The organism is Bradyrhizobium sp. Kon56, assembly GCF_055807635.1.
Genome location: NZ_JBVVOU010000017.1, coordinates 113133 through 170803, shown reverse-complemented (window position 1 = coordinate 170803; position 57671 = coordinate 113133). Strand labels below are relative to the sequence as shown.

The following is a 57671-nucleotide window of genomic DNA, read 5'->3' as shown; positions in this document are numbered from 1 at the left end:
GCGCTCTGATCTTCTCCCGAATGATTGGCCGCATATTCTCATGATGCACCCGGAGGAACCAATGGATCGTGTCATTCGATTGACGATGATAGAATTCTACTACGGCGTCCGGCTCGCCGGTTCAGGGTCGCCCTGGATGACGCCCTAACATGTCGGTCGAAATCACTGGCAAGCCGGTGGCCAGGCCGATGCGTTGCGCACAGGTCGACTTCCCGACATGCGAGGTACCAATCAGGAATAAGTTTTTCGGTTGGGGTGTCACTGAATTGTGTCGCTAGCGTCACGAGAGCAGAACCACTGTTTTGGCAAGCCATCGCTTGTCACGAGGAGACCTCGCCGGCTGGAAGAGCCCTCTCTGGGGACGGCTCTACCACGGCGATGCACTCCCAACCACGGCAAACGTCAAGTCTCTTCCCCGACAAGACCACCGCCATCTGGAAGCGATGGAAACGGCCTGTCAGATTCTTGATCCGGCTCGAACAGTTCCGCTCGACTCGATTGAACTCACTACCGCCTGATGTCCGGAGATCCATATCAGCCCCCGTTGCCGACGCCTGAATCTCAACCGCTAACTGATTCTCACAGGACATCGCCCGCGACCGTTTGAATTAGACACGTTTCTGACTCAGTAAGACTAGAGCCTGACCGGCGAAGCCGGATGCGCCATGCAAAACGGAAATGCATCGTTCTCTCCACTTGCAAACAAGATTTGAAAACAACCATGCCACGTATCATGATCAGGAATGACTGTACGATACGATATTCGAGCCGAGACGAACGGCTGGACGGTCTACGACATCCGCACTGGTTTTGCTGCGCTGATCAATGACGTCGCCCAAAATGGCCTTCCCCTGGAAGACGCCGACGACCTGGCCGATCTGTTGAATCACCTACAATCAGAGCAAGCCTACGTCAGCGGTCACTAAGAGTTTCGCGGGCGCCGCGATTTTCGCTCTGGTCGCCGCCCTTTGGTGTGGCGGAGGATAAACGTGTATCGACGGGAGCTTCCACAGGTTTTCGAACTTCGCGACTTGGTCCACTATTCATCATCGCGAGACGCGTATCTCCAGAATTTTGAGAAATCGCTGTCGGAGATCCCTCAAAAACTGAAGCAGTTCCCGCGACATCGAGCGTGCACCCGCCGACGGTGACAACTGCTGACTCTAGTAGGTTTGTTGTTCCCACGCATGGGCTAGTGACTAGGTCGTTTTGACAGACACGCCTCGCGCACCAACAGTGCAGACCCTGCACAGGAGAACCTCTATGTCGTCGACTGCACTGCGCAGCACCTCTCTTGCGTTGATCCTTTTTGCCTGCGGGATCATGGAGAGCGTGCGGGCAGACAATCCGCCGCCGCGCGCCAATGCCACAACGCCGGCCGGCCAGAACGGCGGCCCCGGCGAACGCGCCGGCCAAGCGCCGAGTACGCCGTCGGCGGCCGAGCAGCATCGCCTGCCGCCGGACTCCAGCACCAGGCAAACGCTTGATCTCCCTGGGCGAACGCTCTCTTTCATCGCGACGGCCGGCTCCATCCGCCTGTTCGACGAGAAGGGCGAGCCGGAGGCCGACATAGTCTATACCTCCTATCAGCTTGACGGCACCGATCGCGGCACGCGCCCGGTAACGTTCTTCTTCAACGGAGGACCGGGCTCATCATCGGCCTGGCTGCAGCTCGGCAATGCCGGACCGTGGCGGCTGCCGATCAATGCAGACGAGGTCACGCCATCCACTTTTCCGGAGGTGAGGCCAAACGCGGAGACTTGGCTCGATTTCACCGATTTGGTGTTTATCGACCCCGTAGGCACAGGCTATAGCCGTTTCGTGGGGACCGGCGATGATGTGCGCAAGCGGCTCTTTTCCGTTGACGGCGACGTGAACGCGCTCGCGCTGGTGGTCCGTCGCTGGCTCGAAAAGCATGACCGGCTGTTGTCGCCGAAATACATCGTGGGTGAAAGCTATGGGGGCATTCGCGGGCCAAAGGTTGTGCACCAGTTGCAGATGCGGCAGGGCATAGGCGTCAAGGGCCTGATAATGGTCTCGCCAATCTTCGACTACGGCCAATATGCCCGCACTGGCCTGCTGCAATACATCGCAACACTGCCGAGCTATGTCGCGACCCAGCGTGAAGCCGAGGGTCCGGTAAAGCGAGCCGATCTCGCCGACGTGGAAGCTTATGCACGCGGAGAGTTTCTGATCGACCTCATCAAAGGTCAGGCGGACAAGGAAGCGACCACGCGTCTGGCCGACAAGGTCGCGGCGCTGACCGGCATCGATCAGGCGGTGAGTCGCAGGCTCGCGGGCCGCTTCGACCTCGCCGCGTTTCGCCGTGAGTTCGATCGTAAGAACGGCAAGTTAATCGGCAAATATGACGCTTCAGTGCGTGGCCTCGATCCGTATCCGGACTCGGATTTCTATCTTTCCGGCGATCCGTCGAGCGACAAGTTGCTCGCACCTCTGACCAGCGCCACTGTCGATCTCCTTACGCGCAAGCTAAACTGGCGGCCGGACGGCTCCTATGAGCTAGTCAACGGCGCGGTCGGGCAGGCTTGGGATTACGGCCGCGGGCCTCCGGAGTCGCTGTCGGAGCTGCGCCAGATTCGCGCAACGGACCCGAAGATGAAATTGCTAGTCGGGCACGGCCTGTTTGACCTCGTCACGCCTTATCTCGGATCACAGATCGTGCTCGACCAATTGCCGCCATTTGCCTCAGCACCGCGCGTCAAACTCGTAGTCTTTCCAGGCGGCCACATGTTCTATTCACGAGATGGCTCGCGCCACGCGTTTCGTGCAGAGGCCGAAGAGATTATGAAGTAAACCCGCACCGCGAACTAGGTCACAAGCATGCTCGTGTTCGCACGAGCATAGTTATAGATGAAGCTGCTCATGGCGCCGGCTTCGAGGCAAACTCCTTGGATGGCCGTGAGATCGATCTCTTTGCCGACCAGCCAGCTATGGATATCGCTTGGCAGGGTTAAGCTGCTGTCTTCGGCAATGATCTTGCCCTTGCCGTTGACTACGCTGTCGTGGTGAATCTCCTCAGAGAGCTCTGCACAACTGGCATCTTAGGAGCGTCAATGGGAAGCACCTCTGAGTGTCGTTCACAGCTAGTCGTAACTGTACACGGAATACCGAGAGGTTCGCGTTGCGCGAGGCAGCCTTACCCTTACGCGGTATTCCGCCGATAGTTCTGGCTACGCCAGCGCCGATCACGCACCGTACCGCCGAGGAAAATTTGGCGCTCGGTTACCTGGCGAGTATTCTCAGAAGCAAGGGGGCGAATGTCCTAATCATCGACGGTTGGCTGGGCGGTCTGACGAGTGACGAGATCGCAGATTCGATAGCCCGGCTGCCAGTTCCGCTGTGGATCGGATTTTCCTGCTACCGATCCAATATGGCTCGGGCAATCGAAGTCATGCAGCTGCTTCGTCAGCGTGGTCTACAAACCCCGACGATCGCCGGCGGCTACGGGCCGACGTTTCACCCGGATGAGTTCCTGAACGCTGGGTTCGACGTCGTGGTCCTCGGCGAGGCCGAAGAAACTGTCTGCGCGTTGAGCGAGCACTTCGCATTCTGTAAACTGGACCTCTCTGACATTTCAGGTATCAGCTACAAACACGACGGCAGGATCGTTCGTAACGGGCTCAGGCCAGCGGCCGCGAACCTTGACGCCATACCTTTTCCTAGCCGCGACACGATCCGCGCCTCACTTGAGCGGCGGAGCGCTGTGCACGTGCTTTCGTCACGCGGCTGCGCGGCCCACTGCACGTTCTGCTCGATCGTTGCCTTTGCGAAGGTATCGGATGGTTCGCATTGGAGGCAGCGTTCGATCGAAAACTACGTCGACGAGTTGGAGCAGGTTAGCCGGCTCGGGGCGACGTGTTTCAAAGTCATCGACGACAGCCTTATTGAGCCGCGTCGAGACGAGCTGTGGTGCCGTGAACTTGCCGACGATATTCAATCGCGAGGCCTGCGCGTGCGCTTGCGAGGTTCGATCAGAGCGGATCGCGTGACCGACGAGGCAATTAGGCAGCTCAAGCGGGCGGGCTTCTTCGCGTTTTCGTGCGGTATTGAGAATTATTCGGAATCCGCATTGAAGAGGATGGCGAAGAGTGCAAGCGTTGATCAAAACCTGCAAGCCCTTGATGTCTTCAAAAACACGGCATCTACGTGCAAGCCGGGCACATTCTCTTTGATCACGGCACGACGATGGAAGAGTTGCGGGAAAATCACCGTCGCATGTCGGACTACTTTTGGACGATCAGCAAGGGAATTTTCTCCGAGATGTATGCGGCCGAAGGAACGCCGTTCACGAGGCTGCTGCGAAAACGCAATCTGATCGACGCCAACGAGGATGGGACTGGCAACCGAAACTATCGTCTGGCCGCCGAAGACGTGGTTCAGGCCTATACGGGCCTAGAGCGCTGGCACAAGAGCCATCTTCGCCCTTACGACAAAGCGATCGACGCCATCAGCGCGCCAAAGGCATTCGAGGACGAGGTACTGGTCGAACTCCACGCGCTTGCGACCGAACTACGGCGGCACGACCTCGCCTTTATGGAACTCCTCCTGGACGCCGTTGAGTCGGGTGAGCATGACGTCCATGGCCTTGTTGACGCTCAGGTCGCAGGGAACAAGATCAAATACCAGACGCTGGCGACACGGGTTGACCACGCCTACGCGTCGGCCGGGCTGGTGTATGACGCCGACGCCAATCCTTTCTTCGGATGAGAAGGCTCAAAATGTCAAAGCCATTCGCGATCAGCTTCGACCGGCTCGAACACTATAACCTCAACGTGGGCCCGGTGCAGGAGTTCGGCGACCTGCCCGAGTGCGAGGTTGCGATCAAGAATATCGGCTGGACGCTGGGGAACGATTGTCCATATTGCTGTACGCACTGCTACAGCATGAATGCTAGGGAGAAGGGGAGCGACCTTACCGTCGAGATGATCGATCGGATCGTCGATCAATTGAAGAAGCACGGCGTTGAAACGGTCAATCTCGGCGGAAATGAACTGCTCTTCACCAACGGATCGACCCCCAAGGCGACCTTGCTGCCCTACATCATCAGGAGGCTCGCGGACGAGGACATCCTGGTGGGCCCCACGACCAGCGGCATATCGTTGGTGCGGTTGTACAAGGATCACTATCGGGAATTTCGCCTGTTGAACGATTGCGACGTCTCGTTCGACTCGCCGTTCGAAGACGAACACAATGAAAATCGGGGAGCTAGCATCTTTCGGCAAGCTGTGGAGGCGCTCGATATCTGCCGCCGCGAGGGCATCTCGCGGACTTGCATCATGGCGGCGATGAACTGGAACTTCTCCATCGGGCACATTGAGCACTCGCCAAGTTGGCGAAATCGCACGACGCCAACGTTCCGGATCAACCCGATCAAGGCGACCGAGCCCGCGCATATGAGGATCGCGCTTCCGCCGAGCATGTACTATGCCGGTTTCGCCCGGCTGATGGAGTTGTGCGATCCCGTGGACCTGGGCGAACCTCCCATCGCGGCGGTGACCAACACCTCGGAGGCTCGGCGATGTCCTTGCGGACGAACGTCATTCAGAATCCACTCGATCTCGCCAGACGGCAATGTCCATGTGAGTCCTTGCGTCTATCTACATGACTACGAGTCGGAATTCGATCTGCTGACGAATGAGCTGTCGGAGATCATTTCCAGCCCGCAATTTCGGGTGTTCAGGCAGCGCAACGCAAATCCGGAAATAGTCGAGGGATGCAGCGGGTGCTCGTTGCTCGCCAAATGCGGCGGGGGATGCGTGGCCAGGTCATATCTGTATCGTCGGCACATGACGGGCGGCACGACCATGCTTGCGCGCGATCCCTATTGCCCGGCTGAGCAAAGGCCACAGCAAGCCTTTCCACAATCGCCAGCTCTGAAGCGAGAGGAGCGATTGGTTCACATGGACTACTTTTGTACCTGGATCGGCCAGCCACACTAGCATCGTCTTGACGACTTCGAGGGCGGGTTGATGTTGAGAAACTTAGCAACCAAAGGAGCTGACTATGGGTGACGCACTAGGTGAGCGCGGCAAACCGCACCCCGTCCCGACGTGCTTGGGAAAGCACACTGAATAAAGCAAGAATATATTTGGAAGCCTTAAGCTCTCGATATGAAGAGCCCAACGCCTGTGCGTCGCAACATGCGCAAGGCATGCCACTGATGATCTAGCGGTGACTTCAAATACGCTGATGCCTCTGAGAATACGCTGGTAGCGGCGCCACTGAAGAATGCTGCGGCGTCCAGGACAGATGCCGCTTGTGGGACACGCTAGAGAACAGTCGATATTGCGTCGCGCGTTGCCGGCTTCGGCAATGGCGCACAGGCAGTGACGAGCGAACGCGGCAGCCCCAGCCGTGGGGCGGCAGCGGCACCGAGAGTTTGGGGTCTCGATCGCGGTCCCCGGATCTCGTCCGGTGTATCAAGCTGCCGCGCGTAGGTGAGGACTCCGCGTGCGTGCGCCGAGTAGCCGTTGCCTTCAAGTTGAGCGTGCCATGCCGGCAGGCCGGAGCCGGCTGGCTCGATCTCGAGATAAACCAATCGGCTGGCCCCGGTGTCGCGCCCGCAAAGTGGCCAAATCGGGCTGGTGTCGTCACTACGCGCAGGAGCGCGAATGGTTTGGTCTGTTCAGCACGAAACCCGTCCAAGAGCCGCGGTCCGGCGCCATCAACATAGTCGGCATCGATGCAATCAAATTCGAAGGATGCACGGCGATGAGCGCTCGTGCTCAAGGAATCCACGCGCGAGACGCGCGCGTACAGTCCTCTGCGGGGAAACTCTGGCGGGATGCGGATAAAGAAGAAAAAGAAGATAACCTCCCAGGGTCAAAACTCACCGATGCGGCGCGTCTTAGCTGCGACCACGCCGACAGAGGGCGCTATTTTTTATCAAAGGCTCGACCAGCATCTGAGCCGACAGGCCCCATTCAATGAAGGTGGCACCCTGACACAGTCAACTCGCCGTTCCAGAGTCTTTCGAGAAGGCCGCTTGATAAAGCTCCTCAATCCTCGTGACTTCATCCGGCGTTAGTTCGGAGAATTCGTTGTCGCGGGCACGCTTTGAGAGTTGCCCTCCATTCTGTTGCAGGAATCCGAAGAGGTTGTTGAGCGTCCGCTCCGGCATTTCGATCATGTTCTCGATGCCCGCGCGGAAGGTATCGAAGCTCCGTAAAAATTGCGTTTCCTTTGGAAGATCTTGTTCGATGGTCCTCTGCACGCATTCGTACAGAAACTCGGCGTGGGGCGTCGCGTCAAAGAAACGATAAAAATCACCTGTATCGTTCAAGACCTTGACGTTGCCCTGTGGGGTCGACTCCCATTCAACACATGGAAGCAATCTAGTCGAATAGCTTTCCAACACGCTCTTGTATTCGCTAATCTTGTCGAGAATCGCGGCAGAAACCGGAAAGTGGATCCCGGCGGGATTGAATCCGCGCCGTGCCAGAACATGGTGCATCAGGTATCGGTGAATGCGTCCGTTGCCGTCCTCGAACGGGTGGATGTAGACGAACCCGAAGGCGAGCACGGCGGCAGCGACGACAGGATCAAGCTCGTTTTCCGCCGCATGATCGAACGCGATCAGTGCGCGCACGAGGGAGGGGATATCTTCGTGACGCGCGCTGATATGATCCGGGATAGGTCTTTGCGTCTCGCGTTCATGCTCGCCGACGAAACCACCTTCGTTCCGGAAACCAAGTTTCACGAAGCGCTCATCGCCGATCACGATGCGCTGCAGGCGCAAAAACTCCGCCTCGTCGAGCGGTGCCCGTCCCGCTTCACCGATGACCCTGCCCCATCGCTGGATACGGTCCTGTGGCGGTCTCTCTCCTTCAATGACGTAGCTTGACTTTGAATCCTTGAGGAGAAGGAAGGCGGCAGTTCGCGCGAGCAGATCCTTCGGGACTTGGCTCACCACGACACGGGCGCGCTCCTTGAGATCCTGCGCCATAAACTCGCCCAGTGCTGGAGTCTTGAAAACAAGCGGGCAGAACTCCAGTGTTCCTGGCAGATTGTTGCGGACGCGGTGCCGTGCCGAATTCTGCCCGGAGGTAGCGTATTGGAGTTCGGTATCGACGGCATCGACGTAAGAGACCTTATCTGCCGCAGGCAGATTGAGTTGGCGCTCCAACAGCCATTCATGGAGAAACCAGATACGACGCGTGTACAGACCGGTCGGCTTCTGTCTTACAAGGTCCGCAACCTGATCCTCGTTCACGGCGAGGAAAAGCCGCTTCAGGATTGCAAGATCGAGTCCTTCATTCTTGAGAGCGAAGGTGAGATGTCCCTCAAGCGTCGCGTCCGGCGCATGGCGTGGCGTATAGATGCGCCATCCCCCTTGCTCAATGATCCGGTGCTTTGTTCCGATGGCCGAAAGCAAGCGCGGGACCGGGGCGGATAGGTTGTAGGCGTCAATCAGCGCAGCATAGCCAGCAGGAGTTGCCACTTCCGGCAGCCTCCGGTCATGAAAAATACTCACGGGCCCTGAAAACTCTATTTCCATTGTCCCAAATCCGTGAAAAACCTTCTCGGTCGTGAATTTCACTCTCAATTTGGCCTTTGAGCCGCAAAAACCTTTTACACCGTGAAAAACACTCACACAACACGGAAAATGTGAAATGTCTTCGCGAAAACCGTTGGGGTTCTCCCTCGCCCCACCCAAGGGAACACTTTTGAGAGGACCAGCAATCCATTTAGCGGCGTGGCGGCTCGTTCACCGTTCAACAGACCGGCGCCCGACCACACGTTGGGGGTGGAATTCTTAACAAGGTGCAAGATTCTTAACGGAACACGACGCAAATTTTGGAATAAAAGAGCGGCGTGATTGCGATCAGTTCTCTTTTTGTTCTATGGTGATGAATGGCCTTCCTTACTGAGCAGGAACTCGAAAGCCTGCGCATCGATCAGAGCGTTTTTCATATTGTCGGCCCGGGAGAGGAACATTTTCAGCTACTGACTGCGTTCGATGCCGGTCGACACGCAGCTTTTTTCCTGGGCCGCGTCCGATCGGTCAACAGCGGAAACCGATACGAGTTTCTCGCGGACGCGCCGGTGCGGGCGCAACTGGCGCGGATCAGCCGGGATAGGGCAACTTTCCAGGAGGAAAGCGAGAAACTCGCGACAGCGTTCAATGAGGCTCACGGAGGCAGCACGGCTGTCGGTGCCTTCTTGATCTTCTCGCTGTCTTGTTCAGGTGGCCGATTATATGCACTTCTGAAATTCGAGGACGAAAAGGTTCTCAGCTACGACTACGACGTCAGCCGCGGCCGTTCGGGCAAGCCGAAGCCGACCTTCGGCGAGATTGAGCGGACTTTTGTCCAGAACCGCAATGCCCTGCAGAAGGCCGCGCTCATCAAGCTCGGCAAAGAGCGCGACGAAATCTGCGTTGTCGATCGTCAAAATCCGCAGCGGCCTGCGGCCTATTTCGAACAGTTCTTGCTCGTGCGACGCCAGCGAACGGAAGAGGAGCTGACAAGGACAATCGTCGAGGTCACGCGCAACATTGCGCACAAGCACAAAGACATACTTCCGCAGGACACGATGAAAAATCTGGCGCAACGCCTCTACGACGCCAGCCAGTCAGGCGGTTCTGTCGACGGCGAAAGTGCTGAAAATTGGCTGAAGAGCATTTTCGGGCCGCTGCCTGATGATAGCCCCGTGCTGACCGACTTCAAGGCAAAGCTGAAGCGCGAAGGAATGGCGGGCGAATCGTTCGTGCTCCAAAAGAACGCAATTCAGGCTCCCAAGAACCGTCGCGTTGAGACGGCAAGCGGGGTCAAATTGACCTTCCCTGTCGGTTTGATGTCTTCAGTCATTTCGGTGAACCGCGACAGGGGCGAGATTATCATCAGGGACAAGATCACACTCGATGACTTCGAGATCAACACATCTGGTCGAACGCGTACGTGAGCTTGTCGCGAACGGCGCCGTGGCGGACGAACGTATTGACGCCCTCGTGTTGCGAGGCCGGCTACCGTCCGTCGATGCGCAGGTCGCCTGGCTCGGCTTCGTCGACGATGTCCCACCGCCGTTCTCGTCCTTGCAAGTCTATAATCCGGGTCTCGGTGGTGATCTCGTTGGGGGTGATATCTTTGATTCGACCCGTGAGATCGTGATCACGCTCGGAAAGCCAACTGCCGACGGCTGCGCCTTCTTTATCTTCCAGTCCGACATCCCACAATATTTGGCGCAGCGAACTGTCCTTCCGCGCCTCGCGATCGCCGACTTCAATTCCACTCAGGCATTTCGCGCACGAGGATTGGAGTTCGCTTCATGGGATTTCGCGCAAACGCCACCGCGAGCCGAGCCTTTGCTTGGGTCTATCGACCCCACTCGCTATGTTCGTGACTTTGTCCCCGACCGTGAAATCGTTACCGATCTCAATCCCTGGCTATTATTGGCCGCGCCAGCGGTTTCATCGCCGGCGTACCAAGCTTGGGAAACGGTTTCTGCCCGCAGACTGTTGGGCGGTCTCGTCTCCCGCGCCTGGCTCGAGGATGGCCAGGTCTGGCTGCAAGCGGCGGCGACGCCTCCGATCTATCGCATTAGAGCCGATGATCCTGCCCTGCCCGGCGCTCGTTCTCGGTTGACTGAATCCGCCAACTGGGTTTTTCTTTCGGGGACAGATGTCGAGGCACGCCACCTGCTCTTTTCCGGTGAGTTGGCTCGGGCCAGCCGTCCTCAGCAAGATCTCGCCATGACATTGGAGCAGGCGCTTGAGGCTGCCAAAGCTGCCTATGAAGCTCACGTTCAATCATCGAGCCGCGAGACTCTGAAGGCGCTCGCCGATCTCCGCAAGACCGTGATTGATGAAACTCAGAAGGTAGCGCAACGGGCGCAGGATCTTGCGGCTACGCTCTGGCGCGACCTGGCCGTCTCGGCAGCGCCTTTTATACTGAAGATCCTGGGAGATGCGGCCAAGACACCGGGTCCTCTCATCTCTTCCTTATTCTACTTTGCGGCCGCCGTATTCATCGGCCTGTCGTTCGCATTGCAGTGGCGGATCAATGGCGCGTTCTTCCAAAGCCAAGCCTCGTCCCGACGGAGCTGGATGCAAAGTCTTTTTAGTTACATCTCCGTTCGCGAGCGGGAAGAAATCGCTGAAACGCCGATCGAACAAGCGATGAAGAATTATCGGGAGACCCGCGGCGTACTGCTTGTTGTCTATGTACTGTTGATCGGAGCTCTCGTTGCCGCCGGTGTCCACACTCTACACGATGTAACGCCCTCACCTTCGAGCCCCGCTACAGGCGTCGCGCCCAGCCCAGGACCAATTCCGCGGCCTCCGGCAAAGCCGCCGTAAATTCGAGCGTTTCAAGATTTCTACTAGCCGCGTATCCGCGATCGAGATCCAACAGGGCTTGATAATAGTCGAATGCAACTGCGATACCGTCAAGATTGCTTAGGTCGACATATCGATTCTACTTACGGACATCCGAGGTCGCTCGCGTACGACAGCGCTCATCAGCGGCGGAATATTTCGGACACCAAGGGCGGCGAGGAACTTTTTCGCGAATGCGCCAGCCACAGTGAAGCATCGCGCTGAGGCTATTTGGCGAATAGGGCAAATATCGAATGCTAAGGTCAGCCAACCCCTCTACGGGGCGCTCCCAGACTCGCGCATGCGTTAAATCCGGGCGGCCCGCTACTATCCTACTTATTGACGCCACTTGGCTTCAAACAGTTCGAAAATGCCTCTATTCCGGGTTGGCCGAAGACAGTCCACTTTCGATTTGTCCTAACACCGGTGCAGGTACCTGCACGAGACTAATCGGCGACGGACCTTCAACCGACATTGACCGGCACAAGTGTCATCGTGTCGTTTCCGAAGATATCGATTACCTTCACCGCCACGGTGTATCGGCCCGGCCGATCATAGGTGTGCACGGAGGTTACTAGCTCAAGTTCGCGGTTCTGACGGGTCCGGAAACTTTGCCATTCATTCTCAAATATGTAGCCTCCGGTCCATCGCTCCTCGAATTGCGGCATAGCCATTTCACCCTGCGGCGGCTCAGATCCCGGCAGTGAAGTAACCCCGCCAACTCCTGAACCTACCGCGACCTTGATGATTTCCTTGCGTTGCATGTAATCGAAATCCACCGCCCAGTAATCCACCCAATCGGTCCAGTGTTTGGTGAGCTTCTCTTTCTTTACAATCCCGTCCTTGCTCTTGCTCACCTTGTACAGTTGTCCCCGATCGCAGATGACGTCGTTCTTGCCCTCTTTCATCGCAGCAATCGCGGCCTCGGCCGCTCCCTGGGTGTAATAAACGGAAAAATCGGTGAGTTCGATTTTGACGGCCAGCTTGTTCTTCTTTTCATATCGCGGCGTTGCCTCGACGAAACTAACGTCGTGAAATACCACCTGCCCCTTATCTACTGCCCGCTTGTCGAAAACTTCGGCCGGAATGTATTTAGGCACGAGATCAATGCCCTTGCTTCGCGCCTCTTCGAGAACAGCGGGAAACAATCCCATCTCGAATTCAAAAGCCAACACGTCAACACGGGATGCACCACGCTTCCGACACTCCATTATGACTTCTTCAACGAACAAGCGTCCTACTGGCAGATTGATTGGGCCTATCACGACTAGGCGCCCGTTACGTGCGCCGTGAAAAAACCCGTCTTGCGCTTCCGCGCCCCCGTTTCCGCCAAAGCCCGTGGCCTTGTAAGCTCGCAGAATCAGATCACGAAATTCGCCCTCTTTTTGCGCAAGGACTTGCGCTTTCTGCGCTCCAGTCAATCGCCCCGCGACATTCAGGTAGGCCTGCCGCTCGTAACGGCCAAGGTTCAGCACCTCGAAAGCTCGAAACTCCTCTTCTGCAAGCTTCCTTTCCCGCTGCACCGCGATCAATCGCTTTCGAGTCGTGTGGATCGCAAACTTGCCCAGATCGGTGCAAATCCATTTGCGTCCAAGTTTTTCAGCGACGGCCGCAGTAGTTCCAGAGCCGCAGAAGAAATCTGCCACGAGATCATTCGGTTTGCTGTTAGCAGAAATTATGCGCTCAAGTAGCGCCTCTGGCTTTTGAGTGGGATAAAATAATCGTTCATCCGCTTGAGAGTTAATGGCGTCGATGTCGGCAAACACATCGCCAATTGCAACACCCGGCATCTCATCTAGGTATCTCTTATACGCAGGGACAGCGTTCGGGTTTGTCTTAACGACTCTGCCCTCAGCGACAAGCCTCTCCATTTTGTCTCTGTTGTATCGCCAGAATCTGGTGGTACCCATCAACTCGTATTGAGGATGTCCACGCGAACCAGCACCGGGCGCTGTCAAGTTGTCGAGCCGGTACCTTCTGCCGTCGGGATCGCGGTACGAATATTTCGTTTTAAGATACTCTTCGTCATAGGGTGTGAACTGTTGATTGAAGTAGGGCTTTGAGCCGGCTGATCTCGCATAGTAAAAGATGATTTCGTGAATGCGAGGCCAATTGAATGCTCCTTGAGTATAATCGTTCTTTGTGGTTGTCCGTTTCCACGTAATTTGATTGACAAAAGCCTCTCTGCCGAAAATCTCATCGAGAGCAATTCGAATATATCCGGCAACTCGATAGTCGCAGTGGACGTATATTGAGCCGTTCTCGGCCAAGAGATCGCGCATCAGAACTAGCCGCTCATAGATCATTGAGATGAAGCTATCCGCTCCGCGCCCCCATGTGTCACGATAAGCAATTTGCTCCAGCAAGTTTGCTTCCTTGTGGAAGGTCTCGCCGCCGATTTCAATGTCCATGCTAAAATCTGCGCCGACATCAAAAGGCGGATCGATATAGATGAGCCTCAGGCCGCCGGCATCCTCGATCTGCTGGCGCAATGCCCCGGACTTCAACGAAGACAAAATAAGCTTGTTGTCACCCCAAATCAGTTTATTCGTCCACCCGCGTAGCTGGCGACCCCGGCTATCAAACAGGTCTTCTTGCGTTCTGGTCTCGGTACGAGGTTCGTCGATATGCTCCAACGATTGAAACGGTAGGACGGTGGTACATACGTCGCGACTTTTGCCGTTCCAAACAAGCTCGACCTCACGCTTGTCCTCAAAAAGGATAAAGCGGTACTTTTCGGGTAGGGATTTTCCCTGTTGAATGAGTGTTACTAGGTCGCGCTGCTCTGCTTCGCTGAGGTCATACGATTGCTTGTCGTGGCGCGCCATCAGTGGGCCTCTTGGTATTCACGGAAGGTGCCGATCAATCCTGCAAACGACGTTGGCTTATGCTTCTCGAAGCTTTCTTGGTCGACGTAGACAAACCCAAAACGCCGCGCACCTTCGCTAACACTAGCTTCCGTTGCGTCTGCACACCACTGACCAAGCCGCGCCATCTTTTGCGGCACGTCCAACTCCTCACGGCCTTTGGTTTCGACGATCCAAACCGAGCCATCAGTGGTTCGCACGATGAAATCAGGCGTGTAGGTTGAAAGGTCGCCATTTGCTTTCACGTAGTCCAGCTTGAAACCCACCGCCATGTAGTTCTTGCCAAATGCCTGTACATCCGGCGCTGTGTCCAGGAACGACGCGAACGCCAGCTCGAGCCCGCCCGCATTCGCTTCGCCGACTATCCGGTTGAAGACTGACCGTTTGGTCAGCAAAAAATCGCGCGGTTCGGTACGAAACGGGCGGGTGTCGCGCAATCGGATGTGGCCTTCAATGCGCGAACTGCCGCTGTCGCGAATAGTAAGCGCATTAATCGCCATCCGAAAGTGATCGAACAGCACCTTGCCAACTTCAGGCTCCGACAGATTGCGCAGAACTACCGGGTCTTCGAGATCGACCGTCCGGACGAACAGATGATCGCGAATGAAGGTCCTGACCTTGGGATAAAGTAGATCATAGCCGCCCACCAGTCGCAGATCCTTCAGAAGCTGCCGTGCGAAAAACGCGACAACAGAGCGATAATCTGCGTTTCCGCTGTTGTCGAGTTGGATCGTATGATCGACCTCCGAATCCAGCATGGTCTTGAAAACAATCTCGCGGGTCTGTTCGGGCGTGAATGCCTTGACAGGTAACTTCGGGTTCTTAAACGCTCCGGGGTCAAGCTCACTGAGGTCCTTGAACTCGCGATTAAAGCGCCGGGTCAGTCGCGGCAGCGCAATATCGAGCGAATCAATATCTTTATCCGGTGCTTCCGAATCCACTTCGACGATCAGAGAGTCCTGCCGCTCTCGTCCAAAGGCGCCGCCCATGGCAACGCGCTCGAAAGTTACGCCCTCGCTTTGGATCGACTCGACAAAATCCATAAATGCGGGAGTGCCCATAACGGAGACCGTTTCGCCTTGTTCGCTGCCGAAATACATCCGGCGCAAGCCACGCCCGAGCGTCTGCTCCGGCAGAATATTGCTTTTGGCAGCAAACGCGCGTAGCCCAACGACGGTGGTGACGTTTCGAACGTCCCACCCCTCCTTGAGCATCAGCACCGAAACGATTGCCTTGTATGGCGATTTCCAACCATCAATCGCATTGGATTGCTCGCGCAGAAGGTCCAGCTCCTCTTTTTTTTTGCCGGAAGCCGCTTCGGAAATCTCACCGTTGTTCTTGGTGTGGATCACAAGAACTGCGTCCTGCAACTCCGGACAAACCTTCTGCAAGTATGATCCGACCTCATCACAATTCTTGGTATCGTCAACCATGACGAAAAGTACGGCCTTTTTGCCTAGCTTCTCGTGCTCAGCATAGCACTTGCGCCACTCCTCGACGCCGAGTTGCAGATAGTCGGCGTACTTTTCGGTGATAAGCGGACTCTTGTGCTCGGCAAGCTTTGCGCGGCTGGCGGCGTCCGGGAGCACGGGATGCTTGACTACGTTCTGGGCGATCGCTTCGACGAGGGGATAGTCACTCACGGTTTGAACGAAGATCGCGCCATTGTCGTGCCGTGGCGTAGCTGTCACATCGATCTGAAGTGCTAGCCGAAGGTCCTTTTGCAGAAGGCGGTGGTGGATGTCCTGAATGCTCTGAAACCAGGCCATGCTCGGGTCATGGATGTGGTGCGCCTCATCGTTGAATATGGCTAGCTCATCAATCTCTCGTACGATTTCACCGAGGTCTGTGTTGCTATCATTCGTCTTGCCAGCAGGCTGTGCCCCAAACGGTGCTAGGAAATAGTCACGAAGATCATCATCTTCGAGCGAAGGTTCCGGCACATCGCCAAGATAGACTCGATGAATATTTGTGAGAAAAATGTTGCCCGCCGGACGGACGATGCGGACGTCATCTTGAATATGGAGCGCAACTTGAAAGTCGTCTCGCCAGTTGCGCCCCGCATGGCCATTGTCCGGCAATATCGGATCGTTGAAAAAGATACGAAGCCCATCAAAATCTACGCGCAGCCGATCCAGCACAATGATGTTGGGTGCGATCAGCAGGAAGTTTCGTGAAAGGTTCGAGTTTGCTTCATAACTCTTGTGGAAATAGCTCCATGCGATCAGCAGCGACAACACTTTAGTCTTTCCCGCGCCCGTGGCCATTTTGACCACGAAACGCAGCCAGTCTTCATCGAACATATTGGCGGACACAGCGCCGGAAGCATCAAAGCGCAGGAGGTCGTACTTGTCCCGCGCACCTCGTACATCGTAGAGCCAGATAACGGTCTCGACGGCCTCGCGCTGGGCGAAGTAGTAGCGGAATTCCATTTGAGTGCCGTCCGCCTGTTCGACGAGGTGGCCGGTCTCAAACCACCAAGTCAACAATGCGCGGGATGTGTTCGAGGCTCCTGAGTATCCTGCGTCCCGCCACGCCTCCACCTCTTCGCGAATTTTGGCAACCAGCGGCGGTAGCAGCTTTTCATACGCGGTACTGCGAAGCTCTTCTGCAGCCGGAAACCAGCGAGTATGCGGGGAGAGTATTTCGTAGGGAGACTCAGGAAAATCGGGGTGCAGTGCCATAAAACTCGCTCGTAGAAGAAAGGTCCAAAGCGGCATTGCCGTGTATCACAACTCGGAGCACTTCAATAACAAGATTACATTGGGGCCTAATCCAGCCCGAAGATGGCTCTCCGACTTTGGTTGTGTATCTTTCTTGTACGGCGCGCATGTGCAGCGGTAGCGAATTCCGACCTAGTACCCATCCACACTTATTAGTTGCAAGTTTTCGTTTCAGTTGTCACATTGTCGCTTTGGAGGAGTCCACGCAGTCTTTCGAATGATGCCAAATCATTCGACGACAACATCCTTAGCTTTTTCGAAGCATTCGACGCCGTTGATGTCATTCGGCCCTTTAATTGCGGTTTGATGTCAAGTGGTGTCTCCTTTCTTGAAGGCGGTAGCGCTCGACCTGTCGGAGCCCGCCATTGCGTAGACAGGGCGAGCGCGGGTGATGACGATGCCAGTCCGGTTGCGGTTTGGCGGCGTTGAGCCTGATGCCATCGCTGGGGTCATGGTCCTTTCCGAGGTCGCGCAGCGCCTCATGATGATGTCCGGGGCGGACGCCTCAACGTCTGCAGCGGGGTACGGTCAAGCCGCCACCAGCCGAATGAACGAGGTCGTCACAACCACCTTCCCAGCGGGACATCGCCAGTCCGGCGAACCGGACCAGGAGCTAATAAATAAAATCAGGCTTCCTTCGCCTGATCCCAATCGAACGGTGTGCCATCGACCCAGACGCAGTGGAGGATCACGGCGATCTTGCGGGCGATGGCGACTTTTGCCTTTCTCATGCCAATTCGCTTGGCAAGCTTTATTCCCCAAGCCTTGAGAGAAGACCATTTCTTGGTGCGATAAAGCAGCACCGTCGCCGCCTCGAACAGGTAAGCCCGGAGCAGACGGTCGCCCCATCGGGATATCTTTCCGTTGATGTCCGTTTCGCCAGATTGGCTGCGCCGCGGTGTAAGACCCAGATAGGCGCCGACGCTTGATGCGGATCGGAAGCGCGATGGATCATCGATCGTATTGCGGAACGTCAAGGCAGTCACCACGCCAACACCAGGAACCGTCATCAGGCGACGCGTCGTCTCATCCGACTTCGCCAACTGGCGGACTTCGTTGTCGAATGTGCCTTGTTGCTTGCAGATCTGCTCATGGATCGACAGAAGCGGCGCGACCGCACTGAGGAGCTGATGATCTTCACCCAATAGCTCGCGAACCTGATTGCGGAATTGCAGGCCGATCGCACGGGGGAACAGCAAGCCGTATTCTTTGATGAGACTGCGGACCTGGTTCTCGATATCTCGACGAATGGCCACGAGCCGGGATCTCGCCACGAGTATCGCACGGATCTTCTGACTTTCCTCGCTCTTGACCTTGACTTCTCGATACCACCCAACCCGTACCAGTTCGGCCAGACCTCGAGCATCGTTCTGATCGCTTTTGTTCATGCGCACTGACAACGCCGCGTGCGCATGCCGAGCGTCGATACAGACCACTGGAAGATCAACCCTACGAAGCTCGTGCCAAAGCCAACTCGCCATCGCCCCGGTCTCAAAACCAATGCGCTCGGCGTGTGGAGCTCGCTTGCGAAGCAGTGCCGTGAGCGTCCCGGGGTCGGACTTGGCCTTTCCCTCGAACAAGACCTGACCTACCTCGTCGACCACACATACTGACGTTTCTTTCTGCGAGACATCCAGCCCAACATACTGCTTCATAGCCCCTCCGATTCGTAAGATTGCGGAAGACTAGAAGATAGCGGACCCTTCGTGCCGCGGGCGCCGACCGCAATTACGCCATCGTTTGCAATATTGGCTCTGACTCATTTCTGATGAAGTTCGCCGGCGACTGTGGTTCTTCAACGGAGAATCGGCGCCATGCGGACAGGCTTTCGAATTTCATCGCTAGGACCGAGTGGTTTGGTGTTTGATGGCGTAAGTGATTCAGAGGATTCGGTTATTCTGGCTGTTCGGTCAGAGGCTGCGGAGGCCCAGTGCCCTTTGTGCGCGACACTATCGCGCCGAGTCCATAGCCGCTACATCCGGCACGTGGGCGATTTGCCATCAGCGGGCAGAAAGGTGCGCCTCCGATTACTCACGCGGCGCTTCACATGTGAGGTGCTGCATTGCCGCCGGCGGATCTTCGCGGAGCGGTTCGGAGAAGGCGTCGTTCCGCTTCGACGGCGTCGGACGGCACGGCTCGAACACATCGTCCATCACCTGGGGTTGGCGCTCGGCGGCCGGGCGGCGGCAAGCTTCGCCAAGCGGCTCATGCTGCCATCAGCAACGATACCTTGCTGCGGGTGGTCCGCCGGCGGACGGCGATGCCGATGGATCCCTTGCTTGTTGTGGGTATTGATGACTGGGCGTTCCGGAGAAATCGTCGGTACGGGACCATCGTGTGCGATTTGGAGCGCCGGCGGATCGTTCCCCTGCTGCCCGACAGGGAAACTGCGACCGTTCGGGCGTGGCTATCGAAGCACCCGGGCATCAACATTGTGTCGCGAGATCGCGGTGGTGGATATGGCGGGGCAGCAGCCAAGGCGCTGACCGCCACTGTGATTTGCTTAGCTTGACGATGTCCAGCTCCCTCCAGACGATCCAGGACCATCCGGGCTCACTCTACTTCAAGCGGATTCTCGAACGTGTTTCCAATTTGCCGTTCCGCTCTTCGCGGCTCCTTGGACGTCGTATACCAAGTTATAGGCGCCTCAATTTCGGGCGTGAGCTTTAACCCATGAGATTTAATGGGACTCCGGAGTGTCTTGTCCTAGAAGCATGCGCTCACCAAATCGCCTATCGGTTCGATCATTCGCCGCTGGATCTTAAGTTCTGCACGGCATGCCGACGGCAGCCCTTGAGCGGCGGCAATCATTCGATCGAGTACGGTCGCGCGAATCTCTCTCTTTTCGTCGAACTTTTCGATCAGCTCTTCGCCTAGGTCTTCAAAAAATGGAGGCAACTGCTTCGGATCGCCAACGATGATCCATCGATGGCTCCTTGCCAGAGGTACTAGGATTTCTGTAGCCGTTGCTTTTGACGCTTCATCCACGATGCACAGATCGAACTCGACGTCGTCGACACCTTTTGTCCCAGCGATGCCGACACAGGTTGCTGCAATGATTTTGGAGGAGTTCATCACCGCGGCATTAAAGTCGCCCCCACGCCCAATTCTAAGATTCCAGCTTTCCAAGAGCGCTAGCCGATGTTCTTGAGAAACGCATTCCAGCTCACCGCCCCGCGACGAAGAATCCAGTCCTCCAGATTTTCATCAATCCACTCCATGGCGAGAAACCAGCGTCCGGTGGAATCGCGATCAACCGTAATCAACTCAACAATATTTGGATGCTTGAGCCGCTCCAGGGCAGTGACTTCGCGCTGAAAAGATGCATTGGAGCGCTCCTGATCAGCGTGCTGCTTCATTCGTTTGACCGCAACGAAATGACTGGATCTCAGATCGACGGCCTTTTGGATCGTGCCCATCCCTCCCTCTCGGATCTCTGGAAGCAGAAGAAAGCGCCCGCAAAGAGGCTCTGGATTTGAGGATGTCGACTCAGTCATAATTAGGAAGCGCCTAAAATGAGCTTTGCAGATTAGGGGATTTAAACATTTTCAACACTGATGGTGGCAGCCGCGCGCAATACAATCTGAAGCACGAGTTGGTTCTGCTTGCCGGCAAGATCGATTGGGACTGCATCGACGGCGAGATCGCGCCGCTCTACAGCGAGAACGGCCGGCCGGGGATCGAGACCCGCTTCATGATCGGGCTGTTGTTGCTCAAGCATATCTACGGGCTGTCCGATGAGGGGGTGTGCGAGCGCTGCGTCCACGACCCTTATTTCCAGTTCACCGGCGAAGAGTTTTTCCGGCACGCTTTCCCGCACGAACGCTCGGACCTGAGCCATTGGCGCAAGCGGCTCGGCGACAAGCTGGAGCTGCTGCTGGCCGAGAGCCTGCGGGTGGCGCACGAAGCCGGCGCCTTACGCAGCCAGGACCTCAAGCGCGTCACGATCGACACCACGGTGCAGCCGAAGGCCATCACTTTCCCGACCGACGCCAAGCTGCTTCATGCGGCCATCCAGGGCCTCAACCGCCTGGCGAGAAGGCACAGCGTCAGGCTCCGGCAATCCTATTCTCGCGTGGCGAAGGCCGCTGCGATGATGGCCGGCCGCTACGCCCATGCCAAACAGTTCGGGCGGCATCAGCGGCAGTTGCGTATCCTGCGCAGCCGGCTGGGCCGGATCATCCGCGACATCCGTCGCAAGATCGAGGGCCAGCCAGCCCTCGAGGAGGCATTCGCCCTTCCGCTTGGCCGAGCCAGCCAGATCCGCTCCCAGCAGCAGCGCCAGCGCGGCTGGATGCTCTATTCCTTTCATGCCCCGGAGGTGGAGTGCATCGGCAAAGGCAAGGCCTCAGCCCCTTACGAGTTCGGCGTGAAGGCCTCCATCGTCACCAACAATCGCCGAGCTCCCGGCGGCCTGTTCGTACTGCATGCCAGCTCGCTGCCCGAAAATCCCTACGACGGTCACACCTTGCGGAACGTCATCGACCGGACCGAGACGCTCACCGGATGTCCGATCGAGCGGGCCTATGTCGACAAGGGATACCGCGGCCACGATGCTCAAAATCCACGTCGCGTCTTCATCTCCGGCCAAAAGCGCGGCGTCTTCGGCGTCATCAAGCGCGAGCTGCGCCGCCGCTCCGCCATCGAGCCCATCATCGGCCACATGAAGACCGAAGGTCACCTCGGTCGCTGCTACCTCAAAGGCCGTGCCGGAGACGCCGCCAACGTCATCCTCTCAGCCGTCGGCCACAACTTCCGCCGCATCCTAGCCTGGCTCAGAGAACTCTTGTGCCTGTTCCTGGTCCGACTATGCCGCGTGCTGGCCGGTCCAGCCCCGCTCAATTCGCCTTCTTAACGGACGACTAGTCAGGATGAATATTGAGGCACACTCTCCCGATGCAGTTCAATCTTGCGGAAGGCCTCCCCCAAGAAGTCGAACTTGCGTTCGAACATTGCAGCGAGCTTGTCGTTTGCCGTAGCAAAGAAGATCTGCCGCCTCTTCGATAATGCAATTTCCCTCAAATAATCGAGGAAGGAAAGACAGTTCAGATCGTCGACATGAGCAATCGGATCATCAATTAGAATGATAGGTGGAGCGTGGGTAAGCTTCATGTTCTGCGCCAAAAACATCGAAAGTCCAAGAGCCGCGCGCTGTCCCGTGCTGATATCGGAAAGCTTCGCGAGCGTGCCGTCTAAGCGACGAAGCGTAGTCACTTCGTCTCCTAGCCCTGCGAATTCTTGTGGAGCGTGAATCTGACCGAAGATTGACTCGATGGCTAAACGATTGTGGCTGATGGCCTCCTGCATTGCGGCGTGCAATGAGTGTTCACGTTGCAGCCTCTGCAGAACATTCACGCATCCTGAAAGTTGCCTGATCCTTGGCAGCAGCTTCCCGAGAGCCTCAGTCAACGCCGCCTTCCTGTTTGCAGTCTGCGTCTGAATGATGTTGTTGTCTCTTTCACGCTGTATCGCCGCTTCAAGCTCAGAGGCGAGCTGTCTAACGGCCTCCGCTTCTACAGCTACTTCCCCTAGCGGCTTGGTCTTTGGGATTGTGAAAGTGTCGCCGATCTCCGCAAGTTTCGACGCCAAACTGGCTGCCGACGCACTATTCTGCTCAAGAGCGGCGAGACTGACTTTCGCCTGCTCGATGGTTTCAATTCTCTCCTTCAACACTGCACCGATCTGAGCTTTGTGCTCTTCGGCTTTCTGAGCACAGGCCTGAAGGTTATTGTGCTGGTTTTGGCGGAATGAAGCAATGGCCCTAGATACTTGTATGATAGAACCCTGCGTCCAGTCGGACAACGGAAAACGCAACTTAACAAGTTCGACGCGAGTAGGTTCGACCTCGCTCGATGGAAGTCCCTGCTCGTCCATTTGCTCCAGATCTTGCTGGATGGACTTTATCGAGTCCGAATACTGCGAGAGATCGGCATTATCGGCTTCTATCGCTGCGGCTATTTTCGCTAGCGCTGCATCGACCGGCAATCCCGCCCGGTTTGCGAAGATCACGAAAGATCTGGCCGCGACCTCATCCAACGCCGCAGACTCGCCGGCTTCTTCTGCTTCGCGCACTCGCGTGAGAACTCGCTCCTCCTCTTTAGATATTGACGCGCTGAACTCGGAATTGATATGGGCGATGAGATCCCCCGCTTTGAATTGAGTATGACACAGCGGGCATTCAGTCTCGTTGCGTGTTTCACCGAGAAGCATTAGCGCGGTAATCTTAAGCTCCTCGACGAGGTTCGCGGATCTCTCACGAGTTGATTGAAGTTGGCTATAATCTTTTTGCGCCCTTTCCAAACTGGCACCGATCTGACTGCGTGTTACGGAAGCACGCGCTAGATTTTGAGAAGCCCCAACTTCAGGATTTTGCGCTGCGGCCGCCCGAATTGCTGCTTGATCTATCCCTCCAAGCCGATCAAGGACAGAGGCCATGGCCTGCCGGAGCCTGTTGAGGTGCACAAGCCGGGCAGGTATTCCTGCTGCGGCATATCGAGTTGCCCGCTGCAGGACTAGAGACGCCGCGTCGGCGCGCTCAATTTCGCTGACGCTAATGTTAATTTCGCGCTCTAAACCCGCCAAATAATCGATGTCAGCCGCGATCTTCTGCCGCGAGGCGTCCATCGACCTTGCAAAGCGTTCCAGGACTGTTCGCGAGGGCGTCGCTGGAAGCGGCAGAGCAGCTGCCTGCCGCGCTATAGCCAAAAGCGCCGACAGCGGACCCACAAGTTGAGCAACCAGTTCCTCTGCGCTCTCTGCGGTGGGAACCTTCCACCCCTGTTCTCGCAGCGTGTCGACGAGAGTGTTTCTTATCGGGTCCGAACTCGCACCTTCAGTCAAGCTGGAGAGGAGGTTCTCGAGCTCTGTGACTTGACGTTGAATCGCTCGTTCTTCCTCCCGCAGGTTTTTCAGGCGCGCTTTCGCATGCTCGTTAACTCTAACTATATTGTCCCATGTTTTGGCAGCGTCAGGTCCGATCAGTAACTTTGACAGCTCGTCGTCGAGCTTTGTTGCTTCGTCAGCCAAGCGGACGGCCGCATCTGTATCGAGGAAATTGAAACGGGCGAAGCTGGAGTAGAGATTGTTGGTCTGCACTTCGGCTTGTCCATACCAGCTCAAATTTCGCTGCCGGAAGAGTCTAATCGGCCGACCATCGTCGGCGAGCTCTGTTTCGTCGTCGGCGAATGTTGCGCGGAACTCATAATCCGGCTTGTCGCTGGGCGAACGTTTGTTACGACCACAGTAAAGTAGTTCGATGGCCTCCAATAAGGAGGTCTTGCCAGCCGCATTAGGGCCGGTGATTAAGTTCACTGTTCCGAAATCAAAATGCCGCTCAAGTGGGTAGGGTCTGTAGTGGATTAGTGACAAGCGATTGAGCTGACGCCCAGGAAGAGCTGCGGCCTGCGTGGAAGGACTTGGTGCTGTCGTCTTCTGCACATTTCCCGTCTCAATTATCGACATCCGCTTCGGCATATCGAGATCGCCCCAAATGGCGCGGCCGAGGCCAGCTTCCGATAGGCTGCTGTTCCAGATGGTAAGAACACTAGGCCTGGTCGTCTGTTCAGGCGCGACTGCACGGGGCCGGAAAATGCCGCCAAGCTCTCGCTCGGCTACGAGAAATTTCCGAGCATAAGTGCGATCCTGCTCCAAAAGGCCCCGTATGTGCATCGACTCGGCCGAGCTAAGTAGATCATCGCTCGCGATAAAATACAGATAGTTGTTCCATTGGAGACTTTTTGCCCCTTCAAAATAATGCTGGCCAATGATCCGGTCTTGATAAGATCGGAGATCGGAAAGCGTTCTCGGAATTGCGTGTCCACAATCTAGGTAGCAAATCGCGAACGGCCGCGAGCCATCACGCCGCGTGAACTGCACGACGCTATCGCCAATGCGCTGCGCATCGGGGAAATATTCGCGGACAAGAGACGTCATCTCTGTTGGCGTCATCATTAATTCTGCCTGGTTAGATCGAGATCTGATGTGCTTCGAGGATCATCAAATCTAATGTATCGATCCGCCTTAAACCGATGAAGATTCCCCTGACGTCGAAACCAGACTACTAGACGCTGGCGTGATGATATCGAATCGTCATCGCTTGCAGAGGTTCGCCGTAGATTTTCCGACATTTGAGTGGCAATTCTCTTGACGATCGCATCGTCCGCTTCCTCTCCAAGATAGATCGCGGTCGCGCGTTTACCTCCAGCAGAGATAATATTTTGGTGCGGATGGGAGGCTCGCCAATCCATGCTGAACCCCCCTTCTAAGTCAGCTAGTGCAGGAGGGCGCCTATTTCCATCGGAGAGCATTTGCCAAAGTGAAGCGCACCGCGCCAAGCGGCCTGAGCGGAAGTCAGCCGCGTCAGCGTCCGTATCTTGGCAAAAAGTGATGCGATGGATGACTTCCGTGGTTTCGATACGGAAAGAGTCCAGCTTATGTACTTTGTACCACTCGCCAATGCCGATCTTACCAGCACAAACCGCCAGCGCCCGCTCTGCAGCGACAGGATTCGCATCGTAAAGGCGCTTAAGTTCGCTTTTTGCATTGCCTGATTGGGATAGAATAGCGGCAAAGCCATCGGAGGCCATGGCTTGCCCGCAAAGTGCGATAGTCGTCGTGTCCCACACAAAGACCTGCTGTAGCTTAGGACCTGCGCGGCGAGATACTGAGGCGGGCACTCCGGTGTGCGCAACTTTTGTTGCCTCGATGAAGTAGATACCGGGGAGGTAGTTGATAAACAGCGCATGGGCGCGTGAAGAATTGAGCCACGTGTAGTAGAGGCCACGCTTGTGATTATGGCAAATCATCGGGTCGCCCGCGTCGAAACCCTTAGGGCGCAAATACCACGCGGACCCCGAAGGGTTAGCCCAAGCCTTCTGTTTTCCGTTGGACCACTCACACACACCGGCCGCCCAATTGAGGCAAATGAGTTCTGTCTCGTCACCGGCGTAGGTGAACAGCTTCTCTCGATACTGGCGATACTGGTGCTGTCGCGGTTGGGGATTAAGCTGAATGTGCAGAATTAGGGAGCGCTGATATACTGCAACAGCGTCTGCGTCCGTGAAAGCGAATGCGTCAGAGCATATTAGTGAAATCAGGCGCAGGCTGCCGGCGCCTCCAAACTGATAAATGGTCGAGCCTTGGTGCAGATGTTCAATTTCATAGGCATCGCCCATCGGGTGAGTTTTGAACTGAACGAGCAGAACCAGTTTTGACGCGGCTCCGCCAATCGAATCGGCCAAAAAGACGTAGACTAGCGGATCCAGGAATCGGTTGGGCCGCTCGACCATGTCCTCGAAGACGATGTTTGCTATGTCGGCGAGGTCCGCTTGATAAGCCTTGAGCTCTGTAAATGCTAGGCTTTCGCACCCAAGAGCCCAAAGCTTCCCTGCGGTCGCGATTGCGTACGCCATGATCACTCGCCTCGATTACACCTTCCGGCTGCGCCAAGAGAGCAGTGTAGCTGCTAACATCTGGAACGAGGGCGGCCAGATTGGGTGCGCGCAAATCTGCCTTGGCAAGGGCTTGGTCAACGGGGAGTATCTTCAGGGTGACCTCAGAGAAGAAATGTTGAGGTGAATAGCCAGACAAACTTCTTGTGCTCGGAGGAAGCGAATATTGCAATGCTACCTTAGCATGCAAGCGCCGATGGCGCGAATCCCAAACTTCTCTAAGATGTCGGCCTTGTCAAAGAGGCTCGCCTACTTAGTTGCGACATGGCACTTCTTTTCTGCTCAGCCTGCCAAGGTGTGCTTCTAGTCAACCGCAGCTGCGGCTGCCCAGCTGAAGTCATAATGAGCGCTCAACAACTTCATTGTGACAACAGCGACAAGAACGCAGATTGCAACAACGTTCTGGTCGAGAACACTCTATTGAAGCGCGTCATGATGCCGCCTTCTAGCGCTGATGACCGAGCCGGATTCCAAGCTTGAGCGCCTTTTGGCGGAGTGAGCCTTCGGAGCGCTTTGTGAGCTTCGCAATTTTCGCAACAGGAGTCTTCGCTTTCGAATGAGCGCGCAGCTCCTTCACGTCAGCCTTTGTGTATTCGCGACGAACAGGTTTCTTCTTCGTAGCCGTCTTCTTCGCCTTCTTCGCCACTTTTCGCTCCTCGATTCGAGAGTGGGCGTACTAGCACAGCCGCATTGAGGCGCAACTCTCTATCAGTTGACCCTGTCCGCTGGTCCGATGCGTGAACTCGCTCACGATGTCAGTTTTGACGGCGATTTGATGCCCGAGAGATTCGGTCCGTGCCCGAAGTTCAAGCACGAACTAATGCGCTGCTCGCGGCCGGTATGGCCACCGGTGCTGCCAATTCAGCCACGACGAGCGCGGCATCCAGACGTTTGGAAAGACCCCGGGCCGGGCGCTGGCGCGCCTTCACGCCGACCTTCGTAAGTGCGATTTCTCGTTCTTGCTTGGTAATCCAGCGGCCGGCCAATCCGGCGATGGCGCTCGTTAGAAGGGGAGGTGTCGCGGTGGGACAGTTCCCGACTCATGCGCGTCACTATCGCCCATTCACGCGCATCCAGCCTTCCCGGTGTGGGTCGACAGAAACGACGGCGAGGTCTCTCAGTCCGCGAGTCTCGGCGAAACGCCTCGCTTGCTCAGCATCCTGCGTCGCGTGGACGAGCTCGCCTGCATCGTCAAAAACGCCGTGACACAGGAAGCGTCCGGGATTGTTGGGATCGATCGAACCCAAGATCCGCTCGGCCATGTTCCAGCCTGAGAAGAAGGTTGCCGTACCGGTCCCGCCGGCGATACCGCTGCTGACCACGCCTATGACGTTGCCGGTCTCGTTGAAAACCGGGCCGCCGCTCATGCCGCCCGGCCATTCGGCGGCGACTCTGATCACCGGCCAGGGGCGGCCGCGTGCCCCATCCGCCGGCTCCGCATCCGTGATCTCGCCGAAAGATCCATACAGGTATTGGGAGATCGGTCGTTCCTCGCTGCCCTCTTCAGCATCAAGGTCCGGGAAGCCGAGTGCGAGCACGCGCTCGCCGCGCACAGGCCGCCATCGCCGCAGATCGAGCGGCCAGTACGGTGTGCCCTCGGAGGATTGCGTCGCAGGGCGGATTCTCAACACGACCAGTTCCGTCAGATTCCGAAGACGCGGCTTCTGGAACGGCGGGGCCTCGACGCCGCAGAAGGCGTACGATCCAGCCAGTGGTCGCCAAGCGTCCGCGCGTAGTCTGATCAGGCCGAACCCTGTCTCTTCGACCTCGAGCGCTGCGAGCCGCAGCCCTGGTTGAAGCACCGCCCCCGTACCGGCTTCATCAACCTCGAAGAGATCTTCTAGGACGTGGAATGCCGTGAGACAACGGGACCATGGATCGATGCGAAAGGCCGTGCCGTGGCCGACGGGGCGGTCGTCGGATCGCCTCGGATCGAAGCTGAACAGCGGCAAGACCCTGGTGCGGATGTCTGGGGCCTGCACGAGAAAGAGCCCCCGGTCGTCCACCTCTCCGGGCTTGGGCTCGACCGGGAAGCTCATGCATCGCCTCCACACGCATCTGACTGGCTCAGCTGCAACTGGAAACGCCAAAGCGGCGGCGCCTTTTTGGCACAGCCAGCCCTGATAGGCGGCTCGCCCCATCCCGGCCCTTGTGACGACCAACGCAGAACGGTTTGTCCGTTGCGATGGGTCAACGAGGTTGAAGCCATTGGACGGTCAATTCCTGATGTTGCTTGCCGTCCTCCCAGCTCAGGGTCACCCAATTCGTTGATGTTGGATAAGAGATCAGGATTCGGCAGGGTCGATATCTGGCACCGGCCAAGGACGGATGCTTGCTCAGATCAGGCGCTTCGAGCAGCAACTCGAAGCGAAAGCCCATGATGTTAATCGCCAACGCTTTAATATCATCCTGCTCGTCCGTCAGCGGCTGGAACTGAAAGCGCGGCCTGTTTTCCATGATGTTGCCGGTGTTCATGGTGCAGTACAGCCCCGCCCCTTCGGGCCAATGCCGCGGGTCGTCAAGCATGTCGAGAATTGCGTCATCCCGCGAGAACGCGCCCGACAGTCGTTCTCTTCCGCGTGCTAGGTTCCGGGACACAGCCGCTGCCTTGGCAGTTTTCAAAATCCAGCGTTCGAGGTCATGCCCGGATAGAATGGCGTGTCGCGACCCGGCATCGTGTTCGAGATAAGATTTGAGCGAGGCGAAGAAGTAATGTGCGGAGGCATCGAGCGGGCTCAGCGCGCTATTGTGCTTGGTACAAAGGCATTTTGCCTGAGGTGGGGCCATGATCTTCGTTTCGCCCGCTTGCAGCCACGGAACGCCTGCGATCGAGAACTCGCCGTCGCCCATCAATACGCGGCAGACAGAATCCGAAATGATGTGTTCGGCCGAGATTGGGGGAACACATGACCCCAATTCTTTCATGTAGCATTTTTCGACTCGTCCCGTGGCAGGCAGTGCGCTGAGTCCAAGGACAGCGGGCGACTTGTGCCAAGCCTGCCCGTTTGAGCAACAAAGGCGCGCGGTCTTCCTCGAACCGCACGGACACGGTCCGTTAAGACGGCTTCCCTTTTTCGCTTTGCTTCACCCATGGCTGCACCTTGGAGTTCGGAATGGGATTGGCACGCCCGGCAAGACGGATTTCGAGAATGATCTTTCTGCATCGTCAGACTTAGCAAATTTGCAAATATATAAACTTGCTATCAGTTTGAAACTATACGTACTGCTGAGCATGACTAAGCTTTCTAGAGGAAAGCTAAACTTCCTCGAACGTACCCTCCCGGAAGGCCTCGTGGTCGATGCCGGGTGGATGACGAAACACGGCTATTCGACAGGTTTGCGCAGCCAATATGTCTCAGCGGGCTGGCTGGTTCAGCCGACACGTGGGACCTTCAAGCGTCCGCTTGGTACCCTGACATGGCAGAAGGCCGTCATATCGCTTCAGACACTGCTTGCACGCTCCCTGATCGTCGGAGGGCGAACAGCACTCGAACTGCAAGGGTTTTCGCACTACCTCCGGGCTCAAGGGCCGACTGTCGTTTATCTGTACGGTCCCGATGCTCCGCCCGGATGGCTCTTCAGGCTTCCGCTCAAAGAGCGCTTCACATTCGGCAAGAGCACAACGCTCTTCAAAGCCGATCCGGCGACGAAGGGCTCAAGAGCTTCGCCCGGAATGTCCAGAGCAATCGCCAGCGCAGCCGCCGATGAATTCCAGGCAGGCCCATTCAAGCAGATATGGGCCAGGGCGAATGGCCGCTCACCGTCTCATCGCCCGAGCGCGCGTTGCTTGAACTGCTGGACGAGCTGCCGAACAGCGAGAGCTTCCACCAGGTCGACATGCTTGTTGAGGGCTTGCGCAACCTCAGTCCCCGCAAGCTGCAAAAGCTGCTGGACGATTGCCGAAGCGTGAAGGTCAAAAGGCTGTTCTTTTGGTTTGCCGACCGGCACAACCATTCATGGCTGAAGCAGATAGACCGTGACACGGTCGATTTGGGAAAGGGAAAGCGCATGCTGGTGAAAGGCGGAATGCTCGATCCGAAATATTTGATCACCGTGCCGGAGGATCTCGGTGCCCCTGTCTGACCGCTATGCGAAATCGCCATAGTCGGCCTCGCCGTGATGGGAAGTTCGGCGTTCTACGCGCTTTCGCGCCGTGGGGCCGATGTAATCGGGCTCGACCCTCTAAGTGTGGGTGAGACTCGCGGATCCTCGCACGGCTCATGCCGGGTGTACCGACGGTTCAATTCGAGAACAAGGCCTATATACCAACACGCTGAGGGCGGACTTGCGTCCGGACGACGGCAACGAATCCATCATCGCCCGACTTCCCGATGATCCACGCATCATGGTCGCGTCGCCTTGCTCCGGTCACGGCACGAAGTTCGCCAGCGCGATCGGCGCCATGCTTGCGGACATGTCGCTGGATCCAAGGGCCAAAGCGCCCGAAGCATTTCGGCTCGATAGGTTCAGCGGCTTCGCGAATTAGTTGACAACGACAACCTCGGCGGGCACGATACAATTTGTTGTTTAGATGACGAGCAAGGCTCATATGCTCAGAATCATTTTCTCGCTCAATTTCTTGCTTTTGGTATTCTGTCCGACCGCCTCCTCCGCCTGGGGATTTCAGGGGCACCGCATCGTGGGATCCATTGCGGATCTGTTGTTGAACCCACGCGCGAAGCTACAGGTCGCGACAATACTTGGCTTCGAACTCCGGATCGCCGGCCCATGGGCCGACTGCGTGAAGAGCGTCGTGCGAAACGACGACGGCACCTTCGAATACAAGGAAAAGCCCGATCATCCGGAGTACGAAATCCCATGCACTTCGTTTCGGACCTCTGGCGAGCAGAAACGGATGGAGGATTATGTCGGGCGGAACTGGACTCAATGCGTTTATCCGCCGACGGGCCAGGAACGGGGGTGCCACAACACGTATCATTTCGACGACATCGCCATCGAGCGCGACCGGTTCGATCGAGGGTTTCTCGGCACCAACGAGCACGACCTCGTTGCCGCAATCTCTGCCGCCATATCGGTGTTGAAAGACCGGCCGGCGACGGCCCCTTTTTCGATAGCGGACAAGAAGGAGGCGCTTTTCATGCTCTCCCATTTTCTGGGAGATCTTCACCAGCCCTTGCATGTTGCCGCCGTGTACCTCGACACCCGCGGACATTTGGTGGATCCCGACGCCGTCCATCGCATCGATCCATCGACCGACACCGTGGGTGGAAACAATATCCGCGACCAGCACACCCCATTCCACACGGAATGGGACGCTATCCCCGGTGACCTCGGGGAGGCCGCAACTCCCGCACTCCTTTCCGCTGCCAGATCGACCCCGCCAAGCGGAGGAGTTGTCGAGGATTGGCCGGCTCTATGGGCTTCGGACACCGTCGCCGTGGCTCACTCCGCTTTCGCGGGTGCCAATTTCAAGTTCGTGTCGCCCCAACACTGGACCGTCTCGTTCGACGACCGAAACGCGTATCTGGCAGCCCAAGACTCTATCAAACGGCGACAACTGGCAAAGGCAGGTGCCAGGCTGGCTGAACTGCTCAACGCTATCTGGCCCTGATCTTCGAACCGCGCGTCACCTCGGAATTCAGGACGACAGCTGGTCGACTTATTTCACTGCGCTTATTGGATTTCACGACAGGGAAAGGTTGACGATGCAGCTCAAGAGTGCGGAAGGGCTCTACACATCGGCACAGCTTCTCGAGGGCTTCAATCCATTCGATCGGCTCGGCTTTACATTGACCCGCGATTTCGCGGTGTTTCGCCAATTCTCAAAAGGACGGCGGCCCGGTACCAGCATCGCTCGAGATACGCAAAGCGCAAGCGGATCATGATACTGACCTTGCAGACGCTCTGAAGCGGTTTCTTGGGGAGGTCAGGCGGCCGCTCTTGGGCATCATGGGAGGGCACGCTGCAAAAAGGGGCGGGCAAGCCTTTGCTGACATCGCGCACTTGGCGAGAACTCTTTCCGAGGAGGGCTATCTCATCGTGACGGGAGGAGGTCCCGGCATCATGGAAGCGGCTCACCTGGGTGTGGCTTTTTCAAAGAACGACGCTTCGGATCTCGAAAAGGCGCTCGCGAAACTCGGAAAATATCCCAGCTACGGAAATCTCGACGGTCTGTTCGATCACGACGGGACTGTGAAGAGGGAAAAGATCGCTGACGTCGAGAAGGCGAGGGACTGGCTGCAATCTGCGCTCGAGGTGCGCTCCTACGCGCCGCCGATCCTGCCGTTGAGCGTGGCGATCCCGACATGGCTTTACGGCGCGGAGCCAACAATGCCGTTTGCGAGCCACTACGCCAAATATTTCCAGAATAGCCTTCGGGAAGAGGCGCTGGTGAACAATTCGCGGGCAGGCATCGTCTATGGCCAGGGAGGCGGCGGAACGATGCGAGAGGTGTTCCAGGATGTGGAGAGAAACTATTACGCGGGCTCGGCAACGGAATTTACACCGATGATTTTCTTTGACAAAAGCGGATATTGGAAGACCGAGGCTGCGTACGAAGGCACGGCGCTGAAGACGCCGGGAATCAAACTGGACGTCATCATTCCTTCAATCCTGAAATTCGGGATACGTCAGCGCCTGAACTTGGACGATGCCGGACTCAAGCAGTTCACGGACAAGGTCTTGTTCAGTGACGATGTCAATGAGATCAGGGCAGTGCTGGCCTTGAACGCCGATACCGCGAAGGAGAATATGGGCTTCGCGTTGCAAGCTCAGCCGAGCAAGGTCCCCAGTTTCCGGATGAACAGGATATGACGGGCAGTGCGCCAATGCGGGAGGCCCTGCGTCGCCGCTTGCCTACCATGGCCGACGTCCCGGGAGAGGCATTGCGATGAAGCGGACTTCAGTCCCCGATAGCGCGCAAATTTTGATCCTCGCGGCGCTCGCCTTCCTGCTCATCGCCTCACCGACGAATGCGCAGAACGCAATCAGCTACCGAGGAATCTGCGATGCGTCCGCGGCCGCGCCTCTGGATCAGGATCATTTCATCGTCGCGGACGACGAGCATAACACGCTGCAGATATATCGACGCGACCTGCCCGATCCGGTCTCGGCGATCCCCGTGTGGCAGTTTCTCGGCACCGACGAAGACAAGGAGTCCGATCTGGAGGGATCAGCGGTCGTCGGATCGCGGATCTACTGGATTTCGTCGCACGGGACCAACAAGAAAGGCAAGGTTCAGGAGCGTCGCCGACAGTTCTTCGCCACGGAAATCGTGGGCGGGCGGGTTCCGACGGTGACGCCGGTTGGAAAGCCCTACGGTCTGTTGGTCGACGATCTCGCGAAACTCCCCAGCCTTGCGAAATACAGGCTGGCCGACGCTGGAAAGCTTCCGCCGAAATCTCCGGGCGGACTAAGCATCGAAGGTCTCGCCTCGACAGCCGACGGGGGGCTTCTCATCGGATTCCGCAATCCAGTGCCGGGCGGAAAGGCGTTGATCGTACCGCTCCAAAATCCCGGGTCTGTCGTTCAGGGTTCGCGTGCATCTCTCGGCGCTCCCATCGAGATCGATCTCAAGGGTCAGGGAATTAGGAGTCTCGAAAGGGACGGCGACAGCTATCTGATCGTTGCAGGCCCGATCGACGGCAGCGGTGTTTCGAAACTCTATAGATGGTTAGGTCGAACGGCCGATGACCCGACCCCGGTCGCTGGAATCGACTTCTCCGGCCTTAACCCGGAAGCGCTCTTTCTCGTTCCGAACCGTTCGGAACTGCAGATATTGAGCGATGACGGAAAAACGGATGGCGAAAAATGCAGCGAGAAGAAATTCAGAAGCATGATCGTCGGAAAGTGATTTGGATCGACCCCAAGCCCCTCGTTCCTGGCGCGCGGAAGTTCTGTCTTAGACGTTCGAGGATTGCGTTACATTTTGAAGGTAGGTCACGATGAAAGCCCCACCGAGAATAGCAGACGCTGCAAGGAAGCGGATCACCGACGCCATCGCACAGATACGCCATTCCGTGAGCGCAATCGAATCGGGAAGGCCTGGCGACGCAGAATACGAGAACTCACGAAAGGTGCGGGTGCTGCAGGCCCGAACTGGCGTATCCCTGGACGAGGCTGCCCGCGTCGTCGCGAGACCCGACGAGGGAGCCGAGCGCATCTGGGGAAAGACGGTCGATTTCGTCGACGTCGCCTTCTTTGAGCGCGGCCGCCGAGCGGCGCGGGCAGTCGCACGCATCGTCACGAAGGACGGTGCTCCGCTCGGAACAGGCTTTCTGATTTCGCCCCGCCTGATGATGACGAACAACCATGTCATCGGATCGGAAGCCGAGGCCGCAGCCCTAGTCGCAGAGTTCGAATACGAGCGCGATGTAGGCGGCAGAATGCTCGCCCCGACGACCTACGAGTTCGAACCGACCACCTGCTTCGTCACCAACAGTCAAGACGATCTGGACTACACGGTGGTTGCGCTCGGCCGGCGAATTTCCGGAGCCACGGAGCTTGCGGCGTTGGGATATCTTCCCGTGAGCGCTGCCCGCAACAAGCATCAGCTCGGAGACTTCGTCAATATCATCCAACATCCCGACGGCCGACCCAAGGAAGCGGTCATTCGCGAGAACCAACTGGTGGCGAGGAGTGGTACGACGCTGGATTATATTGCTGACACCGAGCCCGGGTCCTCGGGGTCGCCTGTACTCAACGTTCAGTTCGCGCTCGTAGCCCTGCATCATTGGGGTACGCCACACCGGGAACTGACAGACGAGAACGGCAAGACGATTCCCAAGACGGTCAATGAAGGAATCCGAGCCAGTTCCATCTCCTCCGACCTTACCACTTTGCGGACTTCGCTTCAGTCGGGGCCAAGGTCGCTGATCGACGAGGCATTGCAACTCGGATTGTCCAGTGATGCGCCTGCCGCGAGCGCACAAACGGCTGGCGAGGCGTCGGCGCGGATGCAATCGGCGCCGATGGTCGCCCATGTCCAGGACGGTGTGGCGACCTGGAACATTCCACTGTCGGTCTCGATTAGGCTCGGCGATGCGCCATTAGCGCAAGTGATTTCAGCGGCTGCATCCGCGCCGGGGACCGGCGCGGCGGAGGCGCGCGTCGAACTCGATCCGGACTATTCCGACAGGGATGGTTACGATCCCGAATTCCTTCCTGGTGCCGAAGTTCCACTTCCCAAGCTATCGCGCGATCTCGCCAAGCTTGCCGCCAAAAACCTGAGGGCCGGCCGCAACGAGGATCCTTACGAACTGAAGTACCATCACTACAGCGTCATCATGAACGGAGCCCGAAAGCTTGCCTTCGTCTCGGCGGTCAACATCGATGGAGCGACATCGAAGGACTACGACCGCTCGACGGGCAAGATCACCGAGCCAATGATGGGCATCGACGGAGACGGCGCGTCCGAAGCATCCGAGCTATGGTTTCCCGAGCACCGCATCCGCGACGACGAGCAGACGCCGAGGGACTTCTACGAGGGGCAGACAACCTTCGATGCTCAGGGAAATCAGATACTCGACAAGCGAACGAGCGGGCATCGCAACCGGATGTTCCAGAAAGGCCATTTGACGCGTAGGCAGGATCCGTTGTGGGGTGACGACGAAAGTATCATCAAATTTGCCAACGCCGATACCTTCCATGTGACGAACTGCTCTCCGCAAGTAGGTTTCTTCAACATGGGAATATTCAAGCAGGGCACGAATGCGGAAATGCGAGCCGCCTCGGAGAAGCAAGTTGTCCATCCGGGTGGAAATCTCTATTGGCGAGCACTCGAAGAATTCGTGCTGACGAATGCCCGCGCCGAGCGCGAACGGGTCAGCGTCTTTACCGGGGCGGTGTTCGACGACGAGAACGACATCCCATGGGACCGCGGCCGGCAGGAGATGCGCGGCTTCAAGGCGCCTCGGCAATTCTGGAAACTGTTGCTGAGGGTCGAGAACAATGAACTTCAAGCCACCGCTTTGGTTGCGGACCAGTCACCCTGATAGACTACGTTCCCGAGGCTCTGCTTCGTGGTGAGGCAGTTTCGAAGCCGTTGCCGTACGACAAGATCAAGAAATATCACTTCAGTGTTGCGGAACTCCAGAAAGTCACCGGCCTTGCGTTCGGCGCCACCGTAATGAAGGCCGACACCTTTGGCGCCGGCGGCAGAAGCGCTTCCGGTCGCCGTGAGGTGCGTCGAATTGAGGACGTAGTGATCTTGCGGCCTCCACAGACCAAGAAGCGTCGAAAGTAGCCTGTCGAAAGTAGACTTAAGTTGGCCGCACGTTCACTTCAGCAAGCGGGTGATCTCGGCGAGTGAATCGCGATCGCCTAGAGTTTCCTAGCGCTGCGAGGCCTCGCTGAGGAGTTTCACGCCTGCGCGTCACAGTGCCAAGCAGGAGCCTCGCGAGCGTTTTACGTGCGTATGCACCGTTTTCCAGATCGTCCGCTGAGACAATTGAGACCGCTCCTCTGAATGCCTCAATCGCGAGATCAGGCCTCTGAAGTCTGAGTTGAAGGTCCCCCCGGAATACGAGCCCTGCTGCGTCGTTCGGAGTACCGAGTGCGCTTATCGCCATCAAAAGGAGCCGCTGCGATGCATAGAGGTGACCCAAGGCAAATCGATGGGCCTGATCGGTCCAGGTGATCTTCCTTGTCAAGCCTGGAGCGCAACGTTCCTAGAATAGCGTTTGCAGTGCCAAATCGGCCCCCGTGCTGCTTGGAGGTCCGCACCTTAACCGCAGCACGGGGGCAGAGCGTATCGGCACCGCTGCCGACAGCAGGGTCATGATGCACGTGCTTCGAGCGGACGCAACAAAGTAAGTTTAAAGCTCAGCGCTGTGGCGGGCGGTTGAAGCACCATCGCCTCGCGTGCGGACTGGCACTCCATTGCTCTGCAATGTCAAATCCTGCAAACCAATTGGAGAGCATCTTGCCGCCGGAATCGGAGCGCGCCGCCTGAGTAAATTGTCACGCAAAAACCCGCCGGCTTGGGAGCCGGCGGAGTTTGATTGAGATTGTTGGCGATCGGCGGGCACCGATCACCGGATTGGGTTAGCAGAGTCGCCGGCCCAGCGCGAACCAGCGGGCCTTGATTTTTGAGACTAATAAGCGGGGCTCACTAGCGCACTGCCTTAACTTATGAAGCGCCCTATATGGGCTAGCCGACCCTCAGATTTTCAGCGGACGTTTTGCCCTTGTTGCTCATTTCGTCGTAGCTCACCCTCGCACCCTCATTGAGCGTGCTCAGTCCCGCCTTTTCGACGGCCGAGATGTGAACGAAAACATCCTTGCCTCCATTGTCAGGCTGGATGAAGCCGTAACCTTTCGTCGGGTTGAACCACTTTACTGTACCTATGGTCACGCACGTCTCTCCTAAAATATGAAAACGTCCCAGCTTGCCAGAAGCTGATCACAAGGAAAAGAGGCCGGCGGCCCCTTCCGCGTCATGGCAAGAAGTTGCGCTTGCGCAACAACCTTCCATGTTCCGCCTCGGAACAGATGTTTTGAGACTCAACCGGCAAAAGCGAATAACGAGGGTTTATCGCGCCGCTATCGGGAGACGACGGTGCTCCCGTCGTTGGGGTAGTCTGGTTTCTTGAGGGTTGGGAAAGCGCCGCATCTCGATGCGGCGATGATCCTTGCGTGCGATCTCGCGCTCGCACAGCAGGATCAGCGTCTCACGCGCCGATAGGTTCGCGCGCGCCGCCTCGTCGAGCAGGCTGTCGAGCTGATCGCGGATGCAGGAGAGCTGCAATCGCGCCAGCATGGTATCGAGCGGATCGATCGTTTCTTCCATTATCTTCTTTCCCCACGCTGGGAGCGAGATGCGCGTAGGCGCGCCGCAGAAAAGCAGCGGTCTCGTTGCAGCGCATCAGGTGGATCGGGCGCCAGTCCCGGGGCCCGTCGCATCTCCACAAATACAGCGACAATCTCGCAATGAACCCACAGCGCTGCCCGATTTCAGCCGCATCACGGCCCATGTCCCGGCGAAGGGTCGTGCCCGGGTTGGAGGCGCAACACCGGAGTTTCCTATGTCCGGTCAACTGCGTATTTGCTTTGCCGGTTTCGTTCTTGCTGGCGGTCTTTGGACGACGCCTTCGTTATCCAATCCTCTTGCCGAGCTTCTCAATACTACTTCTCGCCAAGACGCCGCGACGTCTTCCGCGCAAGCGGAATGCTTGCCGCGGCCCGACAGGACGACCGCGGACGGGACGCATTGGGTCTATCGGTTCGACGGCCACCGTAAATGCTGGTTCCTGACGGAGGGTATCGCGAAGGTGAAGAAGACAGTTCGTCATCGCGGGGCCCAAGATCGCGCCGCGAATTTGGACGAGAACGGGACTGCGCGGCCCAGGCAGAGCGCGGTGGCTGATGCGCGCGCGGAGTTGCTGCGCTCCGCACCGGCCGAGCCTCCTGTACCCGAAATCAAGGTAGCTGATGCCGCTTCCGTACTCGACATGGGCATCATAATGAGTTCAGCGGCCCCCACCATTCTTCACAGCGGCCGGCTTACGCCTGAGCATTCCGTGCCGGACCAAGTCGACGTTGAGCAGCTCCTCGCGCCCGCGCTCGCCGGCTCACCTCCAGCTATGCCGATGGGCGCGCGCATTTCAGAGGCGCACGACGAGGCACACAGCTGGACGGCAACTTGGTTAGGTGTGCTGCTGATGACGCTTGGTGGCTTCTCGATCCTAAGCTCGAGCCGCACGCTTCGCCACGCGGTGAGATTACGCCAGTGAGCTGGCGCAATACGCGCGCGACGCCGCGCGATCGATGAATTCCAGGAGTTGGTATAGCCGAATTACCACACGTACAAAGTATCCGCGCGCCCGCACTTAGATTAGCACTGCCTTAGACGAACATTCGATTACGATGATGGTCCTCCTTTTGGATGGGGCCGCCATCATGCGGTACAAAGTTTTCGTGGTGGACAGCAGCCGGCGAGTGATCTGCGCCGCAAAGCTCGACTGTGTTGACGAGCAGGCGGCGAGACGTCGAGCCGAGCTAATGTGTGGCGAGCACGACGTTGAGCTTTGGGAAGGCGATCGATTTATTGCTGTGTTCCGAGGTGCAACGTCGGACGAAAACCGGGGTGGCCGCGCGATCCTGAATAGACGGCCGGTCTCGCGGCCGAGTTAGTTCGAACATTGTGAGACCCGCCGGGCCTGGCAGGTTGCCGACACGTCGCAGGGCCACACTTATCGCGGCTCGCCAACGCGTCTCAAAATATGATTTGAAAGAAGTCGATGAAAAGAGAAAGAACAAACAATCGCTAGCCCAAACTTCAGTGAACCAAAGCCGCAGCCGCCAGATGTTCCCAGTATTCTCCCTCTGCGAGCAGCTTCCAGCTTCTCTCAGGATCACGCACGGCGGCCTGTCGGCATAGCAGCGCCATCGCGCGAAAGCGGCGCATAGCTTCCATCGCAAAAACTCCCTGTTTCTGTTTCCCCAACCTTATTTTTTATTATCGCGGTGGAGTCATCATGATTACTGTGCATAACTAAATTTGTCGTTTAGCCGCAGCCAGTTAAGCTCCACCAGAGCGTCAAAGCGGAACTATTTTCGCTTTAGGCTTCACCTCAGTTTCGAATGCTACTCGCTAGGGCTTTGTTGCGCGTTAAAGCGCACCCGGCATCATCGCGCGCATGTCGATGAGCGCGCGGAACGCAACACGATCATGCGAAGCTCGCGAGCAAGCAGCGCAATGTCAGAATGCGAACCGACCGGCCGCGAGGACTATTCTCTATTCTGTCCGTTGCTGAAGACCGAACCATATTGGCGATCAGCCCGGCAGCACCATCTGGTCGATATGCCCGGCGAGCTCCATGGCGTCGACGGCAAGCTCGATATCCATGTTGCCCTTGACCTTGCGGCGGCCGCCGGGGTCGATGAACTCCTTGGTCGGCTTGGTGACGACCGTGGGTCATCTAGTAGATCAAGCAGGGTGAAAAGGTTTGCATGCGGAATCATAAAGAGCATGCGGGCACAGAAAGAATAGCACGGCGCTTGCTTACCGGTCATCCTCTGATTTGTAGTCGAGAATATGTAGCTAAAATCTGAAATGAGTTGTGCTGGGTTGCGACCTGTCGTCTGAAACAGATTGAGCGCAGGGGCGTCCAGGGGGTCGAGACGGCGTTCCAGTCATCCGTGCCTTTCGCTAAGCCCGCTACCGTGGTTCTGTACGAAGTCCCGCGGGATGAAACGCGTGTGCTGCTCAAGGTAAGCTTGGTACATCTGCTCCTCGCGTTCTTAGTCGAGCAGCTGCACGAACCTACTATCCCGCCCCCCGGGCTTGGGCAAGGCTTTTGATTAACCGGGGAGCCCTCCGAAAACAGGCACGATTTGTCCTATTTGTACGCCACACTACCCAGCAGCCATACCTGCGCCATCGATTTCTATATTGCTGCTGACGTCTGCGATTTATTGCCTCAAACCGGATCAGGGTTGGGGGCGGAGGCATGAACGGTGAAAACGAAGAGCCTCCGACCGAGGCGATAGGACCGCCAAATAGTGGTGAGATGCCGCCTGCCACAAAGCGGCGTCGCAGGAATCGTGGCGTGCCGCCGCCCGCGACGTTCGATATCGATGCGCTGCCGGCCAGCTCCAATTTAACGGCATTAGAGACGGCCGCCGTTATCCGGCGGACGCCTGGCGCATTGGAGCAGTGGCGGCGTGATCCGAACCACCCGCTGAAATGGCGCTACGTCGACGGCCGCCCGCTCTATCGTGTCGATGCGGTGCGTGACTATTTGGCCGGACAAAACCACTAAGCCGCTTCGGCTGCATAGTGTTCGCGAAGCCGGCCGAGCAGTTCGGCCTTGATTGGATCGAGCGGATTCGTTCGCTGCAGGCGCACGGCCCCGCCGACCCTGATCGCGCCAACCAATTCCGCGATGTAGTCATGAGCTGCTTCAAACGCCATCTTGCGAATGATCCACTGTTCGTCGTGATTGTAGACTTGATCGATTCCGCCAGGCTTTTGCCCGACACACAGTCGCTGGATCTCGTTATCGTAGCCGCAGCGTGACATGACAGTGCGGAGAGTGCGCCTCAAGTCATGCATGGTAAACTTGGCGACACCCGACTCCTTGACCAGCTGGTTGACCATCTTGGTGAAGCCCGACATCTGGCCGCCGGTCTTTGGTGACGGGAAGACATAGTCGGACGTGGCCCGTTGGAAATGCTTCGCAGCCGCAAGCACCTCGTCAACGAGGCGCGTGCGCGGCACATCGTGGTGCAGACCCATTTTTGTCCATGCCGCATCGAAGGTGATCCGGTCGTCCATGATGTGCTTCTGCCACTCGATGATAGTCGGCTCGCTCCGGCGCGCGCCGCCGAGCAAGCACATCCTTGTCAGTAGCCCAAAGGTGCCGAGCTTGCCGGACGCATGCCAAACCTTGATGATTTCTTCATCGCTCAGTGCGCGGCCCTTCGTTCGGCGTCCCACTCTTTGCGCACGAGTTTCCTTGGGCTCGCGATAGCCAGCTAGCACATTGTGGTCGACATAGCCCTCGCCGACGCACCATTCGAGGAACGTGTGGGTGTGCTTGCGCAGGTCCTTGGCCGCGCCGCGCTTGCCGGCCTTGGCGACGCGGTCGACTGCCGCCATGATTTGCCGCCGCTTCAAGTCGCCCAGGCCGATTTCGGCCTGCTGCTTGAGCCCGCGCCGCAATGCCGACATGGCTGGCTTCCAGTTGACGACCTGACGTCCGGTCAAGGACGTCTGGTAGGGACCATCTTCGGCGATGAGGTCCGCCAGGATGGTGCGTTGCTTCTCGGCTGCCTGTTGCCGCCTCGCCTCCCGTTTCGCATCGTTGGGGTCCGTGCCCTTGACCACCTCGCCGGCGGCGATGGTGGCAGCCTTGCGCGCGGCCTTCTCATTGTACTTGGGCCACGGGCCGAGGGTCTTTCGCTGGGTCCCTCTCACCCCCGGCTTGGTGAAGAGGTAGACCCAGGTTCGGCCGCCGGTGGCGCGCATGCGCAGAGCGAGGCCGGGCAGCTTGTCGTCGTGGAGATAATGCTGGGTCTTGCCGAGCGGCAGCGTGGCGTTGCGGATCACCGCATCCGTGAGTGTTAGCTGGTTGGTCGGCTCTGGCATGACTCTTTCCCCACCTTTTGTGCCCCGGCGTGCCCCGCGAGGGGAAAATCGCGCCCTATCAGAACCGGCCCTCCAAGCTTCACTGTGTGCCCCAAAAAGGAACGACCGAGAGACCGTAGCTCGGACCCTCCCTCATGTTTGTGCCCCAAGGGAAAAATCTGAGGGGGCACAACAGGGGCACACAAAATGCAGTATGGCCGCTTATGGCTCACTGAGGCTTAAACAGCCATAAGGCACTGTAAGAAAATGCATTATTTCGACAGAACTATGGCTACGTGGGGCCCGCTTGGATCTACAGATTGTGGTTCACACGGGAGAGGTCCAAGGTTCGATCCCTTGTGCGCCCACCATTCACCTTCCTGAACCATAATTTGTTGCGGACGATAACCGACGCTCGGCGGCTGTCTTCACCCGTCCAAATCAAAAACAGCGAAAACAACCCCATGCACAGTAGCCGACCTCAGTCGGATCAATGAGTTACAGGATTGCGACTTTTCCGAAATATAATTTGACTCGTCGGGCAAAACACCGGCATGATGGCATCATCGCGGGGGACCTGAAGCGCGATCGCATCAAGCTTCACGCAACCCGCGCCGGTCGCCAGGCTGCGTACAAACCGACCAGGGTGCCGATAGTAACCAGCGCTGCGGCCAGCAGCAGCTGCAATTCTCCATCGTCCGTGGTGCCTACGGACGACACAAGTCTGGTCACCACGACGAACAGAATGCCCACAGAGGCTGCTGCGCCCACGCCGAGATAGGCGAGCTCGCGCGTCAGGTTGCGGCCGAGGAGTCCGAGTGCCGTGAAATACATCGCGCAGGCGTTGGGATGAACGAACAGCGCAATTCGCGCGTAAGGACCGTAGGCGTCGAGGAGGGACTCACACCGGTTCAGTGCCGCCTTTGAGGCAATCCGCTGCAACAGCGGTCTGAAAAAACGAGCCTGTCCGTAGCTCAGAACGGCGCCCAGGATGATGGCCAACCACGCCACGATGAAAACGGAGACGTCCGCGGGCTTTGGATTGAGCGCCACGGACATCAGGATGAGAGCGGTTCCGGGGAAATAGCCAAAATACGGGAAGACCGCCTCCAGCAGCACGCAGACGAATATGAAGGCCGGAAACCACGCCGAGCCGGTCGCATCCTGGACGATGGCGTTCAGGTCGAAGAGATTTGTCCTGTACAGGACGAGGTACATGCACATGGCCAACCCGGCCAGCGCGTAAAACGGCAATGCTCCCGACAGAAACCGCCTCATCCAGCTATCGCGCCTTGTTGCGCGGACACAGCGGAAACCATCGATAAACGCCCCCTACTCAATCGACAAAATCTCGATCTCCTGCGCACCCGATCCCACGACATCCCCGACCGCCTTCCCCATCAACGACTTCGCCACCGGTGCCACAAATGAGATCGTGCCGGCCTTGGGATCGGCTTCGTCCTCGCCGACGATGCGATAGGTTTGCACGCGGCCATCGGCGCGGCTGAACGTCACCGTGCTGCCGAAGGCGACGACATCGGTCGAGGCCGGGGCGGGAATGACCTGCGCCGTGCGCAGCCGTTCGGTGAGATAGCGGGCGTCACGCAAGGGCACCGCCGACTGCCGGCGCTTTTCGTTGACGTCCTCGATGGCTTGCGCGGCTTCATAGGCCTCGCGCGCGTCCTGAAGCTGCTTTTGCAACGCCTGCAAGCCTGCTTCCGTCACGAGATTTGGATGCGGCGAGATCGGCCGATCCGGCAACAGCGTCTCGGCGGCGGTTTCCGCGCTCTCTTCCTTGGTAAAGGCAACGCTCAAGTCGAAAATCCTGTCGAACTGTTCGGGCTCACGGCCCGCGCCTTCGCGCCGCAAGCAATCGCGGCGGGCAGAAGCTGGCGATCATCCCGGATCATATCTCAAGTACGACGAAACGGCGCAGCTTGAAAACGATGTCCGGCATGGCCTGCCGGAACCGCGTGGCATCCCGGAACGTGGTCGAGAACGGCGCGAAGGTGATCATCGCGTTCCAGTGCCTGTAGCCGTAGACCGTGACGGAGGCGCCGGTCGCCGGAAAATTCTCGAGCTTGCGCAGCTCACCCAGGACGAGATCGGCGATCGCTTCAGCAGGCAGCAACTGCTTGCCATCAGGTGTCGTGGCGATCTTCGCTGGCGGCTCGACTGACTTCGCGGGGGCCAGCGCCGCATCGAGCGCGTTCTCGGAATTTGTTTCGGGCTTGTCCTCGAGGTTGGCCGGCGGCGTATCGGCGGCGGGCAGCTCGACCAGCTCAAATCCGTTCGTCGGCGCGGTCGGCGGCGGAACCTCGATGACCGGCGGCGGCGCAACACTGTCTGCGGCGCGCCTGTTGCCTCCCAGGATGCTGCTGATCATCGCCACGAGGCCAGCATCCTTCACGTCGTCACTCATTACTCCCCCCAGGCTTCGACCTACTCTAGCACCGCTCGCGCGGACCGCCACTGGGGATGTATGGCCGGATTCCGTCCGGCCAAGGTCCTATTTCACGCGATGGCATTGGCGGCGCGATGCCCGATCACGCCGCGCTGCCGTGCGATCCGTCACTGCTTATCGAACGGAATGTATTGTTGGTATTGCTTCGGCACCGAACTGCGGTAGCGCGCGGGCACCGTGCCGCTGTCGACCGAGTGATCGATCTCCTGCTGCCGCGTCATCTTCTTCTTCGCCGGCTTCTTCGACGCACTCTTTTTGGAGTCGGTCGGCTGGCTGGAGGTGTCGCTGGTTGCGCCCGGCGCTGCCGGCGTCGCTGCCGGCGCGGCGGTTGTCGCCGCAGGCGCCGCGGTTCCGGCGGCGGCTGGTGCGCCCTGCGCCAACGCGAGCGGTGCCTGCATGAGAAGCGCCAGCGCTGCTGTCGCAGCCAGCAAGTATGATTTCTGCATTAGAACCTCCAAAATACCTGATCCGAATAAGGCAAGCGTATTTCTGCGGGATCGACGCGTGCAAGTCCGTTCACGATAGGCTCGAACCCCATGGTGAACTGTGGCCGAGATCACATTGCCGGCAGCAGGCTGCGTCATGATGTGCCCTTGTCGCGAACGCAAAGCATTCTGGCGACACCAATACAGGCATGACTGCGCAACAGACGAGCCAGGCTCGCTGGCATTCCCACCCACTCGCTCTCGAAGGAGACTGACATGCGTCGCACCATCCTCACTCTCGCATCGCTCGCGGCCCTGCTCGCCGTAGCATCCCCGGCAGCCCAGGCACATCCTGCGAACGATCGATATTGCATCCAGGGCCGCTCGTGGGGTTACCCCGGCAATTGCCAGTTCGCCAGCTATCAGCAGTGCCTCGCTACCGCCTCCGGCACGTCGTCCTATTGCGGCATCAACCCGCGCTACGCGTTCTCGCAGCAGCGCGACTACTGACGAATTGGCGGCGTGCGCGTATGACGCGCGCGCCGCCACAATTTTTGCGTGAAGACGACCCGCTCCGCCGACGTGCCGGCGAATTGAAACTGTGCGAAGCCGCTTGCGTCCGTCGATGACGAGAATGTTATCCGTCATCAGCACCGAGAAATTCACGATGCGCAGCCGTGGCTTGCGGGCCAAGGCGCACCTTCCGAAAATTTCGATACCGGGCAATTGTGATCCATCTCGCTCGTGGCAGGCGTAATCGCGCCTAGGCTGCAAACTCCAGCGCGAGAAACCTTAGCCCGATCTTTCCATTCGACTTTTCAGGAAGGTGTTTCAATGAGCAGCCGCCACGCAATTGTTCCGCGCGGTCTGAACGCAACGCGTTCGCCGCTTTCGCAAGGCCGCTTCGGCCGCATGTTCCGCAAGCTCGCACCGGCCAAATTCGGCCCGAACGATTCCGACGCTGTCGCAAACCTGTCGGCGCTCGCCGACAAGATGGTCGCCGGCTTCGACGGGCCGAAGGACGGGCCGGATGCGGAAGAGAGCGGCATTCCCTCGCTCTACACTTATTTTGGCCAGTTCATCGACCACGACATCACCTTCGATCCGGTCAGCTCGCTGACCAAGCAGCAGGACCCCGACGGGCTCGTCGACTTCCGCACGCCGTCACTCGACATGGACAATGTCTACGGCCGCGGCCCGAACGACCAGCCCTACATGTATGACGACATCAAGTTCCGGCTCGGCGAGAAGGTCACCGGGGCGGGCGTGCCCGATGCAGTCGATCTGCCGCGCTTCAAGGGCCGCGCGCTGATCGGCGATCCCCGCAACGACGAGAACAGCATTGTCTCGCAGTTTCAAGCCTTGATGCTGCGCTTTCACAACCGCATGGTCGACGACAATGACAGTTTGTCGTTCGAAGAGGTGCAGCAGCGCGTTCGATTCCACTATCAGTACGTGGTGCTGAACGACTTCCTGCCGCGCATCGTCCACGCCAGCGTGCTGGACCAGCTGAAGACCGCGGGTCGCTACGACCGCGGCAAGCTCGCTTACTACCATTGGAAGACCTATCCGTTCATGCCGGTCGAGTTCTCGGTCGCGGCCTACCGGCTCGGGCACTCCATGATCCGCCCCGGCTACCGGCTGAACGACGCGGCCAACATGCTGCTGCAGATCTTTCCCGATCCCAACAATCCCGACCACAACGCACTGACCGGCTTCCGAGCGATGGGACCGGGACGCGCCATGGACTGGGGCCGCTTCATCGATCTCGACACGCGCCCCTACGGCGTCGAGGACGACGACACCAATCCCGACAACAAGAGGCGGCTGCAGTTCGCCTATCGCATCGATGCCTCGCTGGTGGACCCGCTGCGCAAGCTGCCGCCGGAAGTCGCCTCCAATCCGGCGTCGCTCGCGCTGCGCAATCTCGAGCGCAGCTGGCGGCTCGGACTGCCGTCGGGCCAGGCCGTCGCCAGGGCGATGAACCTGACGCCGCTGAGCGACGACGAGATCATCATCGGCAAGGCCGTCGACGAGCCCGGCGCGGGCGATCCGCAAGTCAAGATCGCGACCATCGCGAACGGCGTGTTCGCCGGCAACTGCCCGCTGTGGGCCTACATCCTGGCCGAGGCGCGGCAAAACGCGACCGACATGGCGATACCCGCTACCGGCGGGCCCGCTACGGTCAGGACACCGCAGCTCGGACCGGTGGGCGGTCGCATCGTCGCCGAAGTCTTCCTCGGCATGATGTTCGGAGATAATTCCTCCGTGCTGTCGCTCGACCCGCAATGGACGCCGGTGACCGGCTCCGGCTTCGCGCTGAAGGACCTCGTCGCCTACGCACTCGGCCAGGGCGACCCGCTGCATTGAGCGGGTGACGGACGATGATGATGCAAGGCCGCTCGTCATGCGAGCGGCCTTGCGGCTCCCCTCTCATCAACCGGCAGAGGTGAACCGCGGCGCGCATCGATCAAAAGGCGATGGCGGAAGCGACAATGCGACCTTGGGCGAAGTTCTGCTAGCCTGCTTGGGGCCATAGCAGCCCAAGCCCATGCAAGGCGATCAATTGCAGACTTCTCTGCTCCGGCCAGCCTGGCCCGTCATCACCGAGCTCATGTCACCACTGCTGGCGCTCTCTATCCTGCATGCTTTGCCGACAGGGCGGCAGCCAGCAGCATTGCAAAATATCTGGCTCGATGCTTGCGGCTTCGATGGCGACGTCTCAACCTGCTTCCGTTCTGCATCTCGCTTCTTGGACTCCTCACGGCTGGCGACCGGCTTCTTATCTTGGACCTTCTCGCATTCATTATCGTCATTGACGCGATAGCCAACTCGGCAGGCGATCTTCACGCAGGTGTCGCCATCCGCTCTGAAGCCCCGATCACAGACCTGCGGACAGACCCGTCCGGGTTTGGCCTTGATCGTATCGAGCGCGTCGAAGCTCGCGAGCTTGGCGTCGAACTTCGTGCCAGCGTATTTGTTGAAGGTGGAAAGCGATCGCTGCGACGCTGCATTCCAGTCTCCATCCGCCGCGCCAGATAGACAACCGACGCGACGCAGCTCCGACTGCACAAGCTTCGCTGTTTCCCGCGGTGATAGGGTCGGCTGCGACGAGGTCGGGGCAATGGCTGCGACCTTTTGCTCGCCACCGTCGTTCGCCTTCTCGGCGGACTGTCTGGCAGCGAGTTCGGCTGCGGCCGTGTCACTAGCGATCTTGTCCGCAAGCGCCTTTTCGGCGGTCTGCTTCTCGGCGAGCGCTTTGGCAACGGCGGTTTCAGCTTCCTTTCTCCGCTGCTCGGCGGCGGCGGCTTTGGCCTCCTCAACCTGCTTGGCCTTCTCGGCAGCGAGCCGGGCGTCCTCGGCGATTTTGGCGGCAGCGGCCGCCTTGTCCTGCTCGGCCTTCTTGGCGCGGTCCGCCGCGAGCCGTGCTTTCTCATCTTCAGCCTGCCGGGCCTTCTCAGCAGCGGCGGAGCGCGCTTGCTCGGCCTCGATCTTCCTCAACTGGACCTTGGCGAGATCGGCGTAGAAGCCATCCGGGTACGTCCGCAGGAAGGCATGCCATGCGTCTTTCTCGCCTGCCTGCAAAGCCAGCTCATAGTCTCTGCGAACCGCGTCCTGCGGGCTTGCCTGCGGTCCAGGAGCGGCTACCGGCTTCGCGGGCACCAGCGGCACGTCGTCGCCGCCGAGCGAGCCGTATACATAAGGCTCCTGCTTGTAGCCGGTGTTCTTGAGTACGTCGTCGCGGATGAAGCCGAAGGCCTTGCGCAGGTCGAGCCCCGGCATCGGCAAACGCTCGACCAGCGCTGCGGCGAAGGGACTGTTCTTCGAGTCGCCATCCGAGGCGGTCGAGCCCGCCTTGGCGGCGAAGGCGATCATCGTGTTCGGGCTCGTCGGCTCGATCTTCGCGAGGCCCCGGCCAATGGCTCGGGCAGCGACCGTCCGCTTCATCGTCTTGGCGAAAGGATTGTCGCGGCAGGCGTCCAGAATGACGAGCCGGAGCTGCTTCGCAGGCTCGACGGCAAACAGCGCGCGGTCGAGTGCCACGGTCTCATCGAGAACGTCGCTATCGGTCTCGAGAGTTGCATCGGTTGGAATCAGGTAATTGGTCCCGTCGAGCTCGATGCCGTGACCGGCGTAGTAGATGACGGCAACTTCGGCGTCTCGCGCCCGGCCACCAAAGTCGCGCAGAGCCTTGCGCATCTCGGTAGCATTGAGATCAGTCCTGAGGTCGATCCAGTCGAACCCGGCCTTCTTGAACATGCCACCGACCAGAGCAGCATCGTTCGCCGGATTGGCGAGCCTCGGCACGCTCTTGTAGGCGGAGTTGCCGATGACCAGCGCGACACGGCGCTCGGCATGAGCCGAGCCGCAGGCTAGGATGAAAAAGAACAATGAAAACCAGCGAAACGCGCCCATCGAAGCCCCGAGTACTATGTGCGCAGCGTATGTAGAGCCTGTCAAAAGGCAAGCTCCTGTTCTGTGACGCTGGTCACGCTCATGGTCGGCTGGTCGTCGAACGCCTACAACGGATCATAGCAGTCGATGTCGTCCGGCGGGGCGACTCAGCTTCGTCCTCGAATATGACTTATGAGTAGACGCTCTAACGCGCAGCCCCGAGGCCGACCTCCTCCAGCCGCGTGGCGAACCAATGCGACAGCGGCTGATCGAGGACGCCGCTGACATAGACTTCCGAGATCGTCACGTTGTCCTTGTCCAGCACCAGCAGCACGCCGATCCAAAAGGCGAACCAGACATGCGCATCGGTCAACGCCATCAGCTTGTGCTGGTCGTGGTCGAGCGCGGTGTGATTGCTGGCCTTGCGGATCTCCATGGTGAGCAAATTGTTCGGGATCTCGCGCTGATGCACCACGACGTCAGGGTAGATCGACTTGCCCAGATGATCGTCGGTCGAGATGATGGTGCCGTGCGGCAGATGCAGCGTACGCTCGCCTAGCCGGTCGTAGTTGCAATCGACCGACCAGCCGGAGAACTGCTTCTCCAGATGCACAGCGAAGCGGTGCGTGATGGCACGCTCGCCGATGTCCTTCTCGAACAGGAATGTTTCGTGTGCGTAGAAGTCCCGGAGTGCCGCGATCACCTTGTTCAGCTCGGTCTGCATCTTGCCCCCGGCCCTCGGCGCTCCTGATGCGGTGCCCTACATCTGGACTTCGATCAGCCGCGGTCCGGGCTCGGCGACGGCCTCGGCCAGCGCCTTGTTGAACTCGTCCGCGTTGGTGACGGCGCGGCCGGGCACGCCCATGCCCTTGGCCAGCGCCACGAAATCCAGCGTCGGCCGGTCGAGCCGCAGCATGTCGTTGGCGCGCTGGCCGGGCTCGCCGGCGCCGACATTGTCGAACTCGCCGCGCAGGATCTGGTAGATGCGATTGGCGAACACGATGGTGACGATATTGAGATTTTCTCTCGCCTGCGTCCACAGCGACTGGATCGTGTACATCGCGCTGCCGTCGCCGACCATGCAGATCACCTTGCGGTCCGGGCAGGCGATCGCGGCACCGATCGAGAGCGGCGTCGAGAAGCCGATCGAGCCGCCCATGTTCTGGAGCCAGTCGTGCGGAGCAGCCGCCGCTGTCGGCGGGAAGAAGGCGCGGCCGGTGGTGAGGGATTCGTCGACCAGGATCGCATTCTCCGGAATCGCATAGGCGATCGACTGGGCGATCGAGGCGTGGGTCAGTGCGCCGGTCGGCTTGAGCAGCTCAGCCGCGGCCTGCGGCTTGACGTCCTTCGCGCTGGCCTTCACCGCGCCGGCAAGGGCTTCGAGTGCAGCGACCGAATTCTCACCCCAGGAGGTCATGCGATGCACCTCGCAGCCCTCTGGCTTGAGGATGCTCGGCTTGTTCGGATAGGCAAAGAACGCCACGGGATCGTCGGACTCGACCAGCACGATATGGCGGAACCTGGCCAGCATCTGCAGCGCGTTGTCGATCACGTAATGGATGCGGTCGATCGAGAAGCGGCCGCGGCCGCGCGCCATCCTGGGACGGAAGGTCGGGCCCATCACGGTGCAACCGGTCTTGGCGGCGATGCGCTCGGCCAGCGCCAGGCCCTGCTCGCTCAGCGCACTGCCGGTCATCAGCAGCAGCGTGCCCTCGCCGTCGCCGTGCAGGATCTTTGCGGCCTGCTCGACCGCCTGCGGCGAATAGCTTGCTCGCTGCTGCTCGGCCGGAACCTCGGCGATGCCGTCCGCTTCGTTCCAGGCGGTGTCGGCGGGCAGGATCAGGGTCGCGATCTGCGGCGGCGCGCTCTTGGCGGCGGCAATCGCCGCGGCACCGTCGGCGGCGACCGATTTGGAGTCCGGCGAAGTGCGGACCCAGGACGACATCGGCCGGGCCAGGCCCTCGATGTCGGAGGTCAGCGGCGCGTTGTAGCCGATGTGGTAGACGGCGTGCTGGCCGACGATGTTGACGATGCCGGAATTCGCCTTCTTGGCGTTGTGCAGATTGGCAAGGCCGTTGGCGAGACCCGGACCGAGATGCAGCAGCGTCGAGGCCGGCGTGCCCTTCATGCGGAAATAGCCGTCGGCGGCGCCGGTCACCACGCCTTCGAACAGGCCGAGCACGCAACGCATGCCGGGCACGCGGTCGAGCGCTGCGACAAAATGCATCTCGGAGGTGCCGGGGTTGGAGAAGCAGACGTCGACCCCGCCCTTGACCATCGTCCGCACCAGACTTTCCGCACCGTTCATCCGTCAGCTCCCGCAACCGGCAATGTTCCAACAATCCATCCGATCAATCATTGTTCGCTCGTCTCGTCAAAGCAATAGCCGGCGTCGCCGCCCTGCCCCGCGCGGCGATGCGCTGGTTTGGCTAATACTTTCCGGCAAATTGGCGCGGTTGCCGGTTTGGTAACTCCAACCGTTAAGGATGCCCCGTCTCACGAGGCCGTGGCTTGCGGAAAGCCCGCAAATATGGCCTGTAACTTCAGTTGAATCGATTTTTTGCTGGGGGAACAATGATCCGGTATTTTGCCGCGCCGATTGCCGCCATCGCACTGCTGTCGGCGACCGCCGGCGGCGCCTTCGCCGAGGAGTTCGACTCGCGCGACATCATGGGCGGCGGCCCGAATTTCTTCCGCGGCGGCTCGAGCCCAGTTCCCCGCACCACCGTCATGTATAACGGCAACTACGCCCCGGGCACGATCGTGGTGAACACCTCGGAGCGCCGGCTCTATCTGGTGCTCCAGAACGGCCAGGCCCTGCGCTACGGCATCGGTGTCGGCCGCGACGGCTTCCGCTGGGGCGGCGTGCACCGGATCACCGCCAAGAAGGAATGGCCGGACTGGACGCCGCCGTCACAGATGCTGGCGCGCCGGCCGGACCTGCCGCGTCACATGAAGGGCGGCGTCGAAAATCCGCTCGGTGCGCGCGCGATGTATCTGGGCTCGACACTCTATCGCATCCACGGCTCCAACGAGCCGGAGACGATCGGCCAGGCGGTGTCCTCGGGCTGCTTCCGCATGACCAATGACGACGTCACCGACCTCTACGGCCGCGTCGGGGTCGGCACCACGGTGGTCGTGCTGAACAACTAGCAAGAATCGGCGGCGCGTGGATATGCGGCCTTGTGCGTCGGTTCCGAATACGGCAGCGTCGCCTGGCAATGAGCGCATTGGCCCCGTCTCCGTCCGGCTTTCGCATCGTGCTGCTGGCGCTCGCCACCGTCGCGTTCGCGCCTGACACCGCTACCATCGCCGTCGCGGGCGAATTGCCCGCGATCGCTTCGCGCCAGCGCGCCGAGAAGAAGAGCTTTACCGACGGCGAGATCGTCGACGGCTTTCTGAAGACGGCGTTCGGCGCCGAATACCACCTTGCCGGCCGTGTCGATCGCATCCGCAAGTTCGACGGACCGGTGCGCGTGTTCGCCGAGAGCGATCGCGCCGACCGCAAGGCGCAGCTCGCGAAAGTCGTAGCCGACATCGGCAAGCGCGTGCAGCATCTCGACATCGCCATGATCGACTCCAGCGAAGCGGCGAATGTGCGCGTGAAGCTCGTGCGCGACCGCGATCTGTTCCGCACCATCTCGAGCTTCTACGGTGCGGAGAAGGCCCGCGAGATCCGCACCTCGCTCGATCCGCAATGCCTGTCCGGCTTCCGCAAGAACGACAATTTCGAGATCGAGCATTCCGACGTCATCCTCACCGTCGACAACGGCGATTTCACCTTCCTCGACTGCGCCTATGAGGAGCTGCTGCAATCGCTCGGCCCGATCAACGACACCGCCAGCGTGCCCTGGACCATGTTCAACGACAACGTCTCGATGGGCTATTTCGACGTCTATGACCAGTACATCCTCAACCTGCTCTACGATCCCCGCATCAAGGCCGGCATGACCGTGGCTGAGGTCAAGGCGGCGCTGCCCGACGTGCTCACCGATGTACGCATTTGGGTGAGGCGCGTGAACGATCTGAAGGAGTGAGATCGCAAGGGGAGAAGGAAAGCACCGTGGCGCGGCTTTACGCCTTCTTCGCCTTCGACATCAAAAATTGCTGGCGCATCACGTTGTTGCTTCCGTCGTAATATTCGGAGATCAGCGCCTCGAACTCGCTGCGAAAACTCCGCAGCCTGTCCGGCTCGTCCTTGTACTGGGCGACGAGCTTGATCAAAGGCCCGATCGTCGTTTCCATGGTGCGGCGGAAATGCTGCGGGCTGAGTGCGGACGGCGTCATGATGTCCATCTCGAAGGCGATATCCTTCACTTTCCCCGCGAGACGTTCGGCGACGATCTTCGGATCGCCCCACGACACCGGTGAGGCCACGCCCTCGGGCGGCGGCAGATGGCGGCCGATCAGCGCGAACATCCGTCCGACATAGAGATGCGGCGGCCAGGTGGAGAAGGCGATGGTGCCGCCGGGCTTCAGCACGCGCAGCATCTCGCCGATGGCGACCTCGGGACGCGGCGCGAACATGTGGCCGAACTGGCTGAGCACCACGTCGAACTCGTTGTCGCCATAGGGCAGGCTTTCGGCGTCGCCTTCGGCGAAGTCGACATCGAGATTCGCCAGCTGCGCGTGCTCGCGGGCGCGCTCGAGCAGGACCGGCGACAGGTCGAGACCCCTGACCTTCGCACCGCGGCGCGCCGCCGTGATCGCGGCAACGCCGGTGCCGCATCCGACGTCGAGCAGCCTTTGGCCGGTCGCGACCCCGGCGAAGCTCACGAGCTTGGCGGCCGAGGGCGTGGTGAACACTTCCATCGGCGTGAACAGCGACCAGGCTTCCTTCTGGACTGCCTTGAAACCAGCAAACGGGTCTTGATCGGCCATGGAACTCTCCCTTCGCTCAATGTCAGTTTTTCATGAGGCTGACGACGGATGCCAAAGGTTCAACGCAAGCCCATGACGGCGACGGCTTCGCCTCCCTGGCGGTCCTATTGCACGAGATCGGCAACGATGGTCGCGGCCTTGAGGCCGGTGCCGGTGAGGACCGCGACCGTGGTCTCGGTCGCCTTGATGCTACCGGTGGCGGATAGTTTCTCCAGCGCGGCGGCAGCACTTGCGCTGGTCGGCTCGGCGAGCAGGCCCTGAAGCGCAAGACGCCGCAGCGCGGCGACGATCTCGTCCTCGGTGAGCGCGACAGTGCCGCCACCGCTCTCGCTTAACGCGCCGATGATCTCGCGCAGGCGCAGCGGATGCTTGATCGCGGTGCCTTCGGCGATGGTCTTGTTCACCTCGCGCGCGACAGGGGTGTCGACGCCGGCCTTGAAGCTTGCATCGATCGGCGAGCAGTTGAGCGGCTGCGCCGCGAACAGGCGCGGCAGCCTGGTGATCTGGCCGGCTTTCAACAGCTCACGGAAACCAAGGGCGCAACCCAAAAGGCTGCTGCCGGCGCCGACGGGCACGATGACGTTGTCGGGGACGCGGAAGCCGAGGTCTTCCCAGATCTCATAGGCGAGCGACTTGGTGCCTTCGAGGAAGAACGGTTGCCAATTGTGGCTGGCATAGAAGGTCTGGCTCGACTGCCGGATCGCCTCGGCCTCCGATTCCTCGCGCGGGCCCTCGACCAGCTGCACCGCCGCGCCATAGGCGCGGACCTGCGCGATCTTGGCCGGCGACGTCGACGCCGGCGCGAGAATCTTCACGCGCATGCCGCCGGCGGCGCCGAGACCCGCCATCGACGAGCCGCCATTGCCGGACGAGTCCTCCAGAATGGCGTCGACGCCGATCTGCCGCAGGAACGACAGCATCACGGCGGAGCCCCGGTCCTTGAAGCTGCCGGTCGGGTTGAACCATTCGAGCTTGAAGAACGGGCGCAGCTCGCCCCAGGCCTGCTGCACCAGCGGCGTGCAGCCTTCGCCGAGCGTGATCGGAGTCTTGATCTCGACCGGCAGCGCCGCCCGGTAGCGCCAGAGCGAACGCGTGCGCGGCTCGATCTCCTCCCGCGACATCCCTGCCCCGGGCGTCACCAGCAGCGGCGTGCGCTCGTCCGAGCACCAGCGCGGCTGGTCCAGCGGATAGAGCTTACCGTTGCGGGGGTCGATGTAGGCGGGGGCGGGCATGGCGGTCTCCAAGGAAGGCGATGCGGCAAAGGCGATCTGTACGTTTTGGTTTGATGACACGTTTTGTCCGGAAACTCGACGCCCGGCACGCCAACCGTGTGGCGCCTCTTGAAAACGTGAAAACCATAATTACTTCATCATCTTACTGCGGTGGCGGAGAGCTCCGCCAGTGCGGTAGCGTGGCACTCGGGCAAGCGCTGCCGGGTCGCACGATGACGGGAATTTGGCATCGAGCCGCCCTTCCCCGCGCAGCACGATTAACTTGTCTGTCGCGACTGCCCGCTACAATATGTTGGATTGAGCTCGCGCCGCCGGTGTTCCGCATCGGCAGCGCGACGAGCCAAGGCCCGTCCGAGCGGCGGGCCGTTGGCTTTTTAGGAGTTTGGTCATGAGCCGCGCGAACCGTACCGACCACATCCGCCTCACCTCCCATCCGGAGCCGGGCAGGACAGCCGCCTTCCCGATCCACTGGGGCGCCGCCGACGCACGCGCCCGCGGACCGATCATCGGCACGGTGTCGCGCGCTGGGGATCGCAACGTGATCGGCAGCCATGGCGGCTCCTATGCGATGTACCGCGCGCTCGCGGTGTCCGCCGGCGCGCTCGATCCGATCCGACGTCCCGACCTCACCAACACCTTTCCGGCCGCCACCATCGGGCCGTTCCCGCAATGGAGCGATCCCGCCAAGATCGTCGCACTCGATCCCTGGGGGCATCTCGTCGCCGAGAATTTCGGCAAGGACATCGCCGAGGGCATCGACATCAGGCCGAGCATCGCGGTGACGCGCGCGCGGCTCGACCTGCCGGAGATCCGCGAGGCGCTCGCCGCCAAGCGCCTGCGCGCCGACGGCGACGTCGTGCACGCCAATGGCAGCGTGTCGGTGGTGAAGATCGCGATCGATCCGGTCTGGTATCTGCCGGGCCTTGCGGAGCGCTTTGCGACCAACGAGACCGAGCTGCGGCGCACGCTGTTCGAGCAGACCGCCGGCATGTTCCCCGAGCTGGTGACCCGGCCGGACATGAAGGTGTTTCTGCCGCCGATCGGCGGCACCACCGTCTACATGTTCGGCGACGTCACCAAGCTGCCGGACCATCGCACCAAGATCACCTGCCGCGTGCATGACGAGTGCAACGGCTCCGACGTGTTCGGCTCCGATATCTGCACCTGCCGGCCCTACCTCATTCACGGCATCGAGGAATCCGCGCGCGGCGCGCAGGAGGGCGGACTCGGGCTCGTGATCTACAACCGCAAGGAAGGCCGCGCGCTCGGCGAGGTCACGAAATTCCTGGTCTACAATGCGCGCAAGCGCCAGGAGGACGGCGACGCGGCCGCCGCCTACTTCGAGCGCACCGAATGCGTCGCCGGCGTCCAGGATGCGCGCTTCCAGCAATTGATGCCCGACACCATCCACTGGCTCGGCCTGAAGCGCATCGATCGCTTCCTCTCGATGAGCGACATGAAGCACGACGCTTTGACCTCGCAGGGCATCGACATCGTCGAGCGCGTGCCGATCCCGCCCGAGCTCATTCCCGCCGACGCCTATGTCGAGATCGCCGCGAAGAAGGCCGCCGGCTATTACTCCACCGACATTGCGCCGGAGAAGGACGTCGACGGCGTGGTCGGGCGTTCGCTGGAAAAATACTGATCGATTGATGGCAGACGCTTTGGAATTGCAGGCCCGTTCGCTGCTTAGCGCAGCAGCGGTTCGCGCGCGTGCCGGCGAGATGTTTGGGATCGGTCTGAACGGCGGGCTGACGCATTTCACCATCGATCTCGATCGCATGGATGGCGTTGCCGACGCCGTTCTCGCCGTGACGCGCGAGGCCTATCCGACGCTGGAGATTCCGTTCCATGCGCGCTGGCGGCATTT

43 protein-coding genes and 5 pseudogenes (1 of these 48 only partly in view) are annotated in these 57671 nt (G+C 59.1%); 24 read left to right on the top strand and 24 right to left on the bottom strand.

Going from position 1 to position 57671, the window contains the following annotated elements; all coding sequences use genetic code 11:
• Nucleotides 1-743: 743 nt before the first annotated feature.
• The 5 genes from AC0L3B_RS25240 (at nt 744) to AC0L3B_RS25220 (ending at nt 5960) form a co-directional block, all read left to right on the top strand.
• On the top strand, nt 744-926 hold the full coding sequence (locus AC0L3B_RS25240; RefSeq protein ID WP_204512258.1) for a hypothetical protein: 183 nt from the start codon (nt 744-746) through the stop codon (nt 924-926).
• A gap of 337 nt (nt 927-1263) precedes the next feature.
• Entirely contained in the window at nt 1264-2814 is a 1551-nt protein-coding gene (locus AC0L3B_RS25235; RefSeq protein WP_204513996.1) for a S10 family peptidase, read from the top strand.
• Nucleotides 2815-3142: 328 nt separating this feature from the next.
• Complete coding sequence (locus AC0L3B_RS25230) at nt 3143-4336, top strand: B12-binding domain-containing radical SAM protein (RefSeq protein ID WP_204512259.1); 1194 nt, start codon at nt 3143-3145, stop codon at nt 4334-4336.
• A complete protein-coding gene (locus tag AC0L3B_RS25225; protein WP_473381184.1) occupies nt 4282-4728 on the top strand; it encodes a hypothetical protein in 447 nt (148 codons plus the stop codon). The genes AC0L3B_RS25230 and AC0L3B_RS25225 overlap by 55 nt, the downstream gene beginning before the upstream one ends.
• An 11-nt stretch (nt 4729-4739) precedes the next feature.
• On the top strand, nt 4740-5960 hold the full coding sequence (locus tag AC0L3B_RS25220) for a radical SAM/SPASM domain-containing protein (protein WP_204512261.1): 1221 nt from the start codon (nt 4740-4742) through the stop codon (nt 5958-5960).
• A gap of 1010 nt (nt 5961-6970) precedes the next feature.
• On the opposite strand, the gene AC0L3B_RS25215 is transcribed toward AC0L3B_RS25220, so the two are convergent.
• Entirely contained in the window at nt 6971-8518 is a 1548-nt protein-coding gene (locus AC0L3B_RS25215) for a Fic family protein (RefSeq protein ID WP_204513997.1), read from the bottom strand.
• 356 nt (nt 8519-8874) lie between these two features.
• Here AC0L3B_RS25215 and AC0L3B_RS25210 point away from each other — a divergent pair, with 356 nt between their 5' ends.
• Both AC0L3B_RS25210 and AC0L3B_RS25205 read left to right on the top strand, forming a co-directional pair.
• Nucleotides 8875-9924 carry a nucleoid-associated protein gene (locus tag AC0L3B_RS25210; protein WP_231190342.1) on the top strand — a complete coding sequence of 350 codons (1050 nt, stop codon included), beginning with the start codon at nt 8875-8877 and terminating at the stop codon, nt 9922-9924.
• A complete protein-coding gene (locus tag AC0L3B_RS25205) occupies nt 9884-11317 on the top strand; it encodes a hypothetical protein (protein WP_204512262.1) in 1434 nt (477 codons plus the stop codon). Before AC0L3B_RS25210 ends, AC0L3B_RS25205 begins: the two co-directional genes overlap by 41 nt.
• A gap of 482 nt (nt 11318-11799) precedes the next feature.
• Here AC0L3B_RS25205 and AC0L3B_RS25200 read toward each other — a convergent pair whose 3' ends face one another.
• The 3 genes from AC0L3B_RS25200 to AC0L3B_RS25190 all read right to left on the bottom strand — a co-directional run bounded on the left by AC0L3B_RS25200 (nt 11800) and on the right by AC0L3B_RS25190 (nt 18580).
• Nucleotides 11800-14163, bottom strand: a complete 2364-nt coding sequence (locus AC0L3B_RS25200) for a DNA methyltransferase (RefSeq protein WP_204512263.1) — start codon at nt 14161-14163, stop codon at nt 11800-11802.
• Complete coding sequence (locus AC0L3B_RS25195) at nt 14163-16886, bottom strand: DEAD/DEAH box helicase (protein WP_204512264.1); 2724 nt, start codon at nt 16884-16886, stop codon at nt 14163-14165. The genes AC0L3B_RS25200 and AC0L3B_RS25195 overlap by 1 nt, the downstream gene beginning before the upstream one ends.
• A gap of 665 nt (nt 16887-17551) precedes the next feature.
• On the bottom strand, nt 17552-18580 hold the full coding sequence (locus AC0L3B_RS25190; RefSeq protein ID WP_204512265.1) for an IS110 family RNA-guided transposase: 1029 nt from the start codon (nt 18578-18580) through the stop codon (nt 17552-17554).
• 159 nt (nt 18581-18739) lie between these two features.
• Between AC0L3B_RS25190 and AC0L3B_RS25185 the strand changes: the two are divergent.
• Nucleotides 18740-19422: pseudogene (locus AC0L3B_RS25185) on the top strand (ISL3 family transposase); the annotation flags it as partial.
• Nucleotides 19423-19631: 209 nt separating this feature from the next.
• Here the strand turns inward: AC0L3B_RS25185 and AC0L3B_RS25180 are convergent.
• Both AC0L3B_RS25180 and AC0L3B_RS25175 read right to left on the bottom strand, forming a co-directional pair.
• Nucleotides 19632-20054 (bottom strand): AAA domain-containing protein, encoded by a 423-nt coding sequence (locus tag AC0L3B_RS25180; protein WP_204512266.1) that lies wholly within the window; start codon nt 20052-20054, stop codon nt 19632-19634.
• Nucleotides 20055-20059: 5 nt separating this feature from the next.
• Complete coding sequence (locus AC0L3B_RS25175) at nt 20060-20422, bottom strand: protein kinase domain-containing protein (protein ID WP_283842360.1); 363 nt, start codon at nt 20420-20422, stop codon at nt 20060-20062.
• A gap of 83 nt (nt 20423-20505) precedes the next feature.
• Between AC0L3B_RS25175 and AC0L3B_RS25170 the strand changes: the two are divergent.
• Nucleotides 20506-21780: pseudogene (locus tag AC0L3B_RS25170) on the top strand (IS5 family transposase); the annotation flags it as partial.
• A gap of 11 nt (nt 21781-21791) precedes the next feature.
• On the opposite strand, the gene AC0L3B_RS25165 reads toward AC0L3B_RS25170, so the two are convergent.
• The 5 genes from AC0L3B_RS25165 to AC0L3B_RS25145 all read right to left on the bottom strand — a co-directional run bounded on the left by AC0L3B_RS25165 (nt 21792) and on the right by AC0L3B_RS25145 (nt 29299).
• A complete protein-coding gene (locus AC0L3B_RS25165; RefSeq protein WP_473381183.1) occupies nt 21792-24875 on the bottom strand; it encodes an AAA family ATPase in 3084 nt (1027 codons plus the stop codon).
• The gene (locus tag AC0L3B_RS25160) at nt 24875-26335 is read right to left on the bottom strand and encodes a hypothetical protein (RefSeq protein ID WP_473381182.1); all 1461 of its coding nucleotides are present in this window, start codon (nt 26333-26335) and stop codon (nt 24875-24877) included. The genes AC0L3B_RS25165 and AC0L3B_RS25160 overlap by 1 nt, the downstream gene beginning before the upstream one ends.
• A 484-nt stretch (nt 26336-26819) precedes the next feature.
• Nucleotides 26820-27020, bottom strand: a complete 201-nt coding sequence (locus AC0L3B_RS25155; RefSeq protein ID WP_057848204.1) for a hypothetical protein — start codon at nt 27018-27020, stop codon at nt 26820-26822.
• Nucleotides 27021-27426: 406 nt separating this feature from the next.
• Nucleotides 27427-28413, bottom strand: a complete 987-nt coding sequence (locus tag AC0L3B_RS25150) for a S1 family peptidase (protein WP_204512270.1) — start codon at nt 28411-28413, stop codon at nt 27427-27429.
• A 151-nt stretch (nt 28414-28564) separates the two neighbouring features.
• Entirely contained in the window at nt 28565-29299 is a 735-nt protein-coding gene (locus AC0L3B_RS25145; protein ID WP_231190330.1) for a hypothetical protein, read from the bottom strand.
• A 307-nt stretch (nt 29300-29606) separates the two neighbouring features.
• Between AC0L3B_RS25145 and AC0L3B_RS25140 the strand changes: the two are divergent.
• From AC0L3B_RS25140 to AC0L3B_RS25110, 7 genes and pseudogenes are all read left to right on the top strand, one after another.
• Nucleotides 29607-30457 (top strand): annotated as a pseudogene (locus AC0L3B_RS25140) (type IV toxin-antitoxin system AbiEi family antitoxin domain-containing protein).
• A 466-nt stretch (nt 30458-30923) separates the two neighbouring features.
• Entirely contained in the window at nt 30924-31946 is a 1023-nt protein-coding gene (locus AC0L3B_RS25135; protein ID WP_473381181.1) for a S1/P1 nuclease, read from the top strand.
• Between the two features lie 94 nt (nt 31947-32040).
• Nucleotides 32041-32220, top strand: a complete 180-nt coding sequence (locus AC0L3B_RS25130) for a hypothetical protein (RefSeq protein ID WP_473381180.1) — start codon at nt 32041-32043, stop codon at nt 32218-32220.
• Nucleotides 32221-32275: 55 nt separating this feature from the next.
• Nucleotides 32276-33148 carry a hypothetical protein gene (locus AC0L3B_RS25125; protein WP_473381179.1) on the top strand — a complete coding sequence of 291 codons (873 nt, stop codon included), beginning with the start codon at nt 32276-32278 and terminating at the stop codon, nt 33146-33148.
• A 112-nt stretch (nt 33149-33260) separates the two neighbouring features.
• Nucleotides 33261-34187 (top strand): DUF3616 domain-containing protein, encoded by a 927-nt coding sequence (locus AC0L3B_RS25120; RefSeq protein WP_473381178.1) that lies wholly within the window; start codon nt 33261-33263, stop codon nt 34185-34187.
• A 91-nt stretch (nt 34188-34278) separates the two neighbouring features.
• Nucleotides 34279-36327, top strand: coding sequence for a DNA/RNA non-specific endonuclease (locus AC0L3B_RS25115; protein WP_473381177.1), 2049 nt, complete (start codon nt 34279-34281; stop codon nt 36325-36327).
• Between the two features lie 50 nt (nt 36328-36377).
• Nucleotides 36378-36578 carry a hypothetical protein gene (locus AC0L3B_RS25110; protein ID WP_473381176.1) on the top strand — a complete coding sequence of 67 codons (201 nt, stop codon included), beginning with the start codon at nt 36378-36380 and terminating at the stop codon, nt 36576-36578.
• 906 nt (nt 36579-37484) lie between these two features.
• Here AC0L3B_RS25110 and AC0L3B_RS25105 read toward each other — a convergent pair.
• Together AC0L3B_RS25105 and AC0L3B_RS25100 are read right to left on the bottom strand one after the other, a co-directional pair.
• Nucleotides 37485-37688: a cold-shock protein gene (locus AC0L3B_RS25105; RefSeq protein WP_085360348.1), complete on the bottom strand. Its 204-nt coding sequence runs from the start codon at nt 37686-37688 to the stop codon at nt 37485-37487.
• A gap of 255 nt (nt 37689-37943) precedes the next feature.
• Nucleotides 37944-38123: pseudogene (locus tag AC0L3B_RS25100) on the bottom strand (ATP-binding protein); the annotation flags it as partial.
• A 235-nt stretch (nt 38124-38358) separates the two neighbouring features.
• Here AC0L3B_RS25100 and AC0L3B_RS25095 point away from each other — a divergent pair.
• On the top strand, nt 38359-39066 hold the full coding sequence (locus tag AC0L3B_RS25095; protein WP_204512275.1) for a hypothetical protein: 708 nt from the start codon (nt 38359-38361) through the stop codon (nt 39064-39066).
• A 1052-nt stretch (nt 39067-40118) separates the two neighbouring features.
• On the opposite strand, the pseudogene AC0L3B_RS25090 reads toward AC0L3B_RS25095, so the two are convergent.
• A pseudogene (locus tag AC0L3B_RS25090) lies at nt 40119-40247 on the bottom strand (NYN domain-containing protein); the annotation flags it as partial.
• A 538-nt stretch (nt 40248-40785) separates the two neighbouring features.
• On the opposite strand from AC0L3B_RS25090, the gene AC0L3B_RS25085 reads away from it, so the two are divergent.
• A complete protein-coding gene (locus AC0L3B_RS25085) occupies nt 40786-41097 on the top strand; it encodes a hypothetical protein (RefSeq protein WP_473381175.1) in 312 nt (103 codons plus the stop codon).
• On the opposite strand, the gene AC0L3B_RS25080 is transcribed toward AC0L3B_RS25085, so the two are convergent.
• The 5 genes from AC0L3B_RS25080 to AC0L3B_RS25060 form a co-directional block, all read right to left on the bottom strand.
• Complete coding sequence (locus AC0L3B_RS25080; protein WP_473381174.1) at nt 41094-42425, bottom strand: tyrosine-type recombinase/integrase; 1332 nt, start codon at nt 42423-42425, stop codon at nt 41094-41096. The genes AC0L3B_RS25085 and AC0L3B_RS25080 overlap by 4 nt on opposite strands.
• Nucleotides 42426-43004: 579 nt before the next feature.
• On the bottom strand, nt 43005-43682 hold the full coding sequence (locus tag AC0L3B_RS25075; protein ID WP_026232578.1) for an SNARE-associated domain-containing protein: 678 nt from the start codon (nt 43680-43682) through the stop codon (nt 43005-43007).
• A 54-nt stretch (nt 43683-43736) separates the two neighbouring features.
• Entirely contained in the window at nt 43737-44219 is a 483-nt protein-coding gene (gene greA / locus AC0L3B_RS25070) for a transcription elongation factor GreA (protein ID WP_204512277.1), read from the bottom strand.
• Between the two features lie 91 nt (nt 44220-44310).
• Nucleotides 44311-44826 (bottom strand): hypothetical protein, encoded by a 516-nt coding sequence (locus tag AC0L3B_RS25065; protein ID WP_085349548.1) that lies wholly within the window; start codon nt 44824-44826, stop codon nt 44311-44313.
• Nucleotides 44827-44975: 149 nt separating this feature from the next.
• Nucleotides 44976-45314 (bottom strand): hypothetical protein, encoded by a 339-nt coding sequence (locus AC0L3B_RS25060; RefSeq protein ID WP_473381173.1) that lies wholly within the window; start codon nt 45312-45314, stop codon nt 44976-44978.
• 255 nt (nt 45315-45569) lie between these two features.
• On the opposite strand from AC0L3B_RS25060, the gene AC0L3B_RS25055 reads away from it, so the two are divergent.
• Together AC0L3B_RS25055 and AC0L3B_RS25050 are read left to right on the top strand one after the other, a co-directional pair.
• Nucleotides 45570-45803 carry a DUF3551 domain-containing protein gene (locus AC0L3B_RS25055; protein ID WP_007596464.1) on the top strand — a complete coding sequence of 78 codons (234 nt, stop codon included), beginning with the start codon at nt 45570-45572 and terminating at the stop codon, nt 45801-45803.
• A 324-nt stretch (nt 45804-46127) separates the two neighbouring features.
• Nucleotides 46128-47663, top strand: coding sequence for a peroxidase family protein (locus AC0L3B_RS25050; RefSeq protein ID WP_377791939.1), 1536 nt, complete (start codon nt 46128-46130; stop codon nt 47661-47663).
• A gap of 192 nt (nt 47664-47855) precedes the next feature.
• On the opposite strand, the gene AC0L3B_RS25045 is transcribed toward AC0L3B_RS25050, so the two are convergent.
• The 3 genes from AC0L3B_RS25045 to AC0L3B_RS25035 all read right to left on the bottom strand — a co-directional run bounded on the left by AC0L3B_RS25045 (nt 47856) and on the right by AC0L3B_RS25035 (nt 51996).
• Nucleotides 47856-49709 carry a caspase family protein gene (locus tag AC0L3B_RS25045; protein WP_473381172.1) on the bottom strand — a complete coding sequence of 618 codons (1854 nt, stop codon included), beginning with the start codon at nt 49707-49709 and terminating at the stop codon, nt 47856-47858.
• A gap of 184 nt (nt 49710-49893) precedes the next feature.
• The gene (locus AC0L3B_RS25040) at nt 49894-50412 is read right to left on the bottom strand and encodes a hypothetical protein (RefSeq protein ID WP_473381171.1); all 519 of its coding nucleotides are present in this window, start codon (nt 50410-50412) and stop codon (nt 49894-49896) included.
• A 36-nt stretch (nt 50413-50448) separates the two neighbouring features.
• Nucleotides 50449-51996 (bottom strand): acetolactate synthase large subunit, encoded by a 1548-nt coding sequence (locus AC0L3B_RS25035; RefSeq protein ID WP_377829251.1) that lies wholly within the window; start codon nt 51994-51996, stop codon nt 50449-50451.
• Nucleotides 51997-52262: 266 nt separating this feature from the next.
• Between AC0L3B_RS25035 and AC0L3B_RS25030 the strand changes: the two genes are divergently transcribed.
• Together AC0L3B_RS25030 and AC0L3B_RS25025 are read left to right on the top strand one after the other, a co-directional pair.
• Nucleotides 52263-52841, top strand: coding sequence for a L,D-transpeptidase (locus AC0L3B_RS25030; protein ID WP_007596474.1), 579 nt, complete (start codon nt 52263-52265; stop codon nt 52839-52841).
• Nucleotides 52842-52909: 68 nt separating this feature from the next.
• Nucleotides 52910-53725, top strand: a complete 816-nt coding sequence (locus AC0L3B_RS25025) for a DUF2927 domain-containing protein (RefSeq protein ID WP_018453696.1) — start codon at nt 52910-52912, stop codon at nt 53723-53725.
• Between the two features lie 37 nt (nt 53726-53762).
• On the opposite strand, the gene AC0L3B_RS25020 is transcribed toward AC0L3B_RS25025, so the two are convergent.
• Together AC0L3B_RS25020 and AC0L3B_RS25015 are read right to left on the bottom strand one after the other, a co-directional pair.
• Nucleotides 53763-54569: a class I SAM-dependent methyltransferase gene (locus tag AC0L3B_RS25020; protein ID WP_377829250.1), complete on the bottom strand. Its 807-nt coding sequence runs from the start codon at nt 54567-54569 to the stop codon at nt 53763-53765.
• Nucleotides 54570-54673: 104 nt separating this feature from the next.
• Nucleotides 54674-55801 (bottom strand): threonine synthase, encoded by a 1128-nt coding sequence (locus AC0L3B_RS25015; RefSeq protein WP_377829249.1) that lies wholly within the window; start codon nt 55799-55801, stop codon nt 54674-54676.
• A 388-nt stretch (nt 55802-56189) separates the two neighbouring features.
• Here AC0L3B_RS25015 and AC0L3B_RS25010 point away from each other — a divergent pair, with 388 nt between their 5' ends.
• Both AC0L3B_RS25010 and AC0L3B_RS25005 read left to right on the top strand, forming a co-directional pair.
• Nucleotides 56190-57446 carry a GTP cyclohydrolase II gene (locus AC0L3B_RS25010; RefSeq protein WP_007614497.1) on the top strand — a complete coding sequence of 419 codons (1257 nt, stop codon included), beginning with the start codon at nt 56190-56192 and terminating at the stop codon, nt 57444-57446.
• Nucleotides 57447-57453: 7 nt separating this feature from the next.
• On the top strand, nt 57454-57671 hold the 5' end (the start) of the coding sequence (locus AC0L3B_RS25005; protein ID WP_473381170.1) for a URC4/urg3 family protein. The gene runs 1021 nt beyond the window's last position; only the first 218 of its 1239 coding nucleotides appear in the window; its start codon is at nt 57454-57456; the stop codon falls past the right edge of the window.

Bases quoted from the DNA above. Each gene is read 5' to 3' on its own strand.
- AC0L3B_RS25240 (WP_204512258.1), top strand. From the start codon at position 744: ATGACTGTACGATACGATATTCGAGCCGAGACGAACGGCTGGACGGTC.
- AC0L3B_RS25235 (WP_204513996.1), top strand. From the start codon at position 1,264: ATGTCGTCGACTGCACTGCGCAGCACCTCTCTTGCGTTGATCCTTTTT.
- AC0L3B_RS25225 (WP_473381184.1), top strand. From the start codon at position 4,282: ATGTATGCGGCCGAAGGAACGCCGTTCACGAGGCTGCTGCGAAAACGC.
- AC0L3B_RS25220 (WP_204512261.1), top strand. From the start codon at position 4,740: ATGTCAAAGCCATTCGCGATCAGCTTCGACCGGCTCGAACACTATAAC.
- AC0L3B_RS25215 (WP_204513997.1), bottom strand. From the start codon at position 8,518: ATGGAAATAGAGTTTTCAGGGCCCGTGAGTATTTTTCATGACCGGAGG.
- AC0L3B_RS25210 (WP_231190342.1), top strand. From the start codon at position 8,875: ATGGCCTTCCTTACTGAGCAGGAACTCGAAAGCCTGCGCATCGATCAG.
- AC0L3B_RS25205 (WP_204512262.1), top strand. From the start codon at position 9,884: ATGACTTCGAGATCAACACATCTGGTCGAACGCGTACGTGAGCTTGTC.
- AC0L3B_RS25200 (WP_204512263.1), bottom strand. From the start codon at position 14,163: ATGGCGCGCCACGACAAGCAATCGTATGACCTCAGCGAAGCAGAGCAG.
- AC0L3B_RS25195 (WP_204512264.1), bottom strand. From the start codon at position 16,886: ATGGCACTGCACCCCGATTTTCCTGAGTCTCCCTACGAAATACTCTCC.
- AC0L3B_RS25190 (WP_204512265.1), bottom strand. From the start codon at position 18,580: ATGAAGCAGTATGTTGGGCTGGATGTCTCGCAGAAAGAAACGTCAGTA.
- AC0L3B_RS25175 (WP_283842360.1), bottom strand. From the start codon at position 20,422: ATGACTGAGTCGACATCCTCAAATCCAGAGCCTCTTTGCGGGCGCTTT.
- AC0L3B_RS25165 (WP_473381183.1), bottom strand. From the start codon at position 24,875: ATGATGACGCCAACAGAGATGACGTCTCTTGTCCGCGAATATTTCCCC.
- AC0L3B_RS25160 (WP_473381182.1), bottom strand. From the start codon at position 26,335: ATGGCGTACGCAATCGCGACCGCAGGGAAGCTTTGGGCTCTTGGGTGC.
- AC0L3B_RS25150 (WP_204512270.1), bottom strand. From the start codon at position 28,413: ATGAGCTTCCCGGTCGAGCCCAAGCCCGGAGAGGTGGACGACCGGGGG.
- AC0L3B_RS25145 (WP_231190330.1), bottom strand. From the start codon at position 29,299: ATGAAAGAATTGGGGTCATGTGTTCCCCCAATCTCGGCCGAACACATC.
- AC0L3B_RS25135 (WP_473381181.1), top strand. From the start codon at position 30,924: ATGCTCAGAATCATTTTCTCGCTCAATTTCTTGCTTTTGGTATTCTGT.
- AC0L3B_RS25130 (WP_473381180.1), top strand. From the start codon at position 32,041: ATGCAGCTCAAGAGTGCGGAAGGGCTCTACACATCGGCACAGCTTCTC.
- AC0L3B_RS25115 (WP_473381177.1), top strand. From the start codon at position 34,279: ATGAAAGCCCCACCGAGAATAGCAGACGCTGCAAGGAAGCGGATCACC.
- AC0L3B_RS25095 (WP_204512275.1), top strand. From the start codon at position 38,359: ATGTCCGGTCAACTGCGTATTTGCTTTGCCGGTTTCGTTCTTGCTGGC.
- AC0L3B_RS25085 (WP_473381175.1), top strand. From the start codon at position 40,786: ATGAACGGTGAAAACGAAGAGCCTCCGACCGAGGCGATAGGACCGCCA.
- AC0L3B_RS25080 (WP_473381174.1), bottom strand. From the start codon at position 42,425: ATGCCAGAGCCGACCAACCAGCTAACACTCACGGATGCGGTGATCCGC.
- AC0L3B_RS25075 (WP_026232578.1), bottom strand. From the start codon at position 43,682: ATGAGGCGGTTTCTGTCGGGAGCATTGCCGTTTTACGCGCTGGCCGGG.
- AC0L3B_RS25065 (WP_085349548.1), bottom strand. From the start codon at position 44,826: ATGAGTGACGACGTGAAGGATGCTGGCCTCGTGGCGATGATCAGCAGC.
- AC0L3B_RS25060 (WP_473381173.1), bottom strand. From the start codon at position 45,314: ATGCAGAAATCATACTTGCTGGCTGCGACAGCAGCGCTGGCGCTTCTC.
- AC0L3B_RS25055 (WP_007596464.1), top strand. From the start codon at position 45,570: ATGCGTCGCACCATCCTCACTCTCGCATCGCTCGCGGCCCTGCTCGCC.
- AC0L3B_RS25050 (WP_377791939.1), top strand. From the start codon at position 46,128: ATGAGCAGCCGCCACGCAATTGTTCCGCGCGGTCTGAACGCAACGCGT.
- AC0L3B_RS25045 (WP_473381172.1), bottom strand. From the start codon at position 49,709: ATGGGCGCGTTTCGCTGGTTTTCATTGTTCTTTTTCATCCTAGCCTGC.
- AC0L3B_RS25040 (WP_473381171.1), bottom strand. From the start codon at position 50,412: ATGCAGACCGAGCTGAACAAGGTGATCGCGGCACTCCGGGACTTCTAC.
- AC0L3B_RS25035 (WP_377829251.1), bottom strand. From the start codon at position 51,996: ATGAACGGTGCGGAAAGTCTGGTGCGGACGATGGTCAAGGGCGGGGTC.
- AC0L3B_RS25030 (WP_007596474.1), top strand. From the start codon at position 52,263: ATGATCCGGTATTTTGCCGCGCCGATTGCCGCCATCGCACTGCTGTCG.
- AC0L3B_RS25025 (WP_018453696.1), top strand. From the start codon at position 52,910: ATGAGCGCATTGGCCCCGTCTCCGTCCGGCTTTCGCATCGTGCTGCTG.
- AC0L3B_RS25020 (WP_377829250.1), bottom strand. From the start codon at position 54,569: ATGGCCGATCAAGACCCGTTTGCTGGTTTCAAGGCAGTCCAGAAGGAA.
- AC0L3B_RS25015 (WP_377829249.1), bottom strand. From the start codon at position 55,801: ATGCCCGCCCCCGCCTACATCGACCCCCGCAACGGTAAGCTCTATCCG.
- AC0L3B_RS25010 (WP_007614497.1), top strand. From the start codon at position 56,190: ATGAGCCGCGCGAACCGTACCGACCACATCCGCCTCACCTCCCATCCG.